The sequence below is a fragment of the Streptomyces sp. NPDC043952 genome (genome assembly GCF_056435325.1).
Map to the genome: position 1 here is coordinate 92,108 of NZ_JBWKES010000002.1, position 57,671 is coordinate 149,778.

Here is a 57,671-nt window from a genome sequence, read left to right on the forward strand (position 1 = left end):
CTCCCCCCCCCCCCTCCCCCTCCCCCCCCCCCCCTCCCCCCCCCGCCCCCCCCCCCCCCCCCCCCCCTCCCCTCCCCCCCGGCCCCGGATCGTGTGGCACACCGGCACGTGGTAGACGGGGGACGGTCCGGCCAGTTGCTGGAGGAAGTACATCCGCCGCTGGGCGCTGGAGGCCGGGTGTTCCACTGGGTGCTCCTATTCGGTGGGGAGGGCGCCATGAGCGGCGAGGAAGGAGAGCGTCGCCTCGCGGGTGCGCGGGTCCCGCAGGAGCGAGGCGCGATCGCACGGCACCCGCACATCGCCTCCGGGTGTGTCGGCCGACACGATGTTCAGCACGGGTCCGGCCGGCGTCGGCCGGGGCGTGTGCAGGGCGACGAGCAGGTGGTTCAGCCAGTCCAGGCAGGAGACGGTCAACTGGACGGCCAGCGCCTCGGCTTCGGCGGGCGCGCAGCCGTCGCCGCGCAGGGCGTGCGACACATGCCCGACCAGGTTGCGGCGCGCGGTGGTGAGGAAGCGCTCCGGACGGTCCACCAGCAGGGTAAGTTCCCCGGCCTCCGGTGCCGCCGCTCGCGCGCCCAGCTGGGCCAGGGTGTCCCGGTAGGCGTCGAGCACGGTCGCGGCGGTCACGGGCTCGGCGTCGAAGAGGACCAGGGGCGGCCGGCGGCCGGCCAGGGCGAGGCGGCCGGCCAGCGCGTCGGCGAGCGGGGCCGAGGCGCAGTAGGCCAGCACCGCGCGGCACTGCCCCTCGGGGCGGCGCGCGAGGAGTTCCGCCAGATAGCCGGCCGCGTCGGCGGTGGTGGGCAGCGGTGTGCGCAGCACCTCCTCCTGGCGCAGCCCGGTCTCGTCGGTGAGCCCGAGTTCGTCCACCCGCGCCTCCAGGCGGAAGCCCGGATAGTCCAGCACGAGCAGCGGGGCCTCGCCGCGCGCCGCCACGCCGGTCACCACGGGAACCTGGTGCGGGCGAAGGGATAGCCGGGCAGCGGCGCGCGCGGCCCGGAGCCGGTCAGCGCGGCCCAGTTCAGCCACGCGCCGCGCCGGTACAGCTCGGCCAGCGCGTCGTGGCCGTACGAGAGCCAGCCGCTTCCCGGCAGCACGCGCCGGCCGAGTGTGGCGAGGGCGGCCTGGGGCGCGATCTCCACGAAGTCGCGGCAGCCGGCCGCGCCGAGGTCGCGCAGGGCGGAGTCGAACAGCACGGTGAACCGGGCCTGCCGGGTGAGGAAGTCCGGGTCCGGGGTGGAGCCGGCCGGGAGCAGTTCGCCGTAGGCCGGGCTGGCCAGCGGGATGCGCAGCGGCCGCCAGTCCAGGCGGTCGGCCTCGGCGGCGAGTTCGCCGAGGACCGGGTCGAGCAGGGCCGAGTGGAAGGCGGTGGTCGCGGCCAGCCGGCGGTGCGGGACCTTCCGCCGGTCGAGCCAGGACTCGGCGCGGCCCACGGCCCCTTCCGTGCCGGAGAGCACATGGGCGGTGGGTGTGTTGATCGCCGCCAGGTCGCAACCCGCCGCGGCCGCCGCGTCCAGCGCCAGATCGAGCGGGGCGACGAGGGCGAGCATGGCTCCGGGCCCGGTGGACCGGGTCAACCGGTCGCGGACCGCCGCGAAGCGGACGGCGTCCGCCACGGTCAACGCTCCGGCGACACAGAGGGCGGCCAGTTCGCCGAGGCTGTGCCCTATGGCGTAGTCCGGTTCCACACCCGCCGAGCGCCACAGCCGGGCCATGGCCAGCTGGTACACCAGGTGCTCGACCTGCGGATGGCCGAGCAGTTCGCGGTGGGCCGTGACCACCGACCGGAACTCCGGGTGCGCGCGGTGGCGCTCCAGGTCCACCGGGCCGCCGCCCTGCCCGGAGAACGCGAAGGCGAGGGGACCGAGCGGGGCGGGGGCGGCGGGCGGCCGGGCCGTCAGCGGGTCCAGTGCCCGCGCGAGGTCGGCGGCGGTCCGGCCGGACACCGCGATCCGGCAGGCGTGGTGCGGCCGGCCCAGGGCGAGGGTCCGGGCCACGTCACCGGCCGGGAGGCCGTCGTGCCCGGACAGCCGGTCCCGGAGCAGGCGGCCGAGGCGGCGCAGCGACTCCGGGTCGGGGGCGCTGAGCGGCACCAGTGCCTCGTCCGGGTCCGCGCTCCCGCTCCCGGCGCCGGGGCGGGGGCGGGGCGGCTCCTCCAGGACGATATGGGCGTTGGTGCCGCCGAACCCCAGGGCGCTCACCCCCGCGCGTCGGGGCGTGGCGCCCGCCGGCCACGGCGCGTGCCGGGTGAGGAGGGTGAACGGGCTGTCCCGCCACGGCAGTCGGGGGTGCGGCTCGGTGACGTTGACGGTGGGCACCAGTTCGCCGTGGGCGAGCATCAGGACGGTCTTGATCAGGCCGGCCATCCCGGAGCAGGTGTCGAGGTGGCCGACGGAGGGTTTGACCGAGCCCAGGGCGCAGCGGTCCGCGCGCCGGCCGTCCGCGGACAGGGCCCCCGAGAGGGCCTGGAACTCGGCCGGGTCGCCCACCTCGGTGCCGGTGCCGTGGGCCTCGACGTAGCCGATGGTCTCCGGGGCGGCGCCGGCCCGCGCGAGGGCCTGGCGGACCACCTCGGCATGGCCGCGCACGGAGGGGGCGGTGAAGCCCGGTTTGGCCCGGCCGTCGTTGTTGACCGCCGATCCGAGGAGGACCGCGTGCACCGTGTCGCCGTCCGCCAGCGCCCGGTCCAGGCGCTTGAGCAGGACGACGGCCACCCCGTCGCCCCCGACGGTGCCGTCCGCCTCCGCGTCGAAGGCGCGGGGGACTCCGCTCTCGGAGAGGATGTACCCGGGGCCGGGCCGGTAGTCCGGAACCGGGGTGTAGCGGACGGCCGCGGCGCCGGCGAGCGCGAGGTCGGCGTCTTCGGTCAGCACTGCCTGGGCCGCCAGGTGCACCGCGACCAGGGAGGTGGAGCAGGCCGTCTGGACGGTGACGGCGGGTCCGGTCAAGCCCAGATGGTAGGCGACCCGCGTGGCCAGGAAGTCCCCCTGCCCGCCGATCAGGTCGCCGATCGCCTCGACCGGGTCGTCTGTCGCCTCGACCGGTTCGTCGGTCGCCTCGGCCGGGTCGTCCGTGGCGGCGGCCCGGCTGTGGTACGGCGGCTGCGGGCCGTAGAGGTTCATGCCGCTGCCGGCGTAGACGCCGATCCTGGTGTCCTGGGCGGTCTGCGCGTAGCCGCCGTCCTCCAGCGCGTGGTAGCAGCACTCCAGCAGCAGGCGGTGCGCGGGGTCGGTCCGCCGCGCCTCCTTGGGGGTGATCCCGAAGAAGCCGGCGTCGAAGGCGTCGGCGTCGGCCACCGGCTCCCCCACGGTGCAGACGCCGGTGCGCAGGTTGTGCCAGAACTCGCCGATGTCGCGGGCGCCGGGGAAGCGCGCGGCCATGCCGATGACGGCCACCCGGCGGTCCTCGGCGGGTCGTGCCGGGGCGCCTGCCGGGGCATGCGACGCCGGCGGCGCGGACGTGGTTGCGGGCGCCTGCGAGCCGCCCGCCACCGGAGCGCCGTCCGCCACCGGGGTGCCGGCGGTGGGCCGCACCGGCGCGGGCTCGTCGGCACCGGCGAGGTAGCGGGCCAGCGCGGCGATCGTGTAGTGCTCCGTGAGGGCGGCGAGCGGGATCGTCCGGCTCAGGGCCTTCTCCAGGCGGATGCGCAGCCTGGTCGTCATGAGCGAGGTCAGTCCCAGCTCCTGGAAGGGCGTGTCCTCGTCGGCGGGACGGCCCAGGAGCGCGGTCACGGCCTCCTGGACCGCCGCGCGCGCCGGGCTCATGCCGGGTCTCCGAAATGGGCGGCCAGGGCACGGATCGTGGGCGCTTCCAGGAAGCGGGTCATCGGTACCCTGCTGCCCAGTTCGCCGCGGACCCGTTCGAGCATCCGGACGGCGTTCAGCGAGTTGCCCCCCACCTCGAAGAAGGGCGCGTCCACCGGGAGTTGGTCGGCGCCCAGCTCCAGACACCAGAGCCGGTGCACCACTTCCTCGGTCTCCGTGGCCGGCGACCGGTCGGCCGGCACCTTCTCCGCCTCGGGCTCCAGCCGGGCGAGGCGGGTGCGGTCGAGCTTTCCGTTGGCGCCCACCGGCAGCCGGTCCAGCAGGACCCACGCCTCGGGGATCAGGTGGCCCGGCAGGGTCTCGGCCAGCCTCCCCCGCAGCGCCGAGGTCCAGTCCGGCACCTGCTCGCGCAGCACGACGTAGGCCACCAGCCGGGGTTCCGGCTCGGTGCGGGCCAGCACCGCCGCCTCGGCGACCTCGGGCAGCCGGCTCAGCGCCGCCTGTGCCTCGCCGGGCTCGGTCCGCTGGCCGCGGATCTTGATCTGGTCGTCGATCCGGCCGACGTACTCGAGTTCGCCGTCGCGGTTCTGGCGGACCAGATCGCCGGTGCGGAAGAAGCGCCGCCCGTCCGCGGCCGTCACGAAGCGTTCGGCGGTCCGCTCCTCGTCGCCGAGGTAGCCGGCCGCGACCGGTGCGCCGCCGATGAGCAGTTCCCCCGCGACGCCGGGCGGCACCGGCCGGCCGTGGGCGTCCTCGATCCGCAGTACGGCGCCGGTGACGGGGCGGCCGATCGGCGGCTCCGTCCCGCCGTCCGGGTCGACGAGGTGCGAGGTGACGATGACGGACGCCTCGGTCGGCCCGTACTGGTGGTGGAGCCTGGTCTCCGGCTGGGCGGCCAGGAACCGGGTGAGCGCCGGCACCAGCCGGACCTGCTCGCCGGCCGAGAACACCTCGCGCAGCGAGGGCATCGGACCGGCCGTGTCCAGCAGGGCGGCCAGCGGGGTGAACGGCATGCACAGCCGCTGCACGCCGTGGCGGCGGATCACCTCGGCCACCTCGGCCGGCTCGTAGCGGACCGCGTCGTCGAGGAGGACCAGTGCGGCGCCGCCGGCCAGGGTGGTGAAGATCTCCTGCACGCTGACGTCGAACCCCGGCGAGGTCCACTGCAGGGTCCGCAGCGGCTCGTGGGCGGCCAGCTGCCAGCGCACCAGGTTGACCGGCCCCCGGTGCGGTACGGCGACCGCCTTGGGGGTGCCGGAGGAGCCGGAGGTGTAGAGGCAGTACGCGAGGGAGTCGGGGTCCACCGCGATCGCGGGCGGTGTGTCCGGCAGGTCCTCGTCGGTGCCGGTGTCGGTCAGCACCAGCACGGCGCGGCTGTCGTCGATCATCAGCCGGCGCCGCGGGGCGGGCAGCGCGGGATCGATCGGCACGTACGCGGCACCGCACTTGAGCACCGCGAGCAGGGCCGTGATCAGTCCCGTCCCGCGCGGCAGGCAGACGCCGACGGTGTCACCCGGCGTCACGCCGTCGCGGATCAGCCGGTGGGACAGGCGGTTGGCGGCGGCGTCGAGCTGGGCGTAGGTCATCGAGGCGCCGTCGCCGACGAGCGCGGGACGGTCCGGTGCCGTCGCGGCGGCCCGCTCGAACAGCTCGTGCAGGCAGGCCGGTTCGGCGGTGCCGGCCGGGCCCTCGCGGTCGGCGAGCGCCCGCTCGTCCCGCGCGATCAGCCCGGACAGACCGGAGAGCGGGGTGCCGGGCCGCCGGACGGCCTGGCGCAGCAGGTCCTCGACGTACTCCAGCAGCCGGGCGACGGTGTCCCGGTCGAACAGCCCGGCGTCGTACTCCGCGGTGCAGCGGACGCCGCCCGGATGCGCGGTGAGGTAGAGCGTCAGATCGAACGGCGCCTGCGCGCGGGGCACGTCGAGGAGGCGGGCGGTGAGACCGGTCCCGCCGAACTGCGCCGGCTGTTCCTCCTCGTACTCCACCAGCACGGTGAACAGCGGGTTGACGCCCGCGACGCGCTCGGGATTCACCGTCTCCACCACCAGGTCGAACGGGACGTCCTGGTGGTCGATCGCGCCCATCACCGAGCCCCGCACCCGGCGGAACAGCTCGGCGAACGAGGGATCGCCGGACAGGTCCAGGCGGACGGCCGCGGTCTCCACGAACATGCCGACCAGATCCTCGGTGCCGGCCGGCCGGTTGGTCACGGCGGTGCCGAGGACGACGTCCTCCGTGCCCCCGAACCTGCCCAGCACCGAGCCGACGGCGCCGAGCAGGGCGGTGAACGGCGTCCCGCCGAGCGAGCGGCTCAGGGCACGGATCTCACGGGCCAGCGCGGCGTCCAGCTCGTGCACCAGGCTCGCGCCGGTGGCCGGAGCGCCGTCCGGGGCCGAAGCACCCACGGTGGCTGAAACGCCGTCGGTGGCCGAAGCCACGCCGGTCGTCGAAGCCGCGCCAGGGACCGGAGCCGTGCCGGGGGCCGGGGCGGTACCCGTGGCCGAAGCCGCGCCGGTGGCGGGAGCGGAGCCGCGAGGGCGGTCGAAGGGCAGCCGCAGCGGTGGCGCGTCGGCCAGTGTGAGCTTCCAGTACTCCAGGCTCTCGGCGGTGGGGCGGGTGCGGGGCCGCCAGGGGCCCTCGATCTCCGGGAGGCCTCCGGGCTCACCTCGGTAGTAGGCGGCCAGGTCGCGGCAGAACACGGCGGTGGACAGCGAGTCGAAGACGATGTGGTGGGCCACCAGGTACAGCAGGTGGCGTTCCCGCCCCAGCCTGGCCAGCCGGACCCGCCACAGCGGTCCTTCGGCCAGGTCGAAGGCGGGAGCGCCGGCCGTGCGGTGGAGCTCTCCGACGGCCTGCTCGTCCGTGCTGCCGGTGAGGTCCACCTCCGGGCACTCCGGCTCGAACACGGGACGGACGAGCTGCCGCAGCCCGTCGTCGCCGTCCTGGAAGACCGTCCGCAGCGCGGGATGCCGGGCCGCCACGCCGCGCAGGGCCTCGCGCAGGGCGGACACGTCCAGCGGGCCTTCGAGCAGCAGCGCCTTGGGCTCGTGGTGGACGGTCCGCCCCGGATACATCCGGTCCAGCAACCACATGCGCTGCTGCGCGGGCGACGCCGGTACGGTCTGCACCGGCACGTCGGCCTGCACCGACACGGCGGTCTCCACTGGCATTTCAGCCCGCACCGGCACCTCGGTCCGCACCGGCACCCCGGCCTGCACCGGCGCCCCGGCCGCGGGCCCGGCGTACCCGTCCTTGAGTGCGGCGAGGTGCGGCAGCGCGGCCAGCATCCGGTCGCCGGGGAGGCCGAAGTCGATGAAGCAGCCGATCTCGTCCGCGCCGGCGCGCACCAGGGCGTCCAGCACCGGGCGCACCCCCTCCGGCGTGCCGATCAGCGCCCGGCTCTCGCAGTAGCGCCGGTAGGCCCGGCCGAGCAGGAAGTCGACGTCGTCGGCGTGGGTCCGGGCGAGATCGACGTCGATGCCGAGGCTGTTCATCGTGTTGTCGAACAGCGAGAGCGAGGAGCGCAGATACCCGCAGAAGGGCTCGTACGCCTGCGCCCGCACCCGTTCCTGGTCCTCGCCCAGGTAGGTGTGGACGAGGACGACGACGCGCCCCTCCTCCGGCGCCAGCCCGTGTTCCGCCCTGGTCTTGCGGTAGAGCGCGATGTTCGCCGCCAGTTGTTCCACGCTCTGCTGCATCAGATTGGTCACCACGCCGAGCCCCTCCCGCGCGGCCCGCTCGTAGCTGGCCGGGTTGGAGAGGACCGCGACGAAAAGCGGCGGCTCCTGCTGCACGGGCCGGGGGGTGAGGCGCACCTCGACCGGCTCGCCGCTGCCGGAGCGGGCGGGGAGCCCTTCACCGGCCCACAGCCGCCGCACCGTCGCCAGCCTCTCGTACATCTCCTCGCGCTGGCGGCCGTAGGTCTCCGGTGCCAGCACGAAGTCGTTGGCGTGCCAGCCGCCCGCCACGCACAGACCGGCACGGCCGCCGGAGAGGTTGTCGACGACCGACCACTCCTCGGCCACCCGGACCGGGTGGTGCAGCGGCAGGACGACCGAGCCGGCGTGCAGGCGGATGGACGTGGTCCGGGTGGCCAGGGCCGCGGCCAGCACGGAGGGGTTGGGGAACAGGCCGCCGAAGGAATGGAAGTGGCGCTCGGGGAACCACAGCGTGTGGAAGCCGTGGGTGTCGCCGAACTCGGCGGCCTCGATCAGGTCGCGGTACCGGCCCGTGTGGTCGCCCTCGGGGTAGTTCCCGAAGAAGTAGAGACTGAAGTCGACGGCTCCGGCGGGCGGCCGGGCGGCGGACGTGCCGCCGGGGTCCGGGGAGCCGCCGGGGTCCGGGGAGCCGCCGGGGTCCGGGGAGCCGCCGGGGTCCGGGGAGCCGCCGGCCAGCCGCCTGGCCAGCTCGCGGACCGTCAGCTCGTCCTCGAACAGCTCGCGCACCGGGACCCGCACCCCGAACCGGTCGTGCGCCTTCCTGGTGAGCGCGAGCAGGCTGAGCGAATCGCCGCCCAGGGCGACGAGCGAGCGGTCGGGGTCGACCGCCGGCACGGGGATGCCGAACTGGACCGCGACCAGGGCGCGGACCGCGTTCAGGACCTCAACCATGGTGGTTCTCTCCTCAGGAGGTGCGGCGCCAGAACGCGCCGAGGCCGTCGATGTCCTCGATCTCGTCCCGCACGCCGTGCCGCAGACGCCAGTCGTGCACGGCTTCCCGGCAGACGGGGATGTGGTAGTCGTCGACGATCACGAAGCCGCCCGGCGACAGCTTGGGGTACAGCGTCTCCAGCGTCTGGAACGTGGAGTCGTACAGGTCGCTGTCGAGCCGCAGCACGGCCAGCCGCTCGATGGGGGCACCGGGCAGCGTCTCGTGGAACCAGCCCGGCAGGAAGCGGACCTGGTCGTCGAGCAGGTCGTAGCGCTCGAAGTTCCGCCGCACGGTGGGCAGATCGACCGCGATCGCGTCGTTGTGGTGGTGCGTGGCCAGTTCCCGGTCGCCGTGGTGGCTCGACTCGTCCGGCACCGGCATGCCCTGGAAGGAGTCGGCGACCCAGACCTGGCGGTCCTCCACGCCGTGGGCGCGCAGGACGGCGCGCATGAAGATGCACGCCCCTCCCCGCCAGACTCCGGTCTCGATGAGGTCGCCGGGTACGCCGTCGGCCAGGACCCGCTCGACGCAGTGCTGGATGTTGTCGAGGCGGAGCAGCCCGATCATGGTGTGGGCCGTGCTGGGCCAGTCCACGCCCAGGCGACGGTTGAGGGAGTCGTAGGCGGTCGCCGGGGACCAGGGGGCGGGGATCGGCGGGTCCTCGTAGATGGTGTTGGACAGCACCTTCTTCATGAGGTCGAGGTACAGGTCACGGGTCTGTGCGTGCATCGTCACTCCCTTGCGGCGCTGCTGGGGCCCTCGCTCAGCAGCCGGGCGAGGCCGCGCACGGTGGGCGCGGCGAGAAAGTCCCGGAGGTCGATCCGGCCCCGGTGGCGGTCCTGGAGCCGGGCGAGCACCACGGCGGCCGTCAGGGAGCTGCCGCCCAGTTCGAGGAAGTGCTGATCGCGTCCGATGTCCTTCCGGCCGAGCACGGACGACCACACCGAGGACACCATCCGCTCCCACTCGCCCCGCGGGGGTCCGCCCCCGGCCGGCCCGGCCGGCGGGTCCGGCAGGCGGGAGCGGTCGGTCTTCCCGTTCGCGGACAGCGGCAGTTCGGGCACCGCGACCACGTGCCGGGGCACCAGGTACTCGGGCAGCAGCCCGGCGAGGTGTGCGCGGACACCGGTCGGGTCGCCGACCACGTAGGCGACGAGCTGCCGCTCGGCGCCCAACTTCCGGGCGACGACGGCGCATTCGCGTATGGCCGGGTGCTGTCCCAGCACCGCCTCGACCTCGCCGGGGTCGACCCGGTGGCCGCGGATCTTGACCTGGTCGTCCGCCCGGCCGAGGTATTCGAGCGTCCCGTCGGTTCGTCGGGCGACCAGGTCGCCGGTCCGGTAGGCGAGGCCCGTGGACCACTCGACCGGGACGAAGCGGCGTCCGGTCAGCTCCGGGTCGTTGAGATAGCCGACCGAGACGCCGGCCCCCGCGAGCCACAACTCGCCGTCGATCACACGGGCTTCGCAGCCGGGGATCGGGCGGCCGATCGGCGGCGAGTCGGGCCACTGCTCGGGCGGCCCGGTGAGGGTGTGCGCGGTGACCACGTGGGTCTCCGCCGGGCCGTAGTGATTGTGCAGCCGGCAGCCGGGCAAGGCCGCGAAGAACCGGCGCAGTTGGGGGGTGACGCGCAGGGCCTCCCCCGCCGCGGCGACCTCGCGCAGCGAGCGCGGGTAGCGGCCCGTGTGCGCGGCGACCTCGGCGAGGCGGAGCAGCGCGACGGGCGGTATGAACAGCCGCTCGATCCGCCACTCGTCGAGCAGTTCCGCCAGCCGGACCAGGTCCCGGCGCTCGTCCTCGGTCGGCAGGTACAGCGGACCGCCGCCGCACCAGGCGGTCAGGGCCTCCTGGACGAAGACGTCGAAGCCGAGCGGTGCGAACTGAAGGGTCCGCAGCGGCCCGGCACCGGTGCTCGCCAGGGTCCAGGCCACCAGGTTGTCCAGGCCCCGGTACGGCATCCCGATCGCCTTCGGGGTGCCCGTGGAACCGGAGGTGAAGACGACGTAGGCCAGTTGTTCCCGCTGGGCGGGGGCCGGAGCCCCGGCGGGGCGGGCGGGCCTCAGCCGCAGTCCCGCGGTGACGACGAACCGCGCCCCGCTGTCCTCGCGCATCCGCCGGATCCGGGCCCGCGGATAGGCGGGGTCGAGGACGCAGAAGGCGCCGCCGGCCAGCATCGTGCCCAGCACCGCGACGGGCAGTTCCGCGGTGCGTCCGGTGTGGACGGCGACCACCTCGCCGGGCTGAAGGCCAGCCGCGGTCAGCCGGTCCGCGAGCCGCCGCGCCCGCTGCCACAGCCGGGCCCGGCTCAGGCGGCCGTCCGCGGCCACCACGGCGACGGCCCCCGGCCGCTCGCGCGTACGGTCGCGTATCAGTTCCAGAACTCGTTCCATCTGCCGCTGCTCCTGACGCGGGTCCATCCGGGACGCCCGGCGCTCCGCATCACATCAGCGCGCTGTTCCGCGCCGGTACCACGGCGGTTCCGGCCGCTGACGGCCGCTGACGGCCGCGTTGATCGGCACGTAGAACAGGCATAGATCGGCGTCTGCGACGCTCTGGCCCGACCCCGATCGCGGTACCGCGACTGTCAGAGAATCGGAAGTGCGCACATGGCACATCGTGACAAGGTGGAAGCAGTCCCCCGCGCGGACGTGCACGACGTCGAGTTCAAGGTGCTCGGTCCGCTGGAGATCTGGAGCGGGGCGGGCCGGGTGAATCCGGGCGGTGCCAAGCAGCGTCAGGTCCTGGCGACCCTGCTGCTGTGTGCCAACCGGGTGACCCCCATCTCCCGCCTGGTCCAGGCGGCCTGGGGGGAGGAGATGCCGATCACCGCCGCCAACCAGGTCCGCAAGATGGTGTGGGACCTTCGGCGCAAGCTGCCGGCGGGCGGCCGGATCATCACCGAGCCGCCCGGCTACCGGCTGGTGCTGCGGGACGACCAGTTGGACGCCCGGCGGTTCGAGACGCTGCTCGCGCGCGGTGAGGCGGCGGCCGCCGAGGGCGACGCCCCGGCGGCGATCACCCACTTCGGGTCGGCGCTGGAACTCTGGCGGGGTCAGGCGCTCGCCGGGATGACCGGCTCGGTGCTCACCTGCGCCGGCCGTGACCTCGACGAGCGCCGGCTGGTGGCCACCGAGCGCTGGATCGACCTGCGGCTCTCGTGCGGCGAGGCCCGCTCCCTGGTGCCGGTCCTTCAGTCGCTGGTCGACGAGCACCCGCTGCACGAGACGCTCCGCGAACGGCTGATGCTGGCCCTCTACCGCATCGGCCGGCGCGCCGAGGCGCTCGACGCGTTCGCGCAGGGGCGCGCCGAGCTGCTCGAACTCGGCATCGATCCGGGCGCCGCGCTGGCCCGGTTGCAGGAGCGGATCCTGAACGACGATCCGGGCCTGCTGCTTCCCGAGCGGGGCAGGGCCGCCGAGAGCGGCCGGGAGACCGCCGTCGTCACGGCGCCCGAGCCGGCCCCGCCCGTCCACGGCATGCTGCCCTACGACCTGCCGGACTTCACCGGCCGGCAGGAGGAACTGGACGCGCTGGCCCGGCTGGCGGCCGGCGTCTCGGCCGAGGCGCCCACCCTGGTCACCGTCAACGGCATGCCCGGCGTCGGCAAGACGGCCCTCGCGGTGCGCGCCGCCCACCGGCTGGCCGGCGCGTTCCCCGACGGCCAGCTCTTCGTCGACATGCGGGGGTTCACCCGCGCGAGCGAGCCGCTGCCGCCGGCCGACGCGCTGCGCCGGCTCCTGGTCTCGCTCGGGGAACCGGCGCGGGACATCCCGGACGACGTCGACGGCCGCCTGGCCATGTGGCGCATGCGGGTGGCCGGGCGGCGCGTCCTGCTGGTGCTGGACAACGTGGGCGACACGGCCGCGATCCGGCCGCTGCTGCCCAGCACCGGCGGCTGCATGGTCCTGGTGACCAGCCGGGTGATGATCAACGACCTGGACGGCGCGGTGCCGCTGTCGGTCGGACCCCTGCCGGAGCAGGACGCGACCGATCTGCTGGCCAAGATCATCGGCGGGCGGCGGATGGACGACGCGGAGCAGGCGCGCACCCTGGTGAGCCAGTGCGGCCGGCTTCCGCTGGCCGTGCGGATCATGGGGACCCGGCTCAACCACCGCCGCTCCTGGAACCTGGCGTACGCGACCTGGCGGTTGCGCCGGGAGAACCTGCGCCTCCAGGAGCTGACGCTGGCCGACCGGGGCGTCGCCGACGAGCTGCTGCTCTCGTACCGCCGGCTGCGGCCCGCTCAGCAGCGGATGCTGCTGAGCCTGGGCACCGCCCCCGCCGGCGGGTTCGACAGCCGTGCCGCCGGGAGCCTCGCCGCCGTCCCGGTCGCGCGGGCGGAGGAACTCCTGGAGGAACTGGTCGACGCCTGTCTGCTCCTCCCCCAGCCCACCCCCGGCCGGTATCACCTGCACGAGCTGGTACGGGCCTTCGCCCTCGCGCGGGCCACCGAGCCGGGGCCCGACGCGGCCCCGGTGCCCGCCGCCGCGCACCTGCCGGGGCCCGGCCGGCCCGAGTGCCGCTGTGCCTGAGCCAAGCGCCTCCTTCAGCGGGCCGCCACCGGGTCGCGGAACAGGGTGAGCCGCGGCACCCCGGCGGCCGGGCAGTCCAGCCGGGCCGTGCCGCCGACCGGCAGGGTGCACATCGGGTCGGTGTGCCCCAGGTCGAAACCGGCGGCGACCGGAAGCTGGTCGGGCAGGCACATCCGCAGCACCTCGTCGTGGTCGGCGAACCCGGAGGGCGTCTTGCCCGGAGAGTTCACCCGGCTGACCAGTACTCCGCTCGCGCGCCGGAAGACGCCCGCGAGCCGGAACTGCTCCAGCCGGGCCCAGAGTTCGTCCGGTGCCATGCCGTCGATCTCCAGGAAGACCAGTGAGCCGTCCGCGGGCTCGGGCCACAGGGAGGTCCCGAGCAGCAGACCGAGCACGAGGAGCGAGCCGCCCCACAGCGGCCCGGCCGCCTCGCCCGGCCGCAGGGTGCGGGTCCGCTGTCCGCCGCTGTTGCCCTGCCTGCGCCGGGTGTCCTCGCGGTCCCAGAAGAGGTTTTCGTCCGACCACTCGGCCGCGGCACCGACGGTCCGCTCGCGCCAGTCGTGCGCCCGGCCGAGCACCTGGTCGAACTCGGTGAGGGTCTGCTCCCAGGGCCCGTCGGCCTCGCCCCATTCGGAGACGGCCATCGGCCCGTGGAAGGCGACCAGTCCGGACCGCTGGGGGATCAGGTTGACCAGCGATGTCAGGTCGCTGTAGCCGACCAGCGGTTTGGCGGCCCGGCCGATGTGCCCGAAGTCCAGGTGGGGCAGGACCGGCGTGAGGGTCCAGCCACCGACGGCGGCGATCACACCGTCGGTCTCCTCCAGCATGGTGTGCAGTTCCTCCGCGACGGCCTCGGGACGCAGGGTGCCCGCTCCCTCGGCCGACCGGCAGGTCTCCCCGGCGACGACGGTGTACCCCTGGGCCCGCAGCGCGCTCAGCCCCCGTGCGAAACGCCGCGGGAACAGCACCGGCGCGGGGCAGCTCGGCGCCCATACACCGAGCCGGGCGCCGGCCGGCAGCAGGGCGGGCCATCGGGTGGTCGTCGCGGTCGTCATCGGCTCACTCCGGTCGTCTCGGTCGTCGCGGGTGCCGCGGGCATCTCGGGCGTCTCTGGCGTTTCGGGTATATCGGTCATCTCGGGCGTGCGGCCCGGCTGCCGCGTCCATTCCTCGCGGCCACGCCGGGCCAGGTGCTCGCGCAGGTCCGCCGGTGACAGCCGGCGGGGCGGTTCGGCGGCGGCCCGGTGGGTCCGCAGCTCCAGGTCCCCCTCGCCCGGTCCGCTCACGACCACCCGCCAGGGGACGCCGACGGCGTCGGCGAAGCGCATGCGCGCGCCGAACGAGGCGCCGTTGCGGTCGTCCAGCACGGCGGGGACGCCGCGGCGCAGCAGGTCCGTGTAGACCAGGTCCGCCGCCTCGGCCGCACCGGCCGACCGGCCCTGCGCCGTCACCAGCACGTCGAACGGTCGTACGGCGGCCGGGAGCGCGACGCCGTCGGGGGTCCGGTGCTGCTCCAGCAGGGCCAGCACGCACCGCTGGATGCCGAGGCCGTAGGTGCCCATCACCGGCACCCGTATCCGGTTGTCCGCGTCGCGGAACCGGACGTCGAACTTCTCCACGTGCTCGTAGCCGTACCCCATGGCGATGCCGCCCTGCGGCAGGGCGTCCTCGGGCGTGGTCGGCCGGGAGGCGTCCCGGTGGTAGGGGATGGTCCGGTTGCGCGGCCGGTCTCCCCGCGCGTAGGGGAAGATGAACTCGAAGCCGCCCGTGGTCTCGTCGCTGACCAGCTCCGCCCGCAGGCCGAGCGCGTCCAGCACCGCGCGCAGCGTCTCCTGAGCGTGCCGGGCGCTGCGCAGGTAGCCCTCGTGGTCGGCGTCCAGGCTGGCGAACAGGCAGCACTGGAACTGCCGGGAGTTGTAGATGCCCTGCGGCCGGTCGCGGAACCGGAAGATCTCCCGGAACTCGAACAGCCGCATCGGCAGCTGCCGGTGGGAGCCGAGCCCGGAGCGGCCGAGGTAGGCCAGCAGGGGCTCCTCGCTGGTGGCGGAGAGCGTGTACTGGTCGAACGGCTCCGCGAACCGGATGAGTTCACCGGCGTACTTCTCCAGCCAGCCGGCCGGCGCCACCGTGTCGATGCGGCTCACGGCCGGCCCGCGGAACTCGGCGTACCCGGCGAGTTCCATCTCCCGGCGCACCACCTGCCGGATGTTGCCGATCAGCCGCTGGCCGACCGGCGAGAACCAGGGGAAACCCGCGTCGGTGAACCGGGCCAGCCCGAGCTGCTGGGGCAGGTCCGCGTCCGCGGCCTCGGGGGGCGGCAGCGGCTGTCCGAGCAGCTCGCCGTGGGGGATTCTGTTCAGTCTCATCGGTACTCCGGCGAAGCGGTGGGTGTCTGATGTCGCGCCAGCACCTGAAGGAGCCGCCAGGGCGGCAGGTACCGCTCGGTCAGGCGGACTCCCAGGTGCGCGAGTGCGTCCTCGACGGCGGCCACGACGGCGGCGGGTGCCAGCACCGCCCCGCCCTCGCCGAGTCCCCGGAACGGCACGTCGCCGGGCCGTTCCGACTCCAGGTGCACGATCTCGACGGGCGGGGTGGTGAGCGTGGTGGGCAGCAGGTAGTCGGTCAGCCCGGCCGACAGCTGGCGGCCGTCCGGGGCGTAGCCGGACCGCTCGTACAGCACGGTCGCGATGCCCTGCGCCGCCCCGCCGCGCAACTGGCCGTCGGCGACTGCGGGGTTGATGATCCGTCCGCTGTCGGTGACGATCAGGTAGCGCCGCACCGCCACGGTCCCCAGGTCCGGGTCGACCTCGACCCAGCAGCAGTGGGTGGCCTCCGCCCAGCCGGTCTCCGCGCCGTCGAACACCTCGGTCACGTCCAGTGCGCCGGCCGCGGTCCCGAAGCGCCGCTCCAGCAGTCCCGGCAGGTCGGTCAGCACGCTGCCGTCGGCGTGGGAGACGATCTTGCCGCCCGTCAGGTCGAGCCGGTGCGCGGGCTGCCCGGCCTCCTCCCCTGCGGCGGTCAGCAGCCGCTCGCGCAGCGTCCGGGCGGCGCGCAGCACCGCCCCGCCCGCCAGCGCCGCCGCCCGGCTGGCCCCCGTTCCGGCGAGGCTGTACGGCACTTCGGCGGTGTCCCCGAAGACGACGTCGATGTCGGCCATCGACAGGCCGAGCGTGGTGGCGGCGATCTGGGACAGCGTGGTCACATGGCCCTGGCCGTGCGGGATCTGGGCGGTCCGGATGGTCAGCCGTCCGCTCGGCGCCAGCACCAGCCGGACCGGTTCGGGGCCCATGTGCGAGCCGACCGCCTCGCTCAGGCTCCACGGGCCGGGCGCGGGTTCGAGCAGTGTGGTGATGCCCAGACCGAGGTAGCTGCCCTCGGCGCGGGCCCGTGCCTGCTGCGCCCGGAAGGCGTTCAGCCCGGCGCGGTCGCGGCCCAGCCGCAGGGTCGAGCCGAGGCGGGGTATGTCGGTCAGCGAGGCGCCGACGACGGTGCGCGGGTCGGGGCCGTCGACGGGCATCAGCCGGCGCAGCCGGTAGTCCGCCGGTTCCTCGCCCAGTTCACGGGCGATCAGGTCCATGGTGCGTTCGGCCGCGAAGGTCGCCATCTCCCAGGGGCCGCGGTACGCCACGTACGGCGTGCGGTTGGTGAGCACCAGCCGGCCGCTGAACTCGTACGCCGGGATGTCGTAGCAGTTGGGCAGCAGGCAGCCCACGAGTCCGACGAAGACGGCGCTGGCGATCGGCGGGACGGGGTAGGCGCCCTGGTCGGTGATCAGGGCGGCGCGCAGCCCCCGGATCGCCCCGTCCCCATCGAGCGCCACCTCGATGTCGATCTCCTCGCCGCGGGCCTGGCCCGCCGCGGTGAGGTGCTCGCGCCGGTCCTCGATCCAGCGGACCGGCCGGCCCAGGCGCATGCTCGCCCAGCACACGGCCACGTCCTCGCGGTACACCCCGCCCTTGATGCCGAACGAGCCGCCCATGTTCGGGGGCACCCGGACCCGGATCAGTTCCGGGTCCAGGCCGAGCACCTGGGCGAGGAAGGCGCGGTGCGAGTTGGGCGACTGGGAGGCGACGTCGTAGCTGAGCCGGCCGGCCGCCGGGTCGAACGCGGCGAGGCCGCCGCGCGCTTCCAGTGGCGCGTTCTGGCAGCGCTCCTGCCGGAGCCGGTGCCGGACCACGCGCGCGGCCCCGGCGAACGCGGCCGCCACGTCGCCGTGGTGCCGGTGCTCGGCGTACAGGACGTTGCCGTCCATCTCGTCGAAGATCGGGGGGTGGTCGCCGTCGGCGGACTTTCTGACGTCCATGACCGGCTCCAGTACCCGGTAGCCGACCGCGACCCGCTCGGCGGCGGCCTCGGCCGTCCGGGCGCTTTCGGCGACGACGAGTGCCACCGGGTCTCCCTCGAAGCGGACCCGCTCGCCCTCCAGCGGGGCGAAGGCGGGCGAGGTGTAGCCGGGCAGGGGGCAGCCGACGGTGATGGACGGCGAGTCCGCCAGGTCGGCGGCGGTGAACACGGCGACCACGCCCGGTGCGGCGAGGGCCGGCGCGACGTCGATCCCGGTGACGCGGGCATGGGCGTGCGGGCTGCGGACGAAGCGGGCGTGGAGCATGCCCGGCACGTCGAGGTCGGCGACGTAGCGGGCGTCGCCGGTGAGGAAGGCGCGGTCCTCCGGGCGCAGGGCACGGCCGCCGATGCCGTCCTGGCCGGGGGCGGCCGGGTGCCGGGGGCGGGGTCCGGCGGGGAAGGTGGCGGCAGCGGTCAGTACGGCGCGGACGATGCTCTCGTACCCGGTGCACCGGCACAGGTTGCCGGCCAGTCGCGTGCGCACCTCCGCCTCGGTGGGGCGGGGGTTCTCGGTGAGCAGCGCGTGGGTCTCCATCAGGAAACCGGCGGCGCAGAATCCGCACTGGAAGGCGTGCTCCGCCCAGAACACCTCCTGGAGGTGGCGCAGCAGCGGGTCCGCCGGGGCGTCCTCGGCCGTACGGATCTCGCTGCCGGCGGCCTGGCCGGCCGGGATCGTGCAGGCGCGGGCGCCGCGGCCGTCGAGCAGCACCGTGCAGGAGCCGCAGACGCCCTCCTCGCAGCCCAGCCGGACGCTCTTGCGCCCATGGCGTTCGCGCAATTCGTCCGCGAGGCTCGTGCCGCCGTCGGCCGGGCGGGGCAGGGCGTCGATCGGCGTGGTGGCGGGCCCGGCGGGGGCGGGCGGCGGGCCGTCCCCGGCCGGCGGGAGCGGGGCGGTGTCGGGCGGGTTCATGAGGCCTCTCGGCGGGCTCGGGCGATCGCGTGGGAGAGGGACCGGCGGGCCAGGATCCGGGCGGCATGCCGGCAGTAGGCGGCGGGCGGCCCGTTGGTCTCCGCCTCGGAGACGTCGAGCGGCACGGTGCCGGCGGCAGCGTCCCCGGCGTGGGCCGGCCGGTCGGTGACGTCGATGACGGCGGGCGCCGACACACGGGTGGAGACGGTCAGTTCGGCGCGCCGCAGTGTCCCGTCGGGTGCCGTCTCGACGACGGCCGCCACACAGGCGACCGGCCGGCCGCCGGTGGGGTGGGCCAGGTCGTGCAGCGCCTGCCCGATCCGTCCCTGGCGCACCGGCACGCGCACGCCGACGACCAGTTCGCCGGGGGCGATTTGCGTGGTGTACCGCCCGGTGATCCAGGACCGCAGGTCGCGGTGGCGGGTGCCGCCGGGACCGGCGAGTTCGACGGTGGCGTCCAACGCCACGGCGGCGGTGAGCAGTTCGGAGCCCGGCGCGGCGAAGGCCAGGGTCCCGCCGAGGGTGCCGCGGTTGCGTACGGCGGGGTGGGCGGTACGCGCGGCGGCCCAGGCGAGCAGCGGGGCCGCGCCGGCGACGCGGGGGTCGCACTCCAGGGTGCGGTGCCGGGTCATCGCCCCGATCCGCAGGTGTCCGGGGGCGGTTGTCAGGTACGACAGGCCGTCGACGCGGCCGAGGTCGACGAGCGTGCGCGCGCTGCGGGCCCGCGCGGCCAGCAGCGGTACCAGGCTCTGGCCGCCGGCCAGGGGGACCGCCTCCTGGTCCGGATCGGCCAGCAGGTCCACCGCGTCCCGCAGCAGCCGCGGCGAGCGGTACTCGGTCAAGGGCAGCTTCACGGACGTCCTCGGGTCGGTCGGCGGGTCGGTCGGCGGCGGGGCCGTCGCCGGGAGGGGCGCTCCCGGCGACGGCCCTGCGGTGTCAGCGCTGCGTGCCCACCGGGCTCGCGGTGAACAGCTCCGGCTCACCCAGCTCGTCGGCCTCGCACCGGACGAGCAGCTCGGTGTAGCCCATCTGGGAGAGGTTGTCGCGGAACAGCCGCATGAAGGCGGCGTACTGCTCGACCAGGGCGGCGCGCGCGTCGGCGGACAGCTCCTCCAGGTGCGGGCGGGCCAGGATGTCCTTGACGAAGCCGTCCACCACGTCGTCGGAGATCCAGTCGAAGGTGTACTTCTCCTGGTGGAAGGGGATGCGCCCGTCGCCGAGGAAGAAGTCGAGCCAGTAGGACTCCTCCAGCGGCTCCACCGTCACCTGGATCGCCTCGGTGACGTCCGCGAGCAGCTTCTCCGACGGCTGCTTGACGTAGTACATCGGGATCGCGGCGATGAAACCACCGGGGCGCACCACGCGGGTGTACTCGGTCAGGGCGCGGTCGCGGTCCGGGATCAGCGAGGTGACGTTGCCGCAGAAGACCAGGTCGAAGGAGTCGTCGGCGTAGCCGGTGGAGGTGGCGTCGTTGACCTCGAAGGTGATGAGGTCGGCGACGCCCAGGCTCTCGGCCCGGCGGCGGGCCTCCTCGATGCTGCGCTCGTTGATGTCGATCGCGGTCACGCGACAGCCGACCAGGCGGGCCAGCTCGATGGCGGTGATCCCGGTGCTGGTGCCGATCTCCAGGACGTGGCTGTCCTTGCTCAGGTGGGCGCGGGTGGCCAGGTGGGAGACGCTCGCGACGCCGCCGGGCGGGCGGTTGGTCTCGCGGACGACGGAGATCAGCTCGTTGTAGTTCATCGCCAGGATGTCGGCGGCGGTGAGGTTGCCCAGGTTCATGGAGGGGTTCCCTACTGGTTCGGTTCGGGTGATGGGTGGGTGGTTCGGGGTAGGGCCAGCAACTGGCTCAGGGGGTGGCCGGAAGGCCGTTGGCGCGCTCCAGGAGCTGCAGGTCGCGGATGTCGCCGTGGCGCAGGACCCACATGAAGAACCGCTCGACGCCCATGCCGAAGCCGCTGGTGCGCAGGGGCTTCGCCTGCTTCATCCGGAGATACCAGTCGTAGTCCTCCTCGGGCACCGCGTGGGCCGCGAGGGCCTTGCGGGCCTGGTCGGCGTCGACGTGCCGCTCGCCGCAGCCGACGACCTCGCCGGGGCCGATCAGCAGGTCGGCGTTGAGGGCCTTGTGGCCCGTCTCGTCCAGCGCCTGGTAGAAGGGGACCGAGAGGTGGTCGGAGTGGGTCAGCCAGACCGCGGGTCCGTACAGCTCCATCAGCCGGCGCTCGCCGGCCCGTGTGATGGTGCGCCACTGGTCGTGGAACTGGAAGTACTCGGGGGCGCCGTCCAGGGCCGCGACGGCGTCGTCGAAGGTGATCCGCGCGCTGGGGCGGGCCAGGAACTCCGTCAGGTGGTCGATGCCGCCGGCGATCCGGCCGACCGGCTCCGCCAGGTCGCGCACCACGGCCGTGGCCAGGTGCCGCACATAGGCGTCGGCGACGTCCATGACGTCCTCAAGGCCGCCGGGGATCTCCGCCTCGCTGTGGAAGAACTGGGCGAGGTGGGTGGGGTCGGTCTCCTCGCCGCGGAAGCTCGGCATCAGGTAGTAACAACCCTCGCCGGCGAGCCGGCAGCCGTACTCCAGCAGGAACTGCATGGAGTCGGCGAGGTAGGTCGGGATGCCGAACAGGTCCACCTGCACCGGCAGCGAGTCGCTGCCGAGTCCCATCGGCGACGAGATGGACGAGGTGGTCACAGGCAGGTGCAGGGCCCGCACACCGCGGTCGCGCCAGAACTGTGCCGTCTCGTAGTTGACGATGTCCTGCAGATCGACGAGCGTCGAGTACAGCGGGTCGTCAAGAATTTTCAGAAATCGCGGAACGCCGGCCGCGGAGTCCGCTCCCAGCGTGCCCTCTTCGACTATCGACACGAATGCACCTCCGATTCGCACGGCTGGTGTCGCCGTCTTCTGCTTCATCCTGCTGGCCCGGCGTCCCCGTTTTGTTCCGTGCCGTTCTCGGTGCTCAGCCGGGCAGCGGAATGCGGAGGGAACCGAGCCACGACTCGACCAGCGGGCGGCTCAGCAACTGCCGCCGGAAGACGGTGCTGCACCGCAGGTCCTCGCCCGAGTCGGAGATCCACAGGCTGACGTCGAACATCGCGTCGGTCAGTTCCGGAACGCCGATCTCGCCCCGCACACCGCCGAGTTCGAAGACGAGCGGGGGGTTACCGGAGATGAAGACCGACCGCCGCTCGTAGGAGAATTCGCCGCTCGTTCCGTCGGCGTTCCCCACCGCGTCCAGCACCGCGTCGTACGGAAGGCCCTGGTGCTGCATCGTCCACAGCACGCCTTCGCGGACCGCCGCGGCCGTCTCGGGCAGACCGGCGGCGCGCGGTACGTCCACGGTGACGGGCAGCACGCTGACGAAATTGCCCAGGACTCCCCTCGCCTGCGGCACGAACCGGCCGGGGAACGGGGAGAAGAAGCTCAGGCCGTCGCCCAGGACGCTCGGCCGCATGGCGTGGAGCACCTTGGCGGTGGCGAGCATGAAGCGGGACACCCGCAGCTCCTCGGCCTCGCGCACGTGCCGCCGGTAGTCCGGCCCGGTCAGGCGGACTGACACCGACTCCCCCTCGGACGTCAACTCCCGCCAGGGCGTGGGTCGTCCGAGGACCATCTCGGGAATGCCGGCGGGCAGCCGGCGGCGCCAGGCCTCGCGCAACTGCGACTCCCCGCCCCCGGCCAGGGCCCGCCGTTCGGCGGCGGCCACCCGTGCGAGGGAGGCGCGGCGCCGGGCGGCGAGGAACCGGCTCTCGTCGCCACCCTCGTACGCCGCGCGCAGGTCGTCGAGGAACTGGGCGTAGGACATGCCGTCGCAGACGGTGTGATCGATCTTGACGACCAGGCCGAAGCCGCCGCCCTCGCGGCGCACGCAGACCACCTTCAGCAGGCGGCCCTCCCGCAGGTCGAAGGGGGTGCGGATCTCGGTGTCCGCGATGTGCCGCGCCGCCGTGCGCAGTTCCTCCCAGCCGGCGGCGCCGAGTTCCACCACGTCAAGCAGCGGTTCCCACGGCGGCTGCGTCCGGTACTGCGGTCCGAGGTCGGCGTGCACCCGGTAGCGGCTGCCGAGCGCCGGGTTGGCGCGGACGGTCCAGCGCAGCGCGCGCTCCAGCCGCGCGGGGTCGGCCGCCGCGCCCGGAAAGGTGAACAGGAAGCAGGTGACGTTCTCGGAGGGGATGGTCCCGTCGGCTCGCTGCTGGTACCGCAGGCCGATGCTCATGCGGTGCGGGACGCTGTGCCAGCCGTCAGGCGGTCCGGGCGTGGCGGCTTGTGTCATCGGGGTCTCCTCGCGGTTCGGTTGCGGTGCCGGGCCCGGCGTCCCGGCGTCGTACGGCGGCCAGCCCCGCGGCATGCAGCAGGGCGGCCACGGCCTGGGCCACCGCCAGCCCGAGGAACACCCCGCGCAGGCCCACCCGGTCGACGGCCGAGCCGGTGACGATCCAGCCCACTCCGGCCCCGGTCAGGGCGAGCGCCATGGCGACGGTGAGGGTCTCGGAGCGCAGCCGGGCCGGTATCCGCAGGGCGCGTACGGCCGCGACGGGGGCGCTGGACACCCCGTTGAGCAGGCCGGCGACCGCCAGGGTGCCGGTGAGCGCGGTCACGCCCAGCGGCAGGAGCAGCGCCCAGAAGGACACGGCGAGCAGCGCCCGGCCGGTCACCGCGAGCACCGGCGCGGACAGGCGGCGCAGCAGCGGTCCCACCAGCAGCGTGCCGAGCAGTGCTCCGCCGGCGAAGCCCGCCGACAGCAGTCCGGCCACGGCGGGCCGGCCGTGGCCGACGGTCAGGGCGATCACCGGGATGGCGGCGAACAGTCCCTGCCAGGCGAATTCGGAGAGGGTCAGTGCCAGGGACCAGGTGGCCAGCAGCGGGTCCGCCAGCAGGGTCCGCAGTCCGGCGGTCAGCGAACGGCCGCCCGTCCGGGGCCGGGTGGCGGCCGGTGGGGCGGGCGGCAGGCGGAGCCCGAGCAGGACGGCCGAGACGGCGAAGCTCGCCGCGTCCAGCACGACGACCGGGGCGGGGCCGAGCCAGCCGACGAGCAGGCCGCCCAGCGCGGGGCCGATCATCAGGCCCAGCCGCATGGCGCTCTGCAGCGCGGCGGCGGCGCGGCTCAGCAGTTCCTCGTCCTCGCCCGTGAGGTCCGGCAGGAGCGCCTGCTGGGCGGCCGCGTACGGGGCGAGCCAGCCGCCCATGGCGAACATCACCAGGGCGGCGGCCGTGACGCTCAGTCCGCCGCAGACGGCGAGGACGGCCAGCAGCGCGACCAGGGTGCCGCGGGCGCAGTCGCCGAGGATCATCACCCGGCGCGGCCCGAGCCGGCCCGCCCACGCGGCGCCGAGCAGCCCGGAGACGACCGTGCCGCCGAGCCCCGCGCCCATCACCAGGCCCATGTCGCCGGGCGAGTGCGTCCGGGTCAGCACCAGCCAGGGGATCGCCACCGTACTGAGCCCGCTGCCGAGGACGGAGACGGACTCGGCGCCGAGCAGGAGCCGCAGTGTCGGGTGCCGCAGGAGCCGGACCGGCGCGGGGGCGGTCGTCACGGCCGGTGCCCGAGCACCCGGTCGGTGAAGTCGCCGAGCCGGGGCCAGTCGAACAGGGTCGCCAGGGGCACCTCGCGGCCGAACCTGCGGGCGACGCTGATCACCAGGCTCTCGGCGAGCAGCGAGTGGCCGCCGAGTTCGAAGAACGAGTCCTGCGGGCCGATCCCGTCGATGCCCAGGACCTCCTGCCAGACCTCGACCATCGCCCGGACCGCCGCCGCGTCCGCGGCCTGGGCGCCGTCCGCCGTCCCGGTGTCCGACGCCGATGCGCCGGCCGCGGCGAGGACGTCGATCAGCGGTGCGTCGGGGTGCTCCGCGATGCTCCAGAGCACGTCCTGGTAGTCGGCGGCCATCGCCGTCAGAAGGGTGGGGCCGAGGGTGCCGGCCGGGTCCTTCCACAGCACGTGGGTGCCGGCGCTGTCCTCGCGGACCATGACGGCGAGGGTGAATCCGGCGCTGCTCTCGATGTCGAGCATGCTCAGGACGGCCTTGGTGTCCGGGCCCACCATCGGCAGCTCCTGCACGTCCAGGCCGTCGCGCAGGCCCGCGTGCCAGAACTGGAACACGCTGCGGTGGGTCAGTTCGCGTGCCTGGGGGCCGACGAGGCCCGCCGCGCGCATGATGGCGGGCAGCGGCAGTTCGCCGTGGCTCATCGCGGCCTTGACCTGGCCGCGGACCTGCTGGAGCAGTTCGGAGTAGGTGTCCGTGGGTGCCATCCGGCAGCGGACCGGGAGCGGGTTGACGAAGTATCCGATCTGCTCGCGGGTCTCCGGCGCGGTCCGGCCGTGGAACGGCAGGAAGGAGAGGATGTCGGCCGCTCCGCTGTAGCGGCGCAGCAGCGCGTAGTACCCGGCGAGCAGTGCCGTCACGTAGGAGACGCCCGCCGTCTTCGCCCGGTGCCGCAGCGCGTCGGAGAGGTCCGCCGGGATGCTCTCGCTCACCATCGTGTACCGCGGCTCGTCGGTCGAGGCCGGCAGCGGCAGGCCCGGTGTGCCGGCGCCCAGTTCGCGCCGCCAGTAGTCCCGGTCGGCGGATCCGGCGTCCGTCTCGGCGAGTTCGACCGAGCGGCGGGCGTGCCGCTCCAGCACGGCGGGGTCGTTGCGTACGGTGACCGGCTCGCCGGCGTAGGCCTGCCGGAGCGCGTCGAGGAGGAGCAGCACGGAGGCGCCGTCGCTCACCAGGTGGTGGGTCACCAGCAGCAGCACCGTCCAGTCCGGCCCGTCGATCAGCTCCACGCGGGCCAGTGGTCCCCGGCGCAGGTCGAACGGGACCTGCCAGGCCCGGCGGACCGCGAGGTCGCGGTCGAGAGCGGTGGCCGAGACGCGGACCGGGATGTCCGGTGCGCCGGACCAGTCGAGGCGGTTGCCGTCCGGGCCGGCCGTCACCCGCGCGCGCAGCTGCGGGAAGGTCTCGCCCAGCACCCCGACGGCCGCGCGCAGCCGGTCCGGGTCGATCGTGCCGTGCACCAGGAGCGGCAGCGGGATGATGTGGGTCAGCTGGTCGGGCGCGAGCTCCCAGGCGACGCGCATGGCCTCCTGCCCGGCGGAGAGCGGGATCGTGTGCGGTGCGGTGTTCATCGGGTCCTCTCAGGCTGGTGGGTCACGCCGGTGCGCCCCTCGGCGAGGGCGCGCCGGTCGGTCTTTCCGGAGGGGCTGCGCGGCAGTTCGGCCATCCGTACGAAGCGGCCGGGGACCATGTGCCGGGGCAGGACCCGGCCGGCCAGTGCGGCGGGTTCGGGCTCGGGCAGCGCCGGATCGGGCACGTAGTAGGCGGTGAGCTGCTTGCCGCCGGCGCGGCTCTCGCCGAGGACCACCGCCAGGTCCCGGATTCCCGGCAGCCGGCGCAGGGCCGCCTCGACTTCGCCGAGTTCGATCCGGAAGCCGTTGATCTTCACCTGGTCGTCCGCCCGCCCGGCGAAGCGCATGCGGCCGTCCCGCACCACGGCCAGGTCACCGGTGCGGTAGTAGCGGCCGGGGCGCCCCGGCAGATCCAGGTGCCGGAAGCGCTCCTCGGTGAGCTGGGAGCGGTTGAGGTAGCCGACGGCGACGCCGGGGCCGCCGATCCAGATCTCGCCGAGGGTGCCGTCCGGGACCGGCCGGTGCCGTTCGTCGAGGAGGAGCAGCTCGCAGCCGTCCAGCGGGGTGCCCAGGTCTCCGACGGCATCGGCCGGGTCGTCCGGCAGCGTCGCGGTGCCGGCGAGCACGGTGGTCTCGGTGGGGCCGTAGCAGCTGACGAACTCGCAGTCGGCGCCCACCAGTTCACGCCACAGCCGTACGTCGGCCGGGTCGATGACCTCGCCGCCCAGGACGACCCGGCGGACGGTGGCGGGCGGCTCGGGCAGTGCTCGCGCGGCCCCGGCCAGGTAGCGGAAGACGGAGGGGACGGCGCCGAGCACCGTGACGCCCTCGCGCACCAGCAGCTCCGCGCAGGCGCGGGGCGAGAGCACCGCCTCGGCCGGCACGACCACCAGCGTCCCCCCGGTGGCCAGCGCGCCCCAGATCTCCAGGACGGAGAAGTCGAAGCAGTACGAGTGGAACAGGGTCCACACGTCGTGTTCGGTGGCCGGATAGCGCGCGCTGAACGCCTCGATCACCGCGACGACGCTGCGCTGGCGGACCTCGACGCCCTTGGGACGCCCGGTGGAGCCGGAGGTGTAGATGACGTACGCCACGGCGTCGCCGCCGTCCTGTCCCGCCGGGAGCGGCGGGAGCGGCGGGAGCGGCGGGTCGGCCTGCGGCCGGGCGGGGTCCAGCCGGTCGACGCGGATCACGTCCAGGCCGGCGCCGAGGGAGCCGGGCAGGTCCTGGTCGGCGAGGACGACGGTGAGGCCGCTGTCCTCGATCATGTACGCGCGCCGCTCGGCCGGGTACGCGGGGTCGAGCGGCACGTAGGCGTGTCCGGCCGCGCAGACCGCGAGGACCGCGACCACGAGGTCGGCGGTGCGGCCGAGGTGGAGTCCGATGCGCCGGCCGGGGCCGGGGCAGCGCTCGCGCAGGACGGCGCTGAGCGCCCGGACCCGGTCGGCGACCTCCGCGTAGGTCAGCCGCCGTTCGGCGTCGGTGACCGCGATCCGGTCGGGCACGCGTTCCGCCTGCCGGGCGAAGATCCGGTGGAGGGGGTAGTCGGACAGGGGGGTGGTCGGCATGGCAGGTCTCACCTCTCGTCACCCGGCCGCGGGATGGGGGTCACAGGCTCAGGCGGACGCGCAGTCGGCGCATCCAGGCATCGACTTGGAGGATCATCTCGACGTCGGCCCGGCCGAACCATCCGCCGCGGTCGATGAGGCGCGGGTCGTCGGTGATCGCGGTGGCGCGGTCCACGTCGAGCAGCGGGCGGACCGGCGCCGAGGAGTCGTCGAGCAGGTCCCGCAGCCGGCCCAGGAGGAAGGACTTGTACCGGTCGTCGTAGGCGGCCGGGTAGGTCGACTTGATCCGGTTCAGCACCGAGGGCGGTACCAGGTCTTTGGCGATCTCCCGCAGTTGGCTCTTGGTCCGGCCCCCGGCGAACTTCCACTCCGGGGGGACGTTGTACATGAAGGAGTAGAGGGAGTGATCGGCGAAAGGGAAGCGCAGGTGGAGCCCCGCCGCGGTGCCGAGCCGCTCGGCGTGCAGCATGGTCTGCTCCAGCAGGCGCCCGGTGGTCAGGTGGTCCAGCTGCCGGACGGCCCGGCGGGCCGGTGAGTCCGTCGGCAGGGTCGGCACCTCGGCCAGCGCGGCCTCGAACACCCGGTCCAGATAGCCGTCCACGTCGACGGAGCGCAGCAGTTCGCCGCTGAACAGGCCGGTGCCGATGCCGTACGGGACGCCGAAGCGGCGGGACTGGTCCAGCCAGGGGAAGGTGCGCAGTTCCTGGAGCGAGTCCAGGTCGCCGTACAGACCGCCGAACATGGTGTCGGCGGCCTCCCCGCACAGCGCCACCGGCACCCGCCCGGCCGCGTGCCGGCTGAGGAGATAGGGCGTGACGTTCTTGTCGCCGAAGGGCGAGGGGTAGTCCTTGGCCGCGAGGACCTCCGCCAGGGTCACCGGATCGCAGACGTCCGCCACCTCGACGAGGGCGTCGTGGTGTTCGCAGTCCCAGAAGCGGACGACGTCCTGGATGAAGGGCAGGTCCGGCACCTTCGCGGTGCGCTGGGCGAACGACACGGTGAAGGTCACGGGCCTGCGCTTGGTGCTGCCGGTCGCAAGACCGGTCAGCAGGCTGGAGTCGAGGCCGCCGGACAGCAGGACGGCGGGCTCGTGGCCGGCGATGTCCCTGGCGACGGAGTCCCGCAGCAGTTCGTCGGCGCGGGCGATCGTCGCCCGCGGGTCCAGGCCGTGTTCGCGGGCCTCCAGCGTCCAGTAGCGGTGCGTCAGGGTGCCGTCCGCGGTGATCCGCACCAGGGCGGCGGGCGGCACCTCGTGTACGCCGCGCAGCGCGCTGTGCCCGGTGCGGCGCAGCTGGGTGACGACGGCGCACACGCCGTCGGGGTCGAGGGCCGGGGAGACCAGCGGATGCCGGGCGAGGACGGCCAGGTCGGAGGCGAAAAGGGCGCCGTCGGCGGTCGGGAACCAGCTCAGCGGCTTGACGCCCATCCGGTCGCGCCCGAGCAGCAGTTCGCCGCGCATCTCGTCCCAGATCGCGAAGGCGTACGCCCCGTCCAGCCGGCCGACCACCGAGGCGCCCCACCGCAGGTACCCGCGCACGATCACCTCGGAGGGCGACGGCGGCGACCCGGCGTCCGTCCCGGTGCCGCCGACGGCCGCCCACAGCTCGGCGGCGTTCTTGAGGTAGCCGTCGCAGACCGCGACCGCGACCGTCCGGCCGTTCTCCCGCGCCGCCGCCGGCCGCGCGGAACCGGTCCATGCCTGGTCGGTGCGCTGGATCAGGGCCGCGTGGGGCCCGGCCCAGCTGTCGGCGGACCGGCGGCCCCGTACGGCGAGGTCGGACGACATCCGGGCGACCGCGGCGTGTTCCGCCGCCAGATCCCGTGCGCGATCGACCCATCCTGCGATGCCTGACATCCGACGCCTCACCTCGGTCGTAACCGCACCTGACGGGCGTCAGGCTAGGTTCGGCGCGTACCGGATCGGCCCCCATCCGGTTTCCGCCCATGGCCGAAGGCGGGTCCGCGGAAGGAACGCGGACAGAATCGGCGGGGGCTACAAATCTCCCGTGCCGTAGCGGCAGCCGGCAGTCGGGCGACGTGGATCAGACGTTGATCGCCCGCTGATCGCCGCCTGCCAGGATCGGCGACGACCAACAGCACTTCACACAAGGGGACTTCATGAACAGCCACGACACGCGTGCACGCTCCTGGGTACGGACCGTGGTGGCCGGTGCCGCCCTGCTCGGCGTGCTGCTCGGCAGCGCGGCCACGGCGGCCTCGACCGCGGGGCAGCACGGCAAGCAGCTCGACGTGGCGTGGAACAGCACCGGTTCCGACGTCCCCCCGCCCGTGCAGTAACCGGGCGGTCCGGCGGCCACCCGGACGCCGGGAGGCTCGGGGGGCGGCTCAGGCGGACTGCTTGTCCTCCGTTCGGGGCCGTCCCTCCAGCAGCGCGGCCGCCTCGGCCGCGTCCGGCAGGCCGAGCCGGGTGAACAGCGCGTGGGCCTGCTGCCAGCGGTCGCGCGCCTCCGGTGCGCGGCCCAGGTCCGTGAGGATCCGGCCCAGGACCATGAGGGCGTTGCCCTGGTCCCGTTCGGCGTCGATCTCCTCGCACTCCGCCAGCGCCCGCTCGGCGTGCGGGAGGGCTCGCGCCGGAGAGCCGGCGGCGCGCAGGCTGTCGGCGAGGCGGTAGCGGGCGTGCGCCGCCCGGTAGCGCAGACCGGCGTTCCCGGCCACGGTCAGGCACTGTTCCAGCCGGGTCACCGCGGCCGGGTAGTCGCCGAGCGCGTGCAGGGCGAGGCCCAGAACGTACATGGCGTACGCCCGGCCCGCCTCGTCCTGCTCGCACGCGGTGCCGTCCAGCACCTGACGGCACATCCGCGCCGCCTCCGCGGCGTCTCCGCCGCGCACCCTGGCCAACGCGGCGTTGACCGTGGTGGCGACCTCCCCGGCCCGGTGGCCGAGGCGGCGGGCGAGCGCGATGGCCTCCTCGAAGTGGCGGACCGCCTCGTCGTAGCGCGAGAGGTACTGCACGATGAGCCCCAGGTCGTTGAGCACCTGGCGCAGGATCACCGCGTCGCCGACCTCACGGCAGGCCGCCACGGCCGCCCGTGCCTGCGTCTCGGCGTCGCCGAGCCGGGTCGCGGCAAGCGCGATGGTGCAGCGCAGGAAGCGCGCCCGGCCCTCCGCCCTGCGGTCCGCGCTGGTCACCGAGGCGTGGATCAACGCATCGGCCGTCGAGGCGAGTTCGGCGTACCGGGCGTCGGCGTCGAACGGGCTGAGCGCGATGAGCAGATCGATGGCGTGCCGCAGCCGTTCGACGCTTCCCGGCGTGCCCGGTGCCGCGGCGTCTTCCGGCGTGCCCGGTGCCGCGGTGCCTCTCGGGCTGCCCGGCGCCGCGGTGCTCCGTGCCACCGTCTCCGCCGCCACCTGGGCGGCGAGCACCCGCGCGCCCTCCGCCTCGGCCCGGACCCACGCCTGCGCCAGGGCGGGACCGCCGAAGGGGGGAACGGTCGCCGCCGGGGAGCCGAAGGCGTCCGCGATGGGGTCGCCCGGCACGGCCTGCTGGAAGGCCTGGCAGGCCGTCGCCAGCAGGAAGGCGAGCAGCCGGTCACCGGCGACCGCCGCCTCCTCGGGCTGCTCGTGCGCCGACTTGCGCCGGGCGAAGGAGCGCAGCAGATCGTGGTACTGGTACCGGCCGGGCACCGTCGACGCGAGCATGCGCGTGTCCACCAGGGATTCGAGGAGATCCTCGGCGGTGGCCTCGTCCACGGCCAGGACCGACGCGGCGGCGGCCACCCCCAGGTCCGCGCAGTCCACGGCGGCGAGCAGCCGGAACGCCATCGCCTGCCGCTCCGTCAGCTGCCGGTAGCCGAGTTCGAAGACGGCTTCCACCGTCAGCTCGCCGATGCGCAGTTCGTCTATGCGGCGCCACTCCACGGCCAGCCGCTCGTTCAGGCTCGCTATCGACCACTGGGGCCGGGCGGCCAGCCGCGCGGCCACGATCCGTACCGCCAGCGGCAGGAAGCCGCACGCCTCGACCAGGCCGAGGGCCGCCGCCCGCTCCGCCCGCACCCGCTCGTCGCCGATGGCCCGGCCCAGCAGACGCACCGCCTCCTCGCTGTCGAAGACGTCGACGTCGGCCTGGACGCTCACCGGCAGCCCCGCCATCCGGGTGCGGCCGGTCACCAGCACACCGCAGCCGGCCGCACCCGGCAGCAGCGGGCGCAGCTGCCGGGCGTCGCGGACGTTGTCCAGCACGATGAGCAGCCGGCGTTCGTCGACCATCGACCGGAACAGGGCCGCGCGGGCCTCCAGATCCTCCGGCAGGGACTCGGCGGTGACCCCCAGCGCGGCGAGAAAGGTGGCCAGCACGACATCGGGCGCGCTCGGCACGTCGTCGCCGCCGTGCAGGTCGGCGTGCAACTGCCCGTCCGGGAAGGCGTTTCGCACCCGGTGGGCCACATGCAGTGCCAGCGCCGTCTTGCCGACACCGCCCATGCCGGCCAGCACCACCATCGCGGGGGTGCGGCGGCCCGGCTCGCACAGGGCCTCGCTGAGCACCGACACCAGTTCCTCGCGCCCGATGAAGTCGGGTTCGCCGGGAGGCAGTTGGGCGGGGCGGGGCAGGGAGCGCGGCGCGGCCGGCTGCTCGGCCGCGGTGGCGGGCCGCGGGCCCTGCGGGTCCGGTGCGGGAGCCGGAGCGCCGTCCGCTGCCTCGTCGTTCGCGCGGGCGGGGTCCCACCAGGCGTTGCGGGCGGGTGACGGCAGCAGCGCCGGGTCCCGCCGCAGGATGCGCCGGTGCAGTTCGGTCAGGTCGGCGCCCGGTTCGACGCCCAGTTCGTCGACGAGTACCTGGCGGGCGCGGCGGAAGACGTCGAGGGCGTCCGCCACCCGGCCCGCCTGGTAGAGCGCGCGCATCAGAAGCCCGTACGGCCGCTCCCGCAGGGGGTGTTCGGCGGTCAGCTCGGTCAGCTCCAGCACGCACTGAGCGGAGTGGCCGAGGTCCAGTTCGTAGGTCAGGCGCTGTTCGAGCAGGGCGATCCGCAGTTCGCCGAGGCGTCGGCGCTGGCGCTCGGCGAACGGGCCGGGGATGCCCGCCAGCGGCTCGCCCTGCCACAGGGCGAGCGCCTCGCAGAGCAGCCGGCGCGCGTGTGCGGGCCGCCCCTCGGCGCCTGCCCGCTCCGCCCGCGCGGCGAGTTCCCCGGCGCACAGCGCGTCGATCGAGTCGTCCGGCACCGCGAGCCGGTACCCGTCCCCGCAGGAGACCAGCACCTCGGGCGCCGTGCCGTCGGCGCCCAGGACCTTCCGCCACCGCCAGGCGTAGGTGCGCACGGTGGACATCGCCCGGACCGGCGGCTCCGCGCCCCACAGTGCCTCGGTCAGCTCGGCGCCGCCCGCGCTGCGCCCCGCTCTGAGCAGCAGTGCGGCCAGCATGGCTTGCTGCTGCGGATACCCGACCGCCAACGCGGTGTCACCCCGGCGCACTTGCAGGGGTCCAAGCACCGAGAAGCGGAGATCCGCCATATGCATGACTCTTTTCCTGTCGCGCTGTCCGTGTCCGGCTTGTCTGCTCGTAGGACAGGGTGTGCCGGCGCGGGTCACACGCCGGCGGACACCGTCTTCACATTCGATCCCACTGCCCAGCAAAGAAGATGCATATTTCACCGAACCCGTTCACGGCGAACCCTAATGGCTGGCGACCGCCGTACCTAGCTCCCCCTGTGCTCGAAGGACAGGGGTGCACCGGCCTCGCGCGGGTCAGTCGCGGGCCGGTACGGAGGCCTCGGAGCCGGCCGGGACGGCGGCGCCGGGCGCCCCGCCGTCGGCGTCCAGCTCTCGCCAGACGGGGAAGACCAGCGGGAAGAGGGTGACGACCAGGTAGCAGCAGCCGAAGGCCGCGAGCACCGCGGTCAGCCCGATCCGGTCGAGCAGCAGACCCGCGGTCAGGGTCCCGACCGGGAGCGCCGCCAGCGCGCCGGCCACCACCAGGCCGAAGACCCGCCCGCGCAGCCCCTCGGGCACCCGCCGGTAGGCGACGGTGGTCATCAGCGGCATCAGCACCCCGGAGCCCAGTCCGCAGACCGCGAGCGCCGGGAGCAGGACGGCCGCGGGCGGGGCCCACGCCAGCAGCAGGAACCTGGGCGGGCCGACCAGGGCGAAGGCGAGGATGAAGGCCGCGCGGCGCGGCAGCCGGTGACCGATCCGCCCGTAGAGGGCGGAGCCGGCCAGGGCGCCGGCGCCCGCGGTGGTCAGCAGGGTGCCGAGCAGGGCACTGCTGTGCAGCACCCGCTGGCCGTACGCGGGATAGAGCACGCTGTTGAGGCCGCCATCCATCGCGTTGGTGAGCAGCAGCATCCCCACCATGGCGCACACCAGGCGGTCCCGGCGCAGCGCGCGGAAGCCGGCCGCCAGACTCGCGAGGTAGCTCTCCGGCCCGGCCGCGCCCGCCCCGGACCCGGCCGGCTTGCCCGGCGCCGGGACCAGCAGGGCGACCAGTACGGCGGAGAGCAGCAGCGCGGAGGCGTCGGCGGTGAGGACGGTGACCGGGCCGGTGGCCGCGATCAGCAGGCCGGCGAGCGGGGCTCCGGCCATGGTGCCCAGGCGGCGGGCGGCCTCGATCGCGCCGGTGCCGCGTTCCACCGGTGTGCCGGACCGGCGCAGCGCGTCGGCGAGCAGCAGTTGCTTCGCGGTGTCCGCCGGGCCGCGGGTCAGCCCGGCCAGCAGGGCGAGGAGCAGCAGCAGCGGGAGGGTGAGGCCGACCGTGAGGTGGGCCAGCGGGATCAGACCGATCGCCACCGCGGTGCAGGCGTCCGCGCCGACGCTCGCGGCGCGGACCGGCAGCCGGTCGACCAGCGGGCCGCCGAAGACCGCCGACAGCAGCAGGCCGATCGTCTCGGCGACGGCCACCGCGGCGGTGTCGGCGCCGCTGCCCGAGCTCTGCAGCACGAACCAGGGCAGGGCCAGGACGGTCACCGCGAGTCCGAGCGAGGAGATCGCGCAGACGCCGACCAGGGTGAGGAAGGGCAGACGGTTGGTCACGGTACCTCCACTGCGGTGCAGCGGGTCGGTGGGAGCGGGGAGTTCGACGCCGGGCCCGCCGCCCTGCCGGGGGCGGCGGGCCCGTCCGGTCGGGGTCAGGCGGTCGCGGCCATCGCGCGGCGCAGGCTGAGCGGGCGCATGTCGGTCCACACCTGCTCGATGTGGTTCAGGCACTGTTCCTTGCTGCCGCGCACGCCCACCTGGTGCCAGCCGGCCGGGATCGGGCGGTTGGCCGCCCAGAGGGAGTACTGCTCCTCGTCGTTGACCAGGACCTGGTACTCGGCGGAATCGGTCATCTGACTGCCTTTCTGGACAGGGGTCGGTACGGTTCGGGCGCCGGCCGGTGGCCGGCGCCCGGTCTCAGGGGCGGGCGCCGCCGGGCAGCGCCTTCGCGAACAGCCCGGCCAGGACCGCGGCGTGCGGGGCGTCCACCACGTCGTGGTGGTTGCTGCCGGGGATGTCGGCGGTGTGCACGGTGCCGCTGGTGCAGTGCCGCCAGTCCTCGGCCAGCACCCGCGGGCCGCCCAGTACCGGGTGCTGTTCGGTGGCCCGGTACAGGTGGATGTCCGCCCGCAGCGCGCCCGGTTCGACGCGGTAGCGAGCGGCCGCCCGCCCGTTGGCGGCGGCGACGGCGACCAGCCGGCGCATCGCCGCCGTCTCGGCCCGGCGGGCGAGCCGTCCGTCGTGGTGGCCCTTGCGCACCAGGGCGGTGATCACGGCCTCCTCGTCGAGCCCGGCCAGGTCGTCCGGGTCCAGTCCTGCGGCGAGGCCGAGCCGGACGAACTCCGGCCGCTCGTCCGCCGGTTGCTCCGCCCGGACGCCGGCGCCGGCGGTCTGCTCGGGGGCCCGGCTGTCGATGACGCCGAGGTAGCCGACCGTCTCCCCGGCCGCCTCCAGCCGGGTGGCGATCTCGTAGGCGACCAGGCCGCCGAAGGACCAGCCGGCCAGCAGGTACGGGCCGTGCGGGGCCGTCTGCCGGATCTCGCTCAGATAGCGCTCGGCCATCTCCTCGACCCGTTCCAGCGGTGTCTGCTCGGTGTTGTAGCCGACGCATTCCAGGCCGTACACCGGTCGGTCGCCGCCCAGGGCGCGGGCGAGTTCCAGGTAGCAGACGGCGTCGCCGCCGCGCGGGTGCACCAGGAACAGCGGGGTCCGCTCCGGCTCGCCGTCGGCCAGCCGGACCAGCAGCCGGTCGGCGGTCTCCGCGGTGTCGGGCAGCGCCTCGCAGAACTGTTCCACGGTGGGCTTGCGGAACACCAGGTTGAGCGGGACGGTGACCCCCAGTTCGGTGCGTACCGCCTCGATCAGTTCGAAGGCCTTCAGCGAGTGCCCGCCCAGCAGGAAGAACTCGTCGCGGACCCCGATCGGGGCCACTCCGAGGACGCGTTCCCAGATCCGCACCATGGCCAGCTCGGTGCGGTCGCGGGGAGCGAGCAGCGGCTGTTGGTCGCGGCGCAGTTCCGGCGCGGGCAGCGCCTTGCGGTCCACCTTGCCGTTCGGGGTGAGCGGCAGGGCGTCCAGTTCGAGCAGCACGCCGGGGACCATGAACTCGGGCAGGGCGGCCCGCAGGAACTCGTCCACCGGCGGGTGCGTGCCGTCGGCGCCCGCCCGGACCAGGTAACCGACCAGGATCGCGTCCACGCCGCTCCCGTGCACCGTGACCGCCGCCTCGGTGACGTCGGGGTGCCGGGCCAGTACGGTCTCGATCTCGCCGAGTTCGATGCGGTGGCCGCGCACCTTGACCTGGCCGTCGCCGCGGCCGCGGTACTCCAGGGTGCCGTCCGGCCGCCAGCGGGCGAGGTCGCCGGTGCGGTACAGCCGGCCGCCACTGCCGAACGGGTCGGCCAGGAAGCGTTCGGCGGTCAGATCGGGCCGGCTCGCGTAGCCGCGGGTGACGCCCTCGCCGCCGATGAACAGTTCACCGACCACGCCGACGGGCACCGGTTCGAGGTGCTCGTCGAGGACGTACACGCGGGTGTTGGCGATCGGCCGGCCGATCGGGACGGAGCCGGAGCCGCCGGGTTCCAGCCGGTGGGCGGTGGACCAGATGGTGGTCTCGGTCGGGCCGTAGACGTTCCAGACCTCGGCCAGTTCGCCGCGCATCCGCTCGGCCAGCGCCGGCGGCAGCGCCTCGCCGCCGGTCAGCGCGCGCAGCCGGGGGCTGTGCCAGCCGGTCTGCATCAGCAGGTGCCAGGTCGCGGGGGTGGCCTGGAGGACGGTGGCGCCGATCGCGTCGAGCAGCTTGCCGAGCCGGCTGCCGTCCCTGGCGTCCTCCCGGCCGACCAGGTGCACGGTGGCGCCGCAGGTGAGCGGGACCAGCAGCTCCAGGACGGCGATGTCGAAGGAGACCGTGGTCACCGCGCCGATCACGTCGTCCGCCGTGAGGGCGAGCCGGTCGGTCATGTCGCGGGCGAAGTTGACCACCCCCCGGTGCGGCACCATGACGCCCTTGGGGCGGCCGGTGGAGCCGGAGGTGTAGATGACGTACGCCAGGTTGTCCGGCGCGGCCTGCCGCCGTGGGCCGGCCTCGCGGGCCGGTACGCCGCCGGGCAGTTCGCGGTCGACCCGGATGACCTGGACACCGGCCGGGACGGCGACGTCGTTCCGGGTGGTCAGCAGCGTTCGGGCGCCGCTGTCGGTGATCATGTAGTCGATCCGGTCCGGCGGGTAGTCGGGGTCGATCGGCACGTAGTGTCCGCCGGACTTCAGGGTGCCCAGCAGCGCCACCGGCAGGTCGGCGGTGCGGTCGACGCAGACCGCGACCGGGTGGTCCGGGCCGGTCCCGAGGGCGACCAGCAGATCGGCCAGGCGTTCGGCGCGGGCGTCGAGTTCGGCGTACGAGAGCGGGCCGGACGCGTCCGCCAGGGCGGTCGCCGCCGGGGTCCGGGCGGCCTGCTCGGCGATCAGCCGGTGCAGCGTGTCCGCCGGCCGGCGTTCGGTGGCCGTGTCGTTCCACTCGCGGATCAGCCGGTCCCGCGCCCTGTCGTCGAGCAGTTCGAGCTCGCTCACCGGGCGGGCCGGGTCGGCGGCCACCGAGAGCAGCAGCCGGGTGAGCGCGGCGAGCAGCCGCTCGCCGGTCGCCCGGTCGAACAGGTCGGTCGCGTAGACGAGCCGGCCGTCCAGGCCGCCGCCGGGGCCGTCCTGCTCCCCGAGGTACAGCGTGAGGTCGAACTTGGCGCCGCCACTGGCCAGTTCGACGGGCGTGACGGCGAGGCCCGGTACCTCGAACGGCCGGGTGCCCTGTTCGTTGAGGACCAGCATCGCCTGGAACAGCGGGTTGCGGCTGAGGTCGCGCTCCGGCCGCAGCTCCTCCACCAGCCGCTCGAACGGCACGTCCTGGTGGGCGTAGGCGCCCAGCGCGGTCTCCCGGACGCGGGCCAGCAGCTCGGTGAAGCCGGGATCGCCGGAGAGGTCGGTGCGCAGCACCAGGTTGTTGACGAAGAAGCCGATCAGCGGCTCCAGTTCGGTCCGGTTGCGGCCCGCGATCGGGGCGCCGACCGTGATGTCCCGGCTGCCGGACCAGCGGCCCAGCAGGGCCTGGAAGGCGGCCAGGAGCACCATGAACAGGGTGGCGTTGTGCGTCCTTCCCAGCTCGCGCACGCGCTCCACCAGCTCGCCCGGCAGGGTGAAGGCGATCTCGTCGCCCCGGCCCGACCACTCGGCCGGCCGCGGCCGGTCGCCGGGCAGTTCCAGCGGCGCCGCTCCTTCCAGTTTCCGCCGCCAGTAGGTGAGTTGGCCGTCCAGCACCGGCCCGGTGAGCCGGTCGCGCTGCCACCGGGCGTAATCACGGTAGGTGCGGGTGAGCCGGGGCAGCGCCGCGGTGTCGCCGCGGTAGCCGAGGAACAGCTCCTCCCAGAACAGGCGGGAGGACCAACCGTCGAAGACGGCGTGATGGACGACGACCACCAGCAGGTGTTCCTGCTCGTCGACGGTGATCAGGCGGGCCCGCAGCAGTGGTGCGCTCTCCAGGTCGAAGGGCAGCTCGGCGTCCGCGCGGGCGAGGCACAGCGCCTCGGCGCGGGCCCGCTCGCCCGGCAGGGCGGACAGGTCCGTGCTCACCGGCTCGAACACCGAGACGGGATCGACCACTTGGTGGGCGCCGTCGGGTCCGGTGGCGATCCTGGTGCGCAGCACCTCGTGCCGTTCGACCACCGCGCGCAGCGCGCCGAGCAGCCGCTCGCGGTCCAGTGTGCCGGTGAGCCGGACGGCGGCCGGGATGTTGTAGTCGGCCCGGCCCGGCTGGATGCGGTCGAGCAGCCACAGCCGCTGCTGGCCGAACGAGAGCGGCGCCGGTCCCTCGGCAGCGCGGGCCGACAGGTCGCCGTCGCCGCCGGCGATGTCGTCCAGGGCGCGCGCGTAGTCGGCCAGCCGCTGGTGCCGGAAGATCAGGTGCAGCGGGATGTCGCGGGCGAGGGCGGTCCGCAGCCGGGCGGTGACCTGGGTGGCGCGCAGCGAGTGGCCGCCAAGTTCGAAGAAGTCGTCCTGGCCGCCGACCTGTTGGCAGCCGAGCACATGCTGCCAGACCTCGGCCACCGTCCGTTCGGTGGCGGTGGCCGGGGCCACGTAGTCGCGGGTGGAGCGGCGGCCGGCGGCCGGGGCCGGGAGGGCGGCGCGGTTGACCTTGCCGTTGGCGTTCAGCGGCAGCGCGTCCAGTTCGACCAGCACGCCGGGGACCATGTACTCGGGCAGCCTGGCGCGCAGGAAGGTCCGCAGGTCGGCGCCGGAGCCGGCCGGGGTGCGCCGGACCACGTACCCGACGAGTTCCTTCTCCGCGCCCTCGCCGAAGGCCATCGCCACCGCCTGGTCGACCTCCGGGTGGCGGCCCATCGCCGCCTCCACCTCGCCCAGTTCGATGCGGTGGCCGCGGATCTTGACCTGGTTGTCGCGCCGGCCGTGGAACTCCAGCACCCCGTCGGGCCGCCAGCGGGCCAGGTCACCGGTGCGGTAAAGACGGGCGCCGGGCGGCCCGTAGGGGTCGGGGCGGTAGCTCTCGCCGGTGCGGGCCGGGTCGTGCAGATAGCCGCGGGCCAGGCCCTCGCCGCCGACGCAGAGTTCGCCGACGGTGCCGATCGGCAGCAACTCCAGCTGTTCGCCCAGGACGTAGGCGCGCGCGCCCGGAATCGGGCGGCCGATCGGGATCCGGCCGGCCGCGACGTCGGCCTCGGTCACCCGGTGGTACGTGGAGGTGTTGGTGCACTCGGTGGGGCCGTACTGGTTGATCACCTGCACCGCCGGGCCGAGCCGCCGGGCCTCCTGGACGTGTCCGGGGGTCAGCGCCTCGCCCGTGGTCATCAGCAGGCGCAGCGGCGCGTCGGGCGGGGTGGTCGCGGCGGCGGCCATCGCCCGGAGCATGGACGGCACCAGCGAGAGGATCGCGGTGATCCGCTCCCGCTCCAGGATGGCGAGCAGCGCGTCGGGGTCCCTGGCGTCGTCGCGGCGCACGACGACCACCCGGCCTCCGACGCTCAGCGGTGCGAACAGGTCGCGGACCGAGGGGTCGAAGGTCAGCGCGGTCCTGGCGAGCACCACGTCGTCGGCGCCGAGGCCGAAGGTGGAGGTGAGGTAGCCGAGGTAGGCGGTGATGCCGCCGTGGCGGACGGCGACGCCCTTGGGCCGGCCGGTGGAGCCTGAGGTGTAGATCGCGTACGCCAGGTCGTCGGCGGTGGCGAGGGGCGGCAGCGGGTCGGCCGGGTGGGCGGCGACCGCCGCCCGCTCGCGGGCCAGGTCGAAGACGGGCACGTCGATCCCGGCGGGGACGGCGCGGGCGTCGTCGACCAGCAGCAGCGCCGCCCGGCTGTCGGAGAGGATCAGCTCGACGCGCTCGGCCGGGTACTCCGGATCGACCGGGACGTAGTGGCCGCCGGCCTTGAGCACGGCGAGCAGCGCGATCACCCGGTCCACCGAGGGATCGGCCAGCACCGCCACGGCGGTGCCCGGTCGCACGCCGCGCTCGCGCAGGGCGCGGGCCAGCCGGTTGGCACGGGCGTCCGTCTCGCCGTAACCGAGCTGCTGCGCGCCGCAGCTCAGCGCGATCGCTTGGGGCCTCAACCGGGCCTGCCACTCGAACAGTTGGTGCAGGCAGGGCTCGGCCGGCCTGACCGCCGGGCCGCCGGACCACTCCTCCAGCAGCCGGTGCCGCTCGTCCGCGTCCAGCACCTCGATGTCCGAAAGGTGGGCAGCCGGCCGGTCCGCGACGCCGGCCAGCAGGCGGACGTAATGACCGGCCAGCCGTTCCACGGTGGCCCGGTCGAAGAGGTCGGTGGCGTACTCGATGGTGCCGGTGAGCCCGTCGGGGCGCTCGGTGAGGGCGAGGCTGAGGTCGAACTTGGCGGTGCCGTTGCCCATTTCGACGGCCGTCACCTCGATGCCGTCCAGCGGGAGGGCGTCGGGCTGGTCGGGGTGCAGCTGGAAGAGGATGTCGAAGACCGGGTTGCGGCCGAGGTCGCGCTCGGGACGCAGCTCCTCGATCAGCCGGTCGAAGGGCAGGTCCTGGTGGTCGTAGGCGGCGGTGGCGGTCTCGGCGGTACGGCGCAGCAGTTCGGTGAAGGCCGGGTCGCCCGACAGGTCGGTGCGCAGCACCAGGGTGTTGACGAAGAAGCCGATCAGCGGCTCCAGTTCGGCCCGGTTGCGGCCGGCGATGGCGGTGCCCACCGCGATGTCGCGCTGCCCGGTCCAGCGGGCCAGGAGGGCCTGGAAGCCCGCGAGCAGCACCATGAACAGGGTGGCGCTCTCCCGGCGTCCGAGCGCGGTGAGCCGCCGTGCCAGCTCGGCGGGCAGCTCGAAGGCGACGTGGTCGCCGGTGCCGCTCCGCTCGGCGGGCCGGGGCCGGTCGGTGGGCAGCTCCAGCGCCGGCACCTCGGCCAACTGCTCGCGCCAGTAAGCCAGTTGAGCGTCAAGGTCGCCGCCGGCCACCCTGCGTTCCTGCCAGTCGGCGAAGTCGGCGTACTGGACCGGCAGTTCGGGCAGCTCCGCGGTGGTACCGGCACGGCGGGCGGCGTAGCCGGCCGACAGCTCGCGCCAGAACACCGGCATCGACCAGCCGTCGGCCGCGGTGTGCTGGAAGACGAGGACCAGCAGGTGCTCGGTGGCGGCGGTCCTGATCAGGCGGGCCCGCAGCAGCGGGGCGGCGGTGAGGTCGAAGGGCGTGCCGGCCTCGGTCCGGGCCAGCTCCAGCGCCTGCCGTTCGGCCTGCTCGGCGGGGAGCGCGGCGAGGTCGGTGACGGCGACCCGGAAGCAGTCGACGGGCTCGACCAGTTGGACGGGGGTGTCGCCCTCGGCGGCGAACCGGGAGCGCAGCACCTGGTGCCTGCCGACCAGGTCGGTGAGTGCCCCGGTGAGCGCGTCGCGGTCGAGTTCGCCGGTCAGCCGGACGGCCACCGGGATGTTGTAGTCGGCCCGGCCCGGCTGGAGTTGGTCCAGGAACCACAGCCGCCGCTGGGCGGAGGAGAGCGGTGCCGCGGTGCCGCTCGGGCGGCGCGGGACGGCTGGGAGGACGGCCGCGCCGGCGGGTCCGGTCCCGGCCAGGGCGGCGGCGAAGTCCGCCAGGACGGGGTGTTCGAAGAGGGTGCTCAGCGGGATGTCGCGGCCGAGCCGGGCGCCGAGCCGGGACACCGCTCGGGTCGCCTTGAGCGAGTGGCCGCCGGACTCGAAGAAGTGCGCGTGACGGCCGATGGGCTGGACGCCCAGCACCTCGGACCAGACCTCGGCGACCAGTTCCTCGGTCTCGGTCCGCGGCGCGGCGTACTCGCTCCGGCGCGCGCTCTGCTCGGGCTCGGGCAGGGCACGGCGGTCCAGCTTGCCGTTCGGGGTCAGCGGCAGGTCCTCCAGCACCAGCACCGCGGCCGGCACCATGTAGTCCGGCAGCGATCCGGCCAGCGCGCCGCGCAGCTTTGCGCCGTCCAGCTCCGCGCCCGGCGCGGGCACCGCGTAGCCGACCAGCGTCTCGTCGCGGACCAGTACGGCGGCCCGGCCGACCCCCGCGCAGCGCAGCAGCGCTCCCTCGATCTCGCCGAGCTCGATCCGGAAGCCGCGCACCTTCACCTGGTCGTCCGCCCGGCCCAGGTACTCGATGGCGCCGTCGGCCCGGCGGCGGACCAGGTCGCCCGTGCGGTACATCCGGCTGCCGGCCGGTCCGAACGGGTCGGCCAGGAAACGCTCGGCGGTCAGGGCGGGCCGGTCGAGGTAGCCGCGCGCCAGCCCGCTGCCGGCGATGTACAGCTCGCCGACCACGCCGACCGGTACCGGCCGCAGGCCCGGATCGAGCACGTACAGGCGGGTGTTGTCGAGCGGGGCGCCGATCGGTATCCGGCCGCCGGCCCCGGCGGGCTCGCGCACCGGGTGGCAGGCCGCGAAGGTGGTGGTCTCGGTGGGCCCGTACCCGTTGGTGACCACGATTCCGGGGCAAGCCTTGAGGGCCCGGCGGAAGGACTCCGGGGAGGCGGCCTCGCCGCCGGTCCACACGTGCCGGACCCCGCTGAGCGCTTCGGCGCACTCGTCGACCACCAGGTTGAACAGGGCGGCGGTGAGCCAGAGCGCGCTGATCCGGTGTCCGGCGACCAGCCGGCCGAGCCCGGCCGGGGTCAGCGGCCCGGCGGGGGCGATCACGACCTCGCCGCCACTGAGCAGCGGGGCCCAGAGTTCGTAGGTCGAGGCGTCGAAGGAGTGCGGCGAGTGCAGCAGCACCCGGTGGTGCCCGTCGGCCCAGCGGTGGTCCAGGGCCAGGGCGGCGACGTTGGCCTGGGTCACCGCTATGCCCTTGGGCACCCCGGTCGATCCGGAGGTGAACATCACGTAGGCGAGCTGGTCGGGCAGGACCCGGACGGCGGGCGCCGCCGCTTCGGCCGGGCCCGGCTCGGTCACGTCCAGCACCGGCAGCGAGGTCGTCGTGACCAGTTCGTGCCCGGCGCAGGCGGGGTCGGTGAGCAGCACGGCCGCACCGGTCGCCGCCAGCTGCCCGGTCAGCCGGGTGGTCGGGAAGCGTTCGTTGAGCGGCACGTACACGCCGCCCGCCCGCAGCACCGCGAGGATCGCCACCACCAGGTCGGTGGAGCGCTCCAGCAGCAGGCCGACGGCGGTCTCCCGGCCGACCCCGGCGGCGGCCAGCCGGCCGGCCAGCCGGGCGGTGGAGTCGTCGAGTTGACGGTACGTCAGCTTCTGGTCGCCGCAGCTGACGGCGATCGCGTCCGGGGTGCGCCGCACCTGGGCCGCGAACAGCTCGGGCAGGCTGCCGCTCGCGTGCGCGCGCTCGGTGGCGTTCCAGCCGGTGAGCAACTGCTCCCGCTCCCCCGGCTCCAGCAACTCCAGCTCGGCGAGGGGCCGTTCGGGATCGGCGACGGCGCCGGTGAGCAGTCGCCGGTAGTGGCTCAGCAGCCGGCGGGCGGTGCCGGCGTCGAACAGGTCGGCGTCGAAGGTGAGGCTGCCGGAGACCGTGTCCCCGTGATCGGTGACGAACACCGCCAGGTCGAACAGCGCGACCTCGAAGTCGGTCCGGCACGGCTCGACCGAGACGCCGGGCAGGCGGAGCGCCGCCGCCTCGTCCTCGGCGGCGGCGAAGACCACCTGGACCAGCGGGTTGCGGTTGAGCGTCCGGTCAGGCGCGAGCTCCTCGACCAGCTTCTCGAACGGGACCTCCTGGTGCTGGTAGGCGCCGACGGTGGTCTCGCGGACCCGCCCGAGCAGCTCGGCGAAACCGGGGTCGCCGGCCAGGTCGGTGCGCAGCACCAGGGTGTTGGCGAAGAAGCCGACCAGCCGCTCCAGCTCGACCCGGTCCCGGCCGGCGATCGGGGTGCCGACCGCGATGTCGTGCTGGCCGCTGTAGCGGGCCAGCACCGCCTGGAATCCGGCCAGCAGCGTCATGAACATGGTGGCGCCGGTCCGCTCGGACAGCCGGCGCAGCCCGGCGACCAGCGGGGCGGGCAGCGTGAAGTCCAGGGTGCCGCCGCGGCCGGTGCGCCGGGGCGGGCGCGGCCGGTCGGTGGGCAGTTCGAGCTGGTCGAGACCGGCCAACCGCTCGCGCCAGTAGCTCAGTTGGCCCTCCAGGGCGCCGTTCCCGAAGCGTTCGCGCTGCCAGCCGGCGTAGTCCTGGTAGCGGATCGGGAGCGGCGGCTGCTCGTCGTCGCGGCCCTCGGCCAGCGCCCGGTAGCGGCGGCCGAGTTCGTCCCACAGGAGGGACATCGACCAGCCGTCGGTGGCGATGTGGTGCAGCACCAGCAGCAGCACGTGGTCGTCCTGGTCCAGCCGGACCAGCAGGGCGCGCAGCAGCGGGCCGGCGCCCAGGTCGAAGGGGAGCAGCGCGTGGGCGCGGGCCAGCTCCAGGGCCCGCCGCTCGCGGCCGTCCGCGGGCTCGCCGGTGAGGTCGGTCACCGGCAGCTCGACCTCCGTTGCCGGGAGGAGGACCGGCTGCGGACGGCCGTCCCGTTCCCGGAACACGGTGCGCAGCACCTCGTGCCGCCGTACCAGCCCGGTCAGGCAGCGGCGCAGCAGTTCCGGGTCGAGCGGACCGCGCAACCGGAGCAGTCCGGGGACCGCGTAGCCGGGCGCTCCGGTGAGCATCCGGTCCACCAGCCACATCCGTTCCTGGGCGAAGGAGGCCACCGCCTCGCCGTCGGGGCGCCGTACGACACCTCCGGTCGCGGGCCCGGCCGCGGCGGCGCCGCCCCGCGCCTCGCGCACCCGCCGCCTGAGCAGTTCCCTGGCGGCGGCCAGCCGGTCCTGTCGCGGCTCGGTCCCCGTGGGCCGATCGCTGTCCTGAATGGTCACGCCATCTCTCCCTGGTGTACGTGGGGACGCGGCTCGTCCTGGTCCGCGATCAGTTCCTGCAGGAGCACGTCCTCGACGGCGGCCGCGAACGCCTCGACGGTGGGGTGGTCGAACAGGGTGTGCAGCGGCAGCTCGACGCCGAGCGCGTTGCGCAGCCGGGCCACCACCCTGGTCGCCTTGAGCGAGTGGCCGCCGGACTCGAAGAAGTGCGCGTTGCGGCCGATGGGTCGGGCGTCCAGCACCTCGGACCAGACTTCGGCGACCAGTTCCTCGGTCTCGGTCCGCGGCGCGGCGTACTCGCTCCGGTGCGCGCTCTGCTCGGGTTCGGGCAGGGCGCGGCGGTCCAGCTTGCCGTTCGGGGTGAGCGGCAGTTCGTCGAGCACGGTCAGCGTGGCGGGCACCATGTACTCGGGCAGTGTCCTGGCCAGTGCCGCGCGCAGCTCGGCCGGGTCCGGCGCCGCGCCCCCGGCCGGGACCAGGTAGCCGGCCAGCACCTCGCCGCGGACCGCCACGGCCGCTTGGCGCACCTGTGGCAGGGAGGCCAACTGGGTCTCGATCTCGCCGAGTTCGATGCGGAAGCCGCGGATCTTCACCTGGTCGTCGGCCCGGCCCAGGTACTCCACGGCACCGTCCGGGCACCAGCGGACCAGGTCCCCGGTGCGGTACATCCGGCTGCCGGCCGGTCCGAACGGATCGGGCAGGAAGCGCTCGGCGGTCAGCGCCGGGCGGCCGAGGTAGCCGCGCGCCAGACCGGCGCCGGCCAGGTAGAGCTCGCCCACCGCGCCGACCGGGACCGGGTTGTGGTCCGGGTCCAGCACGTACAGGCGGGTGTTCCAGATCGGCCGGCCGATCGGCACCCGTGCGCTGCAGGGCCGGCAGGGCCAGTAGGTGACGTCGATGGCGGCCTCGGTCGGCCCGTAGAGATTGTGCAGCGGGACATCCAGGACCCGGAAGAACCGCTCCTGCAGTTCCACCGGCAGGGCCTCGCCGCTGCAGATCACCCGGCGCAGCGTGGTGCAGTCCGCGGCGGCCGGCTCGTCCACGAAGGACTGGAGCATCGAGGGCACGAAGTGCACCGTGGTGACGGCCTCGCGCCGGATCACGCCGGCCAGATAGACCGGGTCCAGGTGTCCGCCCGGCTCGGCCACCACCAGCGCGGCGCCCGCCAGCAGCGGCCAGAGGAACTCCCAGACGGAGACGTCGAATCCGAACGGGGTCTTCTGCAGCACCCGGTCGTCGGCGGCCAGGCCGTACTCGGCCTGCATCCAGGCCAGCCGGTTGACGATCGCGTCGTGCGCGACCGTGACGCCCTTGGGCCGGCCGGTGGAGCCGGAGGTGTAGATGATGTACGCGGGGTGGCCGGGCAGCAGCCCGGTGCCGGCCGGCTCGGCGGTGCCGCACCGCTCCAGCTCGGCCAGGGTGCCGGGTTCGTCCAGGACGATCCGCGGCACACCGGCGTCGGCGGGCAGCGCGCCGGCCGCGCCACGGGTGGTCACCACCAGCGCGGGCCCGGCGTCGTGGAGCAGGTAGCCGATGCGGTCGGCCGGCAGTCCGGGGTCGATCGGCAGGTAGGCGGCGCCGGCCTTCAGGGTCGCCAGGATCGCGACGACCATCTCGGTGGACCGCGTCAGCACGAGCGCGACCCTGCTCTCCGGTCCGGCGCCGTACCGGCCGAGCAGCTCGGCCAACCGGTTGGCGCGGGCGTCGAGTTCGGCGTAGGTGAGGGCCTCGTCGCGGAACACCACGGCGGTCCGGTCCGGGGTCGCCCGCGCCTGCCGCCGGAAGAGTTCGGGCAGGGTGCCGCCCGGCACGGTGTGCGCGGTGTCGTTCCACTGCCGCAGCACCCGCTCGCGCTCCGGCTCGGAGAGTACGTCGATCCGCCCCACCGGGAGGTCGGGCTGCTCGCAGGCCAGGGTGAGCAGCAGTTCGAGCGACCGTCCCAGCTCCGCCGCCGCCTGCGGGGAGACCGCCTCGGGCCGGTGGTCGATCATCAGCCGCAGCCGTTCGCCCGGTACGGCGAGCAGGTTGACGGTGTAGTGGGTGGCGTCGGTGCCCGCGGCGCCGACCAGTCGCGGGCCGCCGGTGCGCCGGCCGAGGGCGGCCAGGTCCAGCGGGTAGTTCTCGAAGACGACGGCGGTGTCGAACAGCGTGCCGAGGCCCGCCTCCCGCTGGATGTCGGCGATGCCGAGGTGCTGGTGGTCGAGCAGCCGGGACTGTTCGGCCTGGAGCCGGGCCACCGCGTCCAGCAGCGGCTCGGCGGAGTCGATCCGGAACCGGACCGGCAGGGTGTTGATCAGCAGGCCGACCATCCGCTCGACCCCCGCGATGTCGGGTGTGCGGCCGGAGACGGTCCCGCCGAACACCACGTCGGTGCGGCCGGTGAGCCGGCCGAGCAGGATCGCCCACGCGGTCTGCACCACGCTGCTGAGGGTCAGGCCACGACCGCGGGCGCGTTCGGCCAGCCGTCCGGTCAGCTCGGCGGACAGCTCGACGGTGACCCGTTCGGGCAGTGCGCGCACCCGGTTGGCGTCCTCGCCGGCAGCGGGCGCGGCCAGCACGGTCGGCTCGTCGAGGCCGCTCAGCGCCTGCCGCCAGGCGGCCAGCGCGCCCGCCCGGTCCTGCCGGGCCAGCCAGCTGAGGTAGTCGGCGTACTGCACGACCGGGTCGGCCGGCTCCCGGCCCGCCTGCCGGTAGCTCTCGAACAGCTCCTCCAGCAGTACGGCGGAGGCCCAGCCGTCCCACAGGACGTGGTGGTTGGTCAGCACCAGCCGGTGCCGCTCGGCGGCCAGCCGCAGCAGGGTGAAGCGCACCAGCGGCGGACGTTCCAGGTCGAAGCGGCGCAGCCGGTCCGCGGCCAGCCATCGCTCCAGCTCCCGCTGCTGGGCCGGGCCGGTGAGGGCGGTCAGGTCCACCTCGTCGAACGGCAGCGGCACCTCCCGGAGCACCACCTGGACCGGCTCGGGCACCCCGCGCTCGGTGAAGGCGGTGCGCAGCACGGCGTGCCGGCGCAGCAGCGAGGCGCAGGCCGCGCGCAGCGCGACCGGGTCGAGCGGGCCCGCCAGATCGAGGATGACCTGCCCGGTGTACGTGTCGAGTGCCTGTTCGTCGTAGCGGGAGTGGAAGAGCAGGCCCTCCTGGAGGGGGGAGAGCGGCAGCACGTCGACCAGACCGGGGTGGCCGGCGGCGAGCGCGTCGATCTCGTCGGGGCCCAGCCGGACCAGCGGGAAGTCGACCGGTGCGTGGGCGCGCGGGGTGTCCCGTGCGGCCCGCTCGCACAGCAGGTCGAGCGCCTGCGTCCAGTCCTCGGCCAGCTCGGCGGTGTCCGCTGCGGTGAGCAGCGCCCCAGGGCCGCTGAAGACCACGGTCAGCTCCGAGCGGCCGGAGTGGTCGGTGGCCAGGGCGTTGATCTCCAGGACGTGGTCGAGCGGCATCGCCGGATCGGCATGGGCCCGCAGTTGCTCGCCGTCGGCGGGCGACCAGTCGCCCCGCTGCCGCGCCGGGAAGCGGCCGAGGTAGTTGAAGAGGATCTGCGGCCGGGGGTGACCGGCCAGCCGCGGCCCGGTCTGCGGGTTCAGGTGGCGCAGCAGGCCGTAGCCGAGGCCGTCGCCGCCCGGCAGGTCGGCCAGGCCCTGCTTCACCCGCGCGACGAGCCGGTCCAGCGCCTCGCCGCCCTGCCAGGCCGCCGCCGGGTCGATGCCGGCGTGTGCCAGCCGGACGGGGTACTGGCTGGTGAACCAGCCCACCGTACGGGACAGATCGCTGCCGTCGCCGAGGTCGGTGCGGCCGTGGCCCTCCAGCTCGACCTGGAGTTCACCGGGGTCGGCGATGCCACGGCGGGCCCGCCAGCGGAAGGCGGCCAGGGCGAGCGCGGCGAGCAGGATCTCGGGGACCCCGGTACGGAAGGCGGCGGGGACGGTGGTCAGCAGCGGGCGGGCCCGCTCGTCCGGGAGCGTGACGGTCAGCTGCCGGGCGGTGGCGACGGTGTCGCGGCGCGGGTCGGGGCGGAGCTCGCCGAGCACCCGGCCGGGGCCGGCGGCGATCTCCTGCCAGCCGGGCAGTTCGGCCAGCAGCTCGGGCCGCCGCGCCCGCTCGGTCAGTCGCCGCGCCCAGCTCCTGAAGGGCGTGGTCCGGGCGGGCAGCTCCGGCGCGGCGGATGCGCGGGCGGCCTGGTGGGCCGCGGCGAAGTCGGGCAGCAGGATCCGCCAGGACACCCCGTCGACCACCAAGTGGTGCAGGGCGAGCAGCAGTTGTCCGGGGGCGTTCGGGCCGGCGTCGAACCAGACGGCCTGGAGCATGGTGCCGGTGGCCGGGTCGAGCCGGTCCAGGGCGGCGGTGGTGTGCCGCTCGACCGTCTCGGCGCGGGCCCGCTCGTCGAGTCCGGCGACATCCGCCCGGCTGACCAGGCGGTCCGCGTCCACGCTCCCGGCGGGCGGGATCTCCAGCGTCCAGCCGTCGCCGCCGCCCGTGCGCAGCCGCAGCATGTCGTGGTGGTCCAGCAGTGTCCGCACGGCCGCGACGATCCGGTCGAGACCGGTGTCCGCGGGAGCGCGGAGCAGCATCGACTGGCTGAACCGGCCGATCGGGCCGCCGTTCTCGGCCAGCAGGCGCATGGCCGGTGTCAGCGGGACCGGTCCGTCGCCCGGCTCCGCCACCGGCTCGGCCGGGCGCCGCTCACCGGTGGGGTCGGCGCGCTCCAGTACGGCGGCGAGCGCGGCGACGGTCTTGTGCTGGAAGACGTCCCGCAGCGCGATGCCGAACCCGGCCGCGCGGGCCCGGCTGACCAGGGTGATGGCGCTGATGCTGTCGCCGCCCAGGGCGAAGAACGTCTCCTCGGTGCCGACCGCGTCGAGGCCCAGCACCTCGGCGAACAGCCGCTCCAGGACGCGCTCGGCGTCGGTGCGCGGCGGCCGGCCGCCCTCGCGGGTGCCGCGCTCGGGGGCGGGCAGCGCCCCCCGGTCGAGCTTGCCGCTGCTGTTCAGCGGCAGCCGGTCCAACGGCACGAAGGTCTGAGGCACCATGTAGCCGGGCAGCGTGGCGGCGAGCCGGTCGCGCAGTTCCTCCGGCTCGGGCGCCGCGCCGTCCTCGGCCACCAGGTAGGCGACCAGGGCGCGCCTGCCCGTGTCCTCGCGGACGATCACGGCGGCCTGCCGGATGCCCGGCTGCTTGGCCAACTCGGCCTCGATCTCGCCGAGTTCGATCCGGTAGCCGTTGATCTTGACCTGCTGGTCGACCCGGCCCAGGTACTCCAGTTCACCCTCGGGGGTCCAGCGGACCAGGTCGCCGGTGCGGTAGAGCCGGGAGCCGGGCGGGCCCCACGGGTCGGGGCGGAAGCGGTCGGCGGTCCCCGCGCTCGCGCCGAGGTAGCCGCGGGCCAGACCGACGCCGGCCACACACAGCTCTCCGGTCGCGCCGGGCGGCAGCAGCCGCAGCTCGGAATCGACGACGTACACCCGGTGATTGGGCATGGGCCGGCCGATCGGCGGCGCCTGGCCCGCGCCGCCGCCCTGCCAGCGGTGCGTGGTCACGGTGACCGTGGTCTCGGTCGGGCCGTACATGTTCCAGACCTGGCGGCCCGGTGCGCTCCAGCGGTTCAGCTGCTCGGCGGAGGGGGCCTCGCCGCCGGTGGAGACGAAGGTCAGCGCGGGCAGCGCGGCCGGGTCGAGCAGCGGCAGCAGCGCCACCGGCAGGTCGGCGCAGGTCACCTCGCGGTCGGCCAGCAGTGCCTGGAGCCGGGTGATGTCGACCCGTTCCTCGTCGGTCGCGAGCACCAGGGTCGCGCCGGAGAGCAGCGCGCCGAAGATGTCCAGCACGGAGACGTCGAAGCTGAGCGAGGCGAAGCCGAGCAGACGGGTGTGCTCGTCCAGACCGTAGACGGCGATGTTCTGGGTGGTGAACTCGACGGCGGAGCGGTGGTCGATCACCACGCCCTTGGGCCGGCCGGTGGAGCCCGAGGTGTAGATCAGGTAGGCGGCGTTCAGCGGCGTGACGGCGGCCGGAGCCGCGGTTCCGGCGACCGGCTCCCCCGCGGTTTCGGCGTCCGGCTCCCCCGCGCCGGCCGGGTGGGGCTCGTCCACGCTGGCCGAGGGGGCATCGTCCACACCGACCACGGTGACGTCGAGGCCGGTGAGGCGGTCGGCGAGTGCGGGTCGGGCAATGGCCACCCGCACGCCGGCATCGCGGACGATGAACTCAAGCCGCTGAGGGGGAAGTTGGGGGTCGAGCGGGACGTAGCAGCCGCCCGCCTTGAGCACCGCGAGCACCGCGGCGATCAGCTCCGTCGAGCGCTCCAGGAAGATCCCGACCGGCTGGTCAGGCCCGGTCGACCCGCGCAGCCGGGCGGCCAACCGGTCGGCCAGCTCGTCCAGTTGCCGGTAGGTCAGCGTCCGGTCGCCGCAGTGCACGGCGACGGCGTCCGGGCGGCGGCGCGCCTGCTGCTCGAACAGCTCGTGCAGGCAGCGGTCGGCGGGGAAGGGCGCGCTGCCGCCGTCGCCGAGCGCGAGCAGGAAGTCCCGGTCTTCGGGCGAGAGCAGTTCGATCGAGCCGATGCCGGCGGTGGGTTCCGCGGCGGCGAACCGCTCCAGGAAGCCGGCGTAGCGGCGCTGCTGCTCGTCCAGCTCGGTGGCGCCGCCGTGCGCGGCGTCGGCCTCGAAGCTCAGGCCGATCGGGCGGCCGTCGCCCCGCTCGTAGAGGTTGATGGACAGGTTGTCGACCGGTCCGAGGGTCAGGTTGTGGGCGCTCGCCGGGATGCCCGCGAAGCTCAGGCCGTAGTCGAAGGCCATGATGTTGACGGTGGCGGCGAAGATCTGCTGGTTTTCGCCGGTCAGCCCGAGGTCGCGGCGCAGATCCTCCAGGCGGTAACGCTGGTGCCGCAGAGCCTCTTTGGTGGCCCGTGCGGTACGGCGGATCAGCTCCGCCACGCTGGTCGTGGAGTCGACGGCGATCCGCAGCGGCACGATGTTCGAGGTCATCGCGGGGGTCGCGCGGGAGAGTGCGGTGCGGCAGCCGGTGACGGGCAGACCGAGCACCACGTCCTCGGCGCCGGTCAGCCGGTGCAGATACCCGGCGGTGGCGGCGAGCACCACGGCGGACCAGACGGTGCCGGCCCGGCGGGCGAGGGCCCGCAGATCGCGGGTGCCGTCCTCGGTCAGTTCGCGGCCGAGGCGGTGGATCTCGCCGGTCGGGCGGACGGCTGGGGGCAGGGGCGCGGCCGGCTCGGGCAGGTCGGCGGTGCGGTCGAGCCAGTACGCGCGGTCGCGGCGGTACTCCTCGCCGGACCGGTAGCCGGCGTCCTCGGCGACCAGTTCGCGCAGCGAGCCGTGGCCGGACGCGGCGGGCTCGGCGCCGTCGACCAGGGCGGTGTACACCTCGGCCACCCGCTGGGCGATCATCGCGCCGCTGCGGCCGTCCAGCACGATGTGGTGGTAGCAGTGGAACCAGAGGTACCGCTCGGGCCCGGTGCGCAGCAGAGCGAACCGGAAAAGCGGGCCCTCGGACAGGTCGAACGGCTTCGCCAGCTCGGTCCGCATCCACGCCTCGGCCGCCGCCGCGGGGTCGGGCCGGTCGCTGAGGTCGGCACGGCCGAGTTCCCAGTCGACGGGCGCGCCGACGGTCTGGAACACGTGGTCGCCGCGGGTGCGAAAGCGTGCGTTCAGCGACTCGGTCTCCGCCGCCACCCGCCGCAACGCCTGCTCGAACAGGCCCTGGTCCACGGCGCCGCGCAGCTCCAGGTACTCCGCGATGTGGTAGCCGACGCCGGTGGGGTCGAGCTTCTGCGCGAACCAGACGCCGGCCTGCGGCGCGGAGATCGGTATCAGGTCATGCCCGGAGGCGGACATCTCAGGGGTCCAATCTGTCGCTGATCTCGGGGCCTGCGGGGCCGGGCGGGCACACACGCGAGCACTGGCCAAAAATCAATCAGGTGGCGATCAACGTCCTGTCTGGGCCGGCTCTGACGGCCGATCACCGACCGATCAACGACACGGTGACCCTGGGACCGGAAACCAGCCCCACAGTCGGCCCTTCCCGAGAGCGAGCCCGGCCCCGTGCGGCACCGGCACGGGTGATCAACGGCTGATCATCGGCTGTCGGGGAGCGGTACGCGCCGGACTCCCGCCCCGCACACCCGACCGCTCCCCGGAAACGGCCGAGGGCCGGATTCGAATAGATCGAACCCGGCCCTGAACTGCGGCTCTTTCAAGCGGGATCGGCGGAAACGTCCCGGCAGCTTCCCAGTGGCCACGCCGGCCGGGAGACTGGCCGTCACCCCGGCGGGACGATGCCTCCGGAAACGAGCGGGAGGGTCCGAAGGGCCCCTCTGACCTGCGACTCCCTCAAGTCGGGACGACAGAATGACCTTTGGAGGCGTCGGAAACAGATGATGCTGCAGGCAAGTTCGAGCAGCCCCTGATGGAGGTTGGCTTGGCGCTCGTAGCGGATGCGCAGGCGCTTGAACTGGTACAACCAGGCGAAGGTACGCTCGACCACCCGGCACACCTTGCCGAGACCAGAGCCGTGTGCGACACCGCGGCGGGACGATCACCGGTTTGACGCCGACCCCGCAAACGGCGCCAGGCGGTCACCCCGGAGCAGCCCACCTCTTCGCTTGGTACCTCGCGCCAGGGCAGACCCTTGCGTAGGACGTAGACGCTGCCTGCCAGTTAAATCCGGTCCGGCACCGGGAGCCGACCAGGATGGCGGTGCCGCCGTGGGCGCACCGGCAATAGCGGGGCTATCCGGTCCCAGAGATCGTCGGGACAAAGTTCACGGTCGCGAGGCTGAAGCTTGCCAGAGAACCTAGTTGAGCACGCCGAGACAGATCGAGATACTCGCCGGATGGCCAATGCAGGAGACGAGGGCACTGAGCAGGGTTGGGATGAACCCTGGTACCGCGTCCGCACATCTCGGTTCGAGGCGTCCTTCTTGCCCGACGCCGGCGAAAATCTCGCTGCCGTCTGCAACGTCGACGTGGAGGTACGGCTGGCCGCGGACGGCTCCCGCTGGAGCGCGACCATGTGCACTCTCGCCGAAGTCGAGCGTCTCATGAAGAGGTGGCAACGGACAGGCGAAGAGTTGGGTGGCCGCTACTTCTGGTGCTCTGACGGACTGATTGTCCGGGATCCCGGCATCGACAACATGACACAGGTGCTCGTCGGCCTGCTCGACGCCGGTGACTTCGCGCAGGTTCTTCAGCAACTCGATGACGAGTGACTGTCGCCCATCCTACGAAGCCCCGGCTCGGTGGAGTTCACCGGTCGGGGCATCGCCGCGCCTTGGGGCGGTCAGTTCTGCTCGTCGTCCTCGGCCTCTCCGCCGACGGCGGGCGGCCTGGTTTCAGCGGGGGCCGTACTGATCCGCAGGCATCCGTCCGTACCGAACAGCTCGATCAACTGCGATAGACGGGCGCGGGCCGCGCTGCGGCCGAGGGCCTCTCCCGTGGTCACCCGCGCCCCTCCAGCTCCGCCCACACGATCTTGCCCCGGCGCCGCTCGTCCGTGCCCCCGTCGGCGGCCAGCGCCGCCACGAGACGCAGACCGCGCCCGCCCTCTTCGTTGTCGTCCGCTTCGCGCTCCAATGGCCGTGCCCGAGAGAGATCCGCGACGCCGACACGTACCCGCGCGGCGCCGGGGCGGTCGATGACGCCCCGGATGGACTCCCGCCGGGCGTGCTGCACGGCGTTGGCCACCAGTTCGGAGACGATCAGCGCCCCGTCCTCGGCCAATGCGTCCAGCCCCCAGACGGCACAGGCGGTACGAAGCAGGCGCCGCGCGGTGGCTGCGCTCTCGGGCTGCCTCGGCAAGGTCTCGCTGTACCTGGGGTGCCCGGTCCGGCGGGCCTGGGTTGTAGGTTGCGGCATGTCGGTCTGCTTCCTTGGACGCCACGGACGGCCCTCCCACACCGACCTGGGCCTACTGGGTAAACCGCGAGGAGCTGGAGGTTATGGACGCCCGGGTGTTCACCGAGCTGCGCCGCCCGCTGCGCGCCGTGCCGCTGCTCCAGGACGTGCTGGGACGCTACGACGCCACGCACGACCGGGAGGTCGCGCTGTACCGGTCGTGGCTGGCCGTGGCCCTGGCTGACGCGAACGAACCCGAGCAGGCCGCCAAAGAGGCCCGCCGCGTCATCGACACGTCCGGGGATCTCTCCTCGGAGCGTACGGCGGAGCGGGCCCGGACCGTCCTCCACCGGCTGAAGGGCTATGAGGACGTACCCGAGGCACGCGAAGTGCTGGCCGACTATGGGCACTTGTTGCTCGCCTAGGGGTACGCCACTCGTTTCCGGTCGGTGAAGCCAGCAAAGCGCCCTCAGCGAAGGAGCCGAGAAAAGTGGAACTTTGTCCGATCAGTCGTCCGCCTTCCCGCCGGTCTCCCCCTCGGGGAGCCGGAAGACCATCCGAAGGCCCCGCCCCCGTCCGGTACATGAGCGTCCTGGGCATGTCCCGATCGGCGCTCAGCGCCTCCCACGTGGCCTCACCCGGCTTCGGCGCTGCCGTGGCCCATCAGTGCGCCGCCCCTCGCCTTCCACTTCCGGGGGTGCTTCCCCGGCGACCTGGACGAGTACGGGTCCTCGCACGCGCACGACCCCTCTTCGGTGACCCGGCGGCAGAGGAAGACCTTGACGCCCTCGCCCGCGAGCAGCCGGGTCGCCGCCAGCAGGTCGTCAGGGTCCACCAGAGCGCCGTTCCCCCGCCTGCTGCTCGAACTGCTCGGCTGCCCTTGATCAACAGCATTTGTACGGAATGGTGAGACGGCATCTCTGGAAACGATCGAGAGGGGCCCCGAAGGACCCCTCTGACCTTGTACTTCACTGTCGGGACGACAGGATTTGAACCTGCGACCCCTTGACCCCCAGTCAAGTGCGCTACCAAGCTGCGCCACGTCCCGATGCGCTGACTCGCGGTGGACCGCGTGATCACGCGAACAGAACTTTACCGCACGTGCGGGGGTGCGCGGAAAGAGGGCCGGGGCGGGGGGAGAATCGGCGGTATGACGCATGCGGGTGGAGCCGGGGAACGGGACCGGGACGCGGAGGGGCGGGCCCGCAGTGCGCGGCCGCGGGACGGGCTCGGGCGGCCGTTGGCGTACGGCGCGCAGGGGGTGCCGCGGCAGCCGGAGGGCGTCGTCCGGGCGCCGCGGGAGACGGTCGCCGAGGCGCAGGCGCTGCTCGACGCGGGCAGGCCGTTCCACGCGCACGAGGTGTTCGAGGACGCCTGGAAGTCGGGGCCCGCGGACGAGCGTCCGCTGTGGCGGGGGCTGGCCCAGCTCGCGGTGGGGCTCACGCACGCGGCCCGCGGAAACGCGGTCGGCGGGGCGCGGCTGCTGCGGCGCGGGGCCGGCGCGGTCGAGGAGTGGGAGCGGGGCCGGGGCAAGGACCGGCCGTACGGGATGGACCTCGCCGGGGTCGTCCGCTGGGCGCGGGAGCTGGCCGGGCGGGTGGAGGCGGAGGACGGCCCCGTGGACGCCGTCGTTGAGGCGCCCCGGCTCGGACCCTGACGGCCGCGCGCCACCACGCCCCGGCTCGGGCCCCGACCACCGCGCACCACCACACCCCGGCTCAGGCCCCGACCACCGCGCGGCGCCCCCATAGTGGCCGTGGGTACGGCCGTCGGGTCCGTGCGGTGATCCGCCGTGCGGAGGCGGTGGACGCGTTGTCAGTGGCGTACGGCAGACTCGGTGGCGTGCGAGAGATTCATGTCATCGGTATCGGCGCGGGCGACCCCGAGCAGCTGACCCTCCAGGCGGTAAGGGCGCTGCGCGGCACGGATGTGTTCTTCCTGCTCGACAAGGGCGAGGAGAAAAGCGATCTCACCCGGTTGCGCCGGGACATACTCGACGCGCATCTGCCCGAGGGGTCGTACCGGTTGGTCGAGGCCCGCGATCCGGAGCGGGACCGCACGGCGGGCGGGTCGGCGTACTCACCGGCCGTCGGGGACTGGCGCAGCGCCCGCGCCGGTATCTACGAGCGGCTGATCGCCGAGGAGTTGGGCCCCGAGGAGACCGGCGCGTTCCTGGTGTGGGGCGATCCCGCGCTGTACGACAGCACGCTCGGGATTTTGGAGGAGGTGCTGGCGCGGGGCGCGGTCGCGTTCGCGTACGACGTGGTGCCCGGTGTCAGCAGTGTCTCCGCGCTGGTCGCCCGCCATCGCACCGGTCTGAACCGGGTCGCCCGGCCGGTGCAGATCACCACCGGGCGGCGGCTCGCCGAGGGCTTCCCGGAGGGGGTGGACGACGTGGTCGTGATGCTCGACGCCCACCAGGCCTTCCGGCGGTACGCGGACGAGGACATCGACATCTACTGGGGCGCCTACATAGGCACCCCGGACGAGATCCTCGTCTCCGGCCCGCTCGCCGAGGCAGGCCCGGAGATCGAGCGGGTGCGGGCCCAGGCGCGGGAGCGCAAGGGCTGGATCATGGACACGTATCTGCTGCGCCGCAACCCTGACCGGCGGTAACCGGGTCCAGCCAGCGCAGCACGGCCGTCACATCGGGTACGGCGGTCACCCCCGCGGGCAGCGCCGGGCGGCGTACGACCACCACGGGCAGCCCGAGTTCCCTGGCGGCCGTGAGTTTCGCCGCCGTGGCCTCGCCCCCGCTGTCCTTGGTGACCAGCATGTCGATGCGGTGCGCGCGCAGCAGTTCCCGCTCGCCGTCGACGGTGAACGGGCCGCGGGCGAGCAGGACTTCGGTGTGCGGCGGCAGCGGCGGGTCCGGGTGTTCCACCGAGCGCACCAGGAAGTGCCGGTCGGTCAGGTGGGCGAAGGCGGCCAGGCCCAGGCGCCCGGTGGTGAGGAACACCCGGCCGCCCGGTCCGGGCAGCGCCTCGGCGGCCGCCTCCAGGGACGGGACGTCGTACCAGCGGTCGCCCGGTACGGGCCGCCAGCCGGGGCGGCGCAGCACCACCGCCGGGACCCCGGTGGCCGCCGCCGCGCGGGCCGCGTGCGCGGTGATCGAGGCGGCGAACGGATGGGTGGCGTCGACCAACGCGTCCACCTGGTGCGCCCGCAGCCACTGAGCCAGTCCCTCGGCTCCTCCGAAGCCCCCGGTCCGCACCTCCCCCGGC

The 57,671-nt window shown here is 74.2% G+C and carries 31 protein-coding genes, 1 tRNA gene and 1 pseudogene (1 of these 33 cut by a window edge); 6 read left to right on the plus strand and 27 right to left on the minus strand.

Annotation, left to right across the window (positions count from 1 at the left end; all coding sequences use genetic code 11):
* Positions 1-195: 195 nt before the first annotated feature.
* From AC069R_RS02405 to AC069R_RS02425, 5 genes are read right to left on the minus strand one after another with little or no spacing between them, the layout of a single operon-like run.
* Positions 196-945, minus strand: a complete 750-nt coding sequence (locus AC069R_RS02405) for a hypothetical protein (RefSeq protein WP_478763811.1) — start codon at positions 943-945, stop codon at positions 196-198.
* Positions 939-3,761, minus strand: coding sequence for a type I polyketide synthase (locus tag AC069R_RS02410; RefSeq protein ID WP_478763813.1), 2,823 nt, complete (start codon positions 3,759-3,761; stop codon positions 939-941). The genes AC069R_RS02405 and AC069R_RS02410 overlap by 7 nt, the downstream gene beginning before the upstream one ends.
* The gene (locus AC069R_RS02415; protein ID WP_478763814.1) at positions 3,758-8,371 is read right to left on the minus strand and encodes a MupA/Atu3671 family FMN-dependent luciferase-like monooxygenase; all 4,614 of its coding nucleotides are present in this window, start codon (positions 8,369-8,371) and stop codon (positions 3,758-3,760) included. Before AC069R_RS02415 ends, AC069R_RS02410 begins: the two co-directional genes overlap by 4 nt.
* Positions 8,372-8,384: 13 nt before the next feature.
* Positions 8,385-9,140 (minus strand): TylF/MycF family methyltransferase, encoded by a 756-nt coding sequence (locus AC069R_RS02420; RefSeq protein ID WP_478763816.1) that lies wholly within the window; start codon positions 9,138-9,140, stop codon positions 8,385-8,387.
* Positions 9,141-9,142: 2 nt separating this feature from the next.
* Positions 9,143-10,801: a non-ribosomal peptide synthetase gene (locus AC069R_RS02425; RefSeq protein WP_478763818.1), complete on the minus strand. Its 1,659-nt coding sequence runs from the start codon at positions 10,799-10,801 to the stop codon at positions 9,143-9,145.
* A 234-nt stretch (positions 10,802-11,035) separates the two neighbouring features.
* Here AC069R_RS02425 and AC069R_RS02430 point away from each other — a divergent pair, with 234 nt between their 5' ends.
* Positions 11,036-12,943: an AfsR/SARP family transcriptional regulator gene (locus AC069R_RS02430; protein ID WP_478763819.1), complete on the plus strand. Its 1,908-nt coding sequence runs from the start codon at positions 11,036-11,038 to the stop codon at positions 12,941-12,943.
* 14 nt (positions 12,944-12,957) lie between these two features.
* Here the strand turns inward: AC069R_RS02430 and AC069R_RS02435 are convergent, their stop codons facing one another.
* From AC069R_RS02435 to AC069R_RS02485, 11 genes are all read right to left on the minus strand, one after another.
* Positions 12,958-13,998, minus strand: a complete 1,041-nt coding sequence (locus tag AC069R_RS02435; RefSeq protein ID WP_478763821.1) for an LD-carboxypeptidase — start codon at positions 13,996-13,998, stop codon at positions 12,958-12,960.
* Entirely contained in the window at positions 13,995-15,308 is a 1,314-nt protein-coding gene (locus AC069R_RS02440) for an aminoacyl--tRNA ligase-related protein (RefSeq protein ID WP_478763823.1), read from the minus strand. The genes AC069R_RS02435 and AC069R_RS02440 overlap by 4 nt, the downstream gene beginning before the upstream one ends.
* Positions 15,305-18,196, minus strand: coding sequence for a molybdopterin-dependent oxidoreductase (locus AC069R_RS02445; RefSeq protein WP_478763825.1), 2,892 nt, complete (start codon positions 18,194-18,196; stop codon positions 15,305-15,307). The genes AC069R_RS02440 and AC069R_RS02445 overlap by 4 nt, the downstream gene beginning before the upstream one ends.
* Positions 18,193-19,050, minus strand: coding sequence for an FAD binding domain-containing protein (locus AC069R_RS02450; RefSeq protein ID WP_478763827.1), 858 nt, complete (start codon positions 19,048-19,050; stop codon positions 18,193-18,195). Before AC069R_RS02450 ends, AC069R_RS02445 begins: the two co-directional genes overlap by 4 nt.
* Positions 19,051-19,132: 82 nt before the next feature.
* Positions 19,133-19,978 (minus strand): class I SAM-dependent methyltransferase, encoded by an 846-nt coding sequence (locus AC069R_RS02455; RefSeq protein ID WP_478763829.1) that lies wholly within the window; start codon positions 19,976-19,978, stop codon positions 19,133-19,135.
* Positions 19,979-20,045: 67 nt separating this feature from the next.
* Positions 20,046-21,062, minus strand: a complete 1,017-nt coding sequence (locus AC069R_RS02460; protein ID WP_478763831.1) for an amino acid--tRNA ligase-related protein — start codon at positions 21,060-21,062, stop codon at positions 20,046-20,048.
* A 94-nt stretch (positions 21,063-21,156) separates the two neighbouring features.
* The gene (locus AC069R_RS02465; protein WP_478763832.1) at positions 21,157-22,470 is read right to left on the minus strand and encodes a condensation domain-containing protein; all 1,314 of its coding nucleotides are present in this window, start codon (positions 22,468-22,470) and stop codon (positions 21,157-21,159) included.
* Positions 22,439-23,731, minus strand: coding sequence for an MFS transporter (locus AC069R_RS02470; protein WP_478763834.1), 1,293 nt, complete (start codon positions 23,729-23,731; stop codon positions 22,439-22,441). The genes AC069R_RS02465 and AC069R_RS02470 overlap by 32 nt, the downstream gene beginning before the upstream one ends.
* Positions 23,728-25,308 carry a condensation domain-containing protein gene (locus AC069R_RS02475; RefSeq protein WP_478763835.1) on the minus strand — a complete coding sequence of 527 codons (1,581 nt, stop codon included), beginning with the start codon at positions 25,306-25,308 and terminating at the stop codon, positions 23,728-23,730. The genes AC069R_RS02470 and AC069R_RS02475 overlap by 4 nt, the downstream gene beginning before the upstream one ends.
* Positions 25,305-26,876 carry an amino acid adenylation domain-containing protein gene (locus AC069R_RS02480; RefSeq protein WP_478763837.1) on the minus strand — a complete coding sequence of 524 codons (1,572 nt, stop codon included), beginning with the start codon at positions 26,874-26,876 and terminating at the stop codon, positions 25,305-25,307. The genes AC069R_RS02475 and AC069R_RS02480 overlap by 4 nt, the downstream gene beginning before the upstream one ends.
* 40 nt (positions 26,877-26,916) lie before the next feature.
* On the minus strand, positions 26,917-28,731 hold the full coding sequence (locus AC069R_RS02485; protein ID WP_478763838.1) for an asparagine synthetase B family protein: 1,815 nt from the start codon (positions 28,729-28,731) through the stop codon (positions 26,917-26,919).
* 263 nt (positions 28,732-28,994) lie between these two features.
* Between AC069R_RS02485 and AC069R_RS02490 the strand changes: the two genes are divergently transcribed.
* Positions 28,995-29,174, plus strand: a complete 180-nt coding sequence (locus AC069R_RS02490; RefSeq protein WP_478763840.1) for a hypothetical protein — start codon at positions 28,995-28,997, stop codon at positions 29,172-29,174.
* A 48-nt stretch (positions 29,175-29,222) separates the two neighbouring features.
* Here the strand turns inward: AC069R_RS02490 and AC069R_RS02495 are convergent, their stop codons facing one another.
* From AC069R_RS02495 to AC069R_RS02520, 6 genes and pseudogenes are all read right to left on the minus strand, one after another.
* Positions 29,223-32,342, minus strand: coding sequence for an AfsR/SARP family transcriptional regulator (locus AC069R_RS02495; protein ID WP_478763842.1), 3,120 nt, complete (start codon positions 32,340-32,342; stop codon positions 29,223-29,225).
* Positions 32,343-32,576: 234 nt separating this feature from the next.
* Positions 32,577-33,857 (minus strand): MFS transporter, encoded by a 1,281-nt coding sequence (locus AC069R_RS02500; protein WP_478763844.1) that lies wholly within the window; start codon positions 33,855-33,857, stop codon positions 32,577-32,579.
* A 95-nt stretch (positions 33,858-33,952) separates the two neighbouring features.
* On the minus strand, positions 33,953-34,153 hold the full coding sequence (locus AC069R_RS02505; RefSeq protein WP_478763846.1) for an MbtH family protein: 201 nt from the start codon (positions 34,151-34,153) through the stop codon (positions 33,953-33,955).
* A gap of 64 nt (positions 34,154-34,217) precedes the next feature.
* Positions 34,218-44,615 (minus strand): non-ribosomal peptide synthetase, encoded by a 10,398-nt coding sequence (locus tag AC069R_RS02510; protein ID WP_478763847.1) that lies wholly within the window; start codon positions 44,613-44,615, stop codon positions 34,218-34,220.
* Positions 44,612-52,450, minus strand: a complete 7,839-nt coding sequence (locus AC069R_RS02515; RefSeq protein ID WP_478763849.1) for an amino acid adenylation domain-containing protein — start codon at positions 52,448-52,450, stop codon at positions 44,612-44,614. The genes AC069R_RS02510 and AC069R_RS02515 overlap by 4 nt, the downstream gene beginning before the upstream one ends.
* Positions 52,451-52,961: 511 nt before the next feature.
* A pseudogene (locus tag AC069R_RS02520) lies at positions 52,962-53,347 on the minus strand (transposase); the annotation flags it as partial.
* 100 nt (positions 53,348-53,447) lie between these two features.
* On the opposite strand from AC069R_RS02520, the gene AC069R_RS02525 reads away from it, so the two are divergent.
* Positions 53,448-53,822 carry a hypothetical protein gene (locus tag AC069R_RS02525; protein WP_478763851.1) on the plus strand — a complete coding sequence of 125 codons (375 nt, stop codon included), beginning with the start codon at positions 53,448-53,450 and terminating at the stop codon, positions 53,820-53,822.
* Positions 53,823-53,893: 71 nt separating this feature from the next.
* Here AC069R_RS02525 and AC069R_RS02530 read toward each other — a convergent pair whose 3' ends face one another.
* Both AC069R_RS02530 and AC069R_RS02535 read right to left on the minus strand, forming a co-directional pair.
* Positions 53,894-54,055 carry a hypothetical protein gene (locus tag AC069R_RS02530; RefSeq protein WP_478763853.1) on the minus strand — a complete coding sequence of 54 codons (162 nt, stop codon included), beginning with the start codon at positions 54,053-54,055 and terminating at the stop codon, positions 53,894-53,896.
* Positions 54,052-54,468 carry an ATP-binding protein gene (locus AC069R_RS02535; RefSeq protein ID WP_478763854.1) on the minus strand — a complete coding sequence of 139 codons (417 nt, stop codon included), beginning with the start codon at positions 54,466-54,468 and terminating at the stop codon, positions 54,052-54,054. The genes AC069R_RS02530 and AC069R_RS02535 overlap by 4 nt, the downstream gene beginning before the upstream one ends.
* 83 nt (positions 54,469-54,551) lie before the next feature.
* Here AC069R_RS02535 and AC069R_RS02540 point away from each other — a divergent pair, with 83 nt between their 5' ends.
* The gene (locus AC069R_RS02540; RefSeq protein WP_478763856.1) at positions 54,552-54,872 is read left to right on the plus strand and encodes a hypothetical protein; all 321 of its coding nucleotides are present in this window, start codon (positions 54,552-54,554) and stop codon (positions 54,870-54,872) included.
* A gap of 209 nt (positions 54,873-55,081) precedes the next feature.
* Here AC069R_RS02540 and AC069R_RS02545 read toward each other — a convergent pair whose 3' ends face one another.
* Together AC069R_RS02545 and AC069R_RS02550 are read right to left on the minus strand one after the other, a co-directional pair.
* On the minus strand, positions 55,082-55,282 hold the full coding sequence (locus AC069R_RS02545) for a hypothetical protein (RefSeq protein WP_478763858.1): 201 nt from the start codon (positions 55,280-55,282) through the stop codon (positions 55,082-55,084).
* A gap of 139 nt (positions 55,283-55,421) precedes the next feature.
* Positions 55,422-55,495 (minus strand) — tRNA-Pro (locus tag AC069R_RS02550).
* A 102-nt stretch (positions 55,496-55,597) separates the two neighbouring features.
* On the opposite strand from AC069R_RS02550, the gene AC069R_RS02555 reads away from it, so the two are divergent.
* Positions 55,598-56,104, plus strand: a complete 507-nt coding sequence (locus AC069R_RS02555) for a DUF309 domain-containing protein (RefSeq protein WP_478763860.1) — start codon at positions 55,598-55,600, stop codon at positions 56,102-56,104.
* A gap of 185 nt (positions 56,105-56,289) precedes the next feature.
* Positions 56,290-57,063 (plus strand): precorrin-6A synthase (deacetylating), encoded by a 774-nt coding sequence (gene cobF, locus AC069R_RS02560; RefSeq protein WP_478763861.1) that lies wholly within the window; start codon positions 56,290-56,292, stop codon positions 57,061-57,063.
* On the opposite strand, the gene AC069R_RS02565 is transcribed toward cobF, so the two are convergent.
* Positions 57,020-57,671, minus strand: the 3' portion of a protein-coding gene (locus tag AC069R_RS02565) for a cobalt-precorrin-6A reductase (protein ID WP_478764212.1). It continues 149 nt past the right edge of the window; only the last 652 of its 801 coding nucleotides appear in the window; its start codon lies off the right edge, out of view — the gene reads right to left on this strand; the stop codon is at positions 57,020-57,022. The two genes, cobF and AC069R_RS02565, sit on opposite strands and share 44 nt — an antisense overlap.

What these genes read in the sequence shown, in the direction of transcription:
- AC069R_RS02465 (WP_478763832.1), bottom strand. Translation starts at nt 22,470, where the DNA reads ATGACACAAGCCGCCACGCCCGGACCGCCTGACGGCTGGCACAGCGTC.
- AC069R_RS02445 (WP_478763825.1), bottom strand. Translation starts at nt 18,196, where the DNA reads ATGAACCCGCCCGACACCGCCCCGCTCCCGCCGGCCGGGGACGGCCCG.
- AC069R_RS02475 (WP_478763835.1), bottom strand. Translation starts at nt 25,308, where the DNA reads ATGAACACCGCACCGCACACGATCCCGCTCTCCGCCGGGCAGGAGGCC.
- AC069R_RS02515 (WP_478763849.1), bottom strand. Translation starts at nt 52,450, where the DNA reads ATGTCCGCCTCCGGGCATGACCTGATACCGATCTCCGCGCCGCAGGCC.
- AC069R_RS02415 (WP_478763814.1), bottom strand. Translation starts at nt 8,371, where the DNA reads ATGGTTGAGGTCCTGAACGCGGTCCGCGCCCTGGTCGCGGTCCAGTTC.
- AC069R_RS02455 (WP_478763829.1), bottom strand. Translation starts at nt 19,978, where the DNA reads ATGAACCTGGGCAACCTCACCGCCGCCGACATCCTGGCGATGAACTAC.
- AC069R_RS02535 (WP_478763854.1), bottom strand. Translation starts at nt 54,468, where the DNA reads ATGCCGCAACCTACAACCCAGGCCCGCCGGACCGGGCACCCCAGGTAC.
- AC069R_RS02420 (WP_478763816.1), bottom strand. Translation starts at nt 9,140, where the DNA reads ATGCACGCACAGACCCGTGACCTGTACCTCGACCTCATGAAGAAGGTG.
- AC069R_RS02410 (WP_478763813.1), bottom strand. Translation starts at nt 3,761, where the DNA reads ATGAGCCCGGCGCGCGCGGCGGTCCAGGAGGCCGTGACCGCGCTCCTG.
- AC069R_RS02490 (WP_478763840.1), top strand. Translation starts at nt 28,995, where the DNA reads ATGAACAGCCACGACACGCGTGCACGCTCCTGGGTACGGACCGTGGTG.
- AC069R_RS02480 (WP_478763837.1), bottom strand. Translation starts at nt 26,876, where the DNA reads ATGCCGACCACCCCCCTGTCCGACTACCCCCTCCACCGGATCTTCGCC.
- AC069R_RS02440 (WP_478763823.1), bottom strand. Translation starts at nt 15,308, where the DNA reads ATGAGACTGAACAGAATCCCCCACGGCGAGCTGCTCGGACAGCCGCTG.
- AC069R_RS02435 (WP_478763821.1), bottom strand. Translation starts at nt 13,998, where the DNA reads ATGACGACCGCGACGACCACCCGATGGCCCGCCCTGCTGCCGGCCGGC.
- AC069R_RS02425 (WP_478763818.1), bottom strand. Translation starts at nt 10,801, where the DNA reads ATGGAACGAGTTCTGGAACTGATACGCGACCGTACGCGCGAGCGGCCG.
- AC069R_RS02540 (WP_478763856.1), top strand. Translation starts at nt 54,552, where the DNA reads ATGGACGCCCGGGTGTTCACCGAGCTGCGCCGCCCGCTGCGCGCCGTG.
- AC069R_RS02505 (WP_478763846.1), bottom strand. Translation starts at nt 34,153, where the DNA reads ATGACCGATTCCGCCGAGTACCAGGTCCTGGTCAACGACGAGGAGCAG.
- AC069R_RS02495 (WP_478763842.1), bottom strand. Translation starts at nt 32,342, where the DNA reads ATGGCGGATCTCCGCTTCTCGGTGCTTGGACCCCTGCAAGTGCGCCGG.
- AC069R_RS02485 (WP_478763838.1), bottom strand. Translation starts at nt 28,731, where the DNA reads ATGTCAGGCATCGCAGGATGGGTCGATCGCGCACGGGATCTGGCGGCG.
- AC069R_RS02525 (WP_478763851.1), top strand. Translation starts at nt 53,448, where the DNA reads ATGGCCAATGCAGGAGACGAGGGCACTGAGCAGGGTTGGGATGAACCC.
- AC069R_RS02555 (WP_478763860.1), top strand. Translation starts at nt 55,598, where the DNA reads ATGACGCATGCGGGTGGAGCCGGGGAACGGGACCGGGACGCGGAGGGG.